Consider the following 56236-nt stretch of genomic DNA (forward strand, 5'->3'; position numbering starts at 1 on the left):
GCGGGACATCTCGGACATTTACATTTTTGGGCACTTGGGCAAGGCGCAGAGGAAGTGACTCTGCCCAATTGCGAAGCTTGTCCAAGTTTGGGGCACGAATGCAACCTCGGATCGCTTCCGGGGGTTAAAAGGGTATTAGGTTGGGGAATGGCGCAAAATAATAACAATGGCAGTTCAACAAAGCGCAAGATCGATGAAGACTTGATGGAAGATGCGGAAGCGGTGAATTTGGCTGCAGACTGGGCTGACATCAGCCAAGGTCTGCGCAAGGATTTGGGCCACCAACTGCACAGTCAATGGATCAAACCGATCCAGCTGGGCAGTGTATGCAAGGAATCGGGCACACTCGATCTTTTCCTCCCGACCGAATTCAGCGCCAACTGGGTCAACGATCGTTTTCATGAACGTTTGCAGCTGGCCTGGAAGATTGTGCGCAGCGAAGTTCGCAAGGTACGCATCTCTGTCCACCCGGGCCGTCGCCAACTGCCCGGGCTTATGCTCAACAATGGCCGTCGTCTCGCAAATGATGCAGACACCAGTGCCATCGCAGTTGCAGCCGGCACCATTGGCGAGGCTGGCTTTACCAGTTCCGTAGGCCTTGACCCATCACTGACCTTTGCCGCCTTTGTGACCGGCGAAACCAACATTCTGGGCAAGAATGCCGCAGAGCGCATGGCCGCAACCGAACAGCCACAATTTTCGCCGCTTTATCTCAAGGGTGCGACCGGCCAGGGCAAAACACACCTGCTGCACGCAATCGGCCACGCCTATCTTCAGGCGCATCCGCGTGCGCGCATTTTTTACTGCAGCGCAGAACGATTCATGGTCGAATTCGTGCAAGCACTCAAAGCCAACCAGATGATCGAATTCAAGGCGCGCCTGCGCAGTTTTGATCTTCTGTTGGTGGACGACATTCAGTTCATCATCGGTAAGGCCAGCGCTCAGGAAGAGCTGCTCTACACGATCGATGCACTACTTGCCGAGGGCAAGCGTTTGGTGTTCGCCGCTGACCGCGCGCCGCAGGCGCTAGACGGGGTTGAGCCGCGTCTCTTGAGCCGCCTGTCGATGGGTTTGGTAGCAGATATCCAGCCCGCCGATATCGAACTGCGTCGCAAGATCCTCGTCTCCAAACTGTCGCGTTTCGCGCCGCTGAACGTGCCGGATGATGTGGTCGATTTTCTCGCTCGCACGATTACGCGCAATGTGCGCGAGCTGGTGGGCGGCCTCAACAAGTTGATCGCTTATGCGCAGCTGACGGGACAGGAAGTCTCGCTCAATCTGGCGGAAGAACAGCTGACCGATATCCTGTCGGCCAATCGCCGCCGGATCACGATCGATGAAATCCAGCGCACGGTTTGTCAGTTCTATCGGATCGACCGCAGCGAGATGTCATCCAAGCGACGCGCGCGTGCCGTGGTTCGCCCGCGTCAGGTGGCGATGTATCTTTCGAAAGTTCTCACGCCGCGCAGCTATCCTGAAATCGGCCGCAAGTTTGGCGGTCGCGATCACTCGACGGTTATCCACGCGGTGCGCCTGATCGAAGATCTGCGCAAGCGCGATGCGGATATGGACGGCGACGTACGCAGCCTTTTGCGCCAGCTAGAGAGTTAATTCGCACACAATTTCAACATAAAATGCCCAGACTGATCGACAGCTCTATGCACAGGGCAGTCGACAGGCTGTGCACAGGCTGTAAACAGCTTGTCCCATGACTTCTGCACCGCTTTCTCCTCAGCGTTTGGACCGCTTCGCGCGGCATATCGTGTTGCCGGAAATCGGCGGCGCTGGGCAGGTCGCACTGACGCAGAAACATGTTGTGATTGTTGGCCTTGGCGGCATTGGCTCCCCTGCCCTGCAATATCTGGCTGCAGCTGGTATCGGGCACTTCACCCTGATCGACGATGACGTGGTCGATACCAGCAATCTGCAGCGCCAGACGATCTTCACCAGCCGCGATGTCGGCTATGGCAAAGCCACCAGCGCGCGCCGCTGGCTCGCCAACTTTGACGAGACCTTGCAGGTAGAGATCAGCGACACCCGGATTGGTTCGGACAACGCTGGAGCTCTGATTGGCAGCGCCGATCTGGTGTTGGACGGGACTGACAATTTCGCCACGCGGCTTGCTGTGTCCGACGCGTGCGTTTCAACGACGGTTCCGCTCCTCAGCGCAGCAGTGGGTCGCTTTCAGGGTCAAGTCGGTGCCTTTGCGGGCCACTTGCCTGGCCAGCCCTGCTATCGCTGTTTCGTAGGTGACGCATTCGACGCTGAAGACTGCGACACCTGCGCTGAAGACGGTATGCTGGGCGCAATGGCCGGTTGGGCCGGAACTTTCGGCGCGATGCAGGGTGTGCGCGCGCTGCTCCAAGGGGTCAGCGCCTTTGGCGATCCGCAATTCGGCAAACTGCACATTCTGGACGGGATGAAGCCCGGCATGCGCACTCTGACTATCGCTAAGGATTCAGCATGCAAGGGATGCGGCGCAATAACGGCTGACCCATCACAGTAAATGCCCGCATGGGTTCAACCCGGAAGGCTCGATCGGAAGCGTAGCGCGAAATAGCTCGCTTCAGCTCTCGCCCAATCCCGGGACCTTTCCCGGTATCCAGTCCTCGCCTGCGAATCGGACGGAAGGCGCAACGTGATGTCCACCGCCTGCTGCTTGGATCCAGAGCGCCCTCTCAGCGATATGCGGCTCGTCCAGAGCTTCGCGGAAATCCAGTACCGGTGCGAACGCTACATCCTTGTCTGCGAACCAGGCAACCCATTCGTCCCGGGTCTTAGTAGCGAATGTTTCGCGCAAAAAGGCGATCAGTTCATCTTGTTCGCCGGCCGGTGCTTCTGCCACCGGCAACAAATCTTCCCGATCAAGCGCAGTCAAAAGATTGCGCGCAAATTTGATCTCTCTACCTCCCAGCACGACATGCATGCCATCACTAGTCTTGTAGACCTGATAGAAACCCGCACCACCAAGCGAACGCTGCCGCCGGCTGACAGGGCTCGTACCGCCTGCAATAGCGCTCCCAGCTGTGTGAACGCACCACGGCAGCAAGCTATCGAACATAGCGCAATCAATATAGGCGCCCTCGCCGGTCCGATCACGTCCTAGCAGCGCCATCAGCACAGCCGACAATGCGGTGAGACCAGCCGCGAGATCAGCGCTGGCTGCGCCAGGAACCACCGGTGTGCCATCAGGACCGTCATTGACAGCCAGAAAACCTGCACGCGCCTGAACTGCCATGTCATGAGCGGGGTGATGCGCCAACGGACCCTGCTGCCCAAACGCCGAAATCGAACAATAGACGATGTCAGGCTTTAGCGCTTTGACGCTCTCATAATCAAAGCCCAGCCGATGCATTACCCCTGGTCGAAAACCTTCAACAAATACGTCAGCGCTTCTGATAAGCTCGCGCAGAGCGGATTGACCAGCCTGACCCTTCAAATCGAGAGCCACGCTTCTCTTTCCTCGGTTGAGGTTTGCGAACCAGACCGATTGCTCCGTATCGTCATAAGTATCGAATGGCTCCTGCAAACGCGCAGGATCCCCGCACGGCGGCTCGACCTTGATAACGTCCGCACCTTGATCCGCCATCATGACCGTCATCATCGGTCCTGGCAGGAACTGCGTCAGATCGATAACTGTAATGCCGGAAAGCTTACCCATAGCGGCATGTCCTTGTTTTCTTTGCCAGCCGTTAGAGCACAGCCAATTCTCGTCATACGGCTATTAGCCGGATTCTTTACAGAAAAGTATCGCAATACGCCTGCGAATCTACAAGTTCCAGACAGGGACTCGTCCTAATGCTGCCAAGTTCTGGGCCAAAAACAAGCACAAGGTTTGTCGACTTACTGTTAGCGAAACCTACCTGCCAATCGCAGGTTAGGGCATAGGCAAGAGTCTGAGGGATCAGCATGATGGTGACGATCACGGCCGCCATCAGATCGTTAGTCAAAACTGAACGATTATCGGTCCGCGCCCATTCTAGGATCGGGAGATAACGGGCTAGCATACTTTCAGTCTTCGCTTACTGCGCGTTAGACAGCGTTGACTGGGATCTTGATGTAACTGACACCGTTGTCCTCGGGCTCAGGGAGGCGCCCACCCCGCATATTCACCTGGACAGAGGGGATAATGAGGTTAGGCATCGCGAGGGTCGCGTCTCGGATCGTCCGCATTGCGACAAACTCGTCTTCGCTGACACCGTCTTTTACATGGACGTTTTCCCGGCGCTGCTGACCAACGGTCGTTTCCCATGCAAATTCGTCACGCCCCGGAGCCTTATAGTCATGACAAAGAAACAGCCGGGTTTCGTCAGGCAATGACAGCAACCGTCGAATAGACTGGAATAGTTGACGGGCATCCCCCCCCGGAAAATCCGCCCTCGCCGTGCCGAAGTCTGGCATAAAAATGGTGTCGCCAACAAAAGCGGCATCGCCAATTATAAAAGCCATGTCGGCGGGCGTGTGACCGGGAACATGAAGCGCAATTCCCTCTATCTTCCCTATGCAGAACGTATCGCCACCGCTGAACAGTTGGTCAAACTGTGAGCCGTCGCGCTCGAAGTCCGTACCAGCATTGAACAGCTTGCCGAACACTTCCTGGACGCGGACGATTTCTGCACCGATCGCTAGCTTACCCCCCAGCTTCTCCTGCAAATAGGGCGCGGCCGAGATATGATCGGCATGCACATGCGTCTCGATCAGCCACGTCACTTTAAGACTATTCGAATTCACGTATTCGATTATGCGATCTGCCGAGGCACAAGACGTCCGACCAGCTGCGGCTTCATAGTCGAGGACCGAATCGATGATGGCGGCCTCCAGCGTATCCGGGTCGTGGACTACATAACTTACAGTAAATGTTCCCTCATCGAAGAAGCCCGCGATCGAAGGGCGAAGCGTCTTCTCAGATCGCGCGTGGTTGATCTGAGCAGCTGCTGCCTGAAGGGTCACATCTGCGCTAGACACGTTTTACTCCTTTATTTTCGTAAAGCATCCGGAAGATCAGAACCGGTAGGTGGCTGAAGCGCGGAAAACGCGGGCCTCGGCACTGTCGCGGCCTATGCTGGTTTCGAAGCCAAGGCCCATCTGGAAGGGGCCGTTACCGACATTGGCCGACATGCCCATTTCTACCCAAGTGTGATCCGCAGTGTCGAGCACGAAATTGGCGTTGGGACCAATGCCCGACGCGAAGTTTGCCGCCAGCAGTTGCGGGCCGTCCTGAAATTCCCACACCAGTTGGGTTTTGGCGTTGATCTGCACCATTTTCGAATGCTTTGAATAGTCGAAGCCGAAGCGCGCCTGAGCGCTGGTGAAGCTGTCACGCTCGATTGCCAGAGCGGTGATGCCGCCGTCCTCTCGCACTTCGCCCAGATCGACGCTGGCATAGCGCCCTTCGATGCCCGGAGAGATCGTGCCGATCCCGGTTTCGAGATCATGGGACAAGCCTAACATTCCAGAGACCAGCAGATCGTCGGTGGACGAGGTCAGGGTCTGCGAGGTGCCGAGTAACTGCACCGTGCGAGTGGTGTCGAAGCCCATGCTGCCCATGCTGAACTGCCCGTCGACCACCGGACCATCGGTGAACTTGTGGCGCACATAGAGCGAGAAGGCGTAGGTTTCGCTGTCGACCTGCTGGCCAAGGGGGGTGTCGGCATCTAGCGAATTGAAGTACCCGGCGAGACCAAGCATGGTTTCTTCACGCGGGTAGAATTCGACTCCACCCGACACGAACAGGCCTTCGATTTGGGTTTCCTGCGCGAAGCCGGGGAGCGAATCGACATCGCCGCGCACGAAACCGCCGGACAGGAAGATCGCGACATCTTCGGGCAGCGTAGCATCGCTCATCTCCGTCTCTTCGGCACCGCTTTGAAACGCCATCGCGTCCATGCCGATCGGCTGACCGAAGGAAGAAAGCCCGGCCTGCACCACGTTGAGCGGCGTGCCGGTGACCGCAATCTTGCCGCCGGCCCTGCTGCGATCTGCCTCGCGCATGCGCGCATCATTGAAGTTCTGCAGCAGGTTGAGGGTCTGCCCCGCGATCGAGCGAACCGCCTGTTCGTTCACCGGTGCAAGCGAGGTAAAGGTGCTGCGGATGGTCTCCACGCTGGCAAAGTCGAGCCCGTAGAGGCCCGCCAGGACGCTGTTAGGCCGGTTCTGGTCGAACAACTGGGCATAGGCCTCCTGCACCGGATCATTCAGATCGATGACCGAAGCGTAGCTTGCGGCTTCAATTTCCATCAGTACGGCGTTTTCCTGATAGATGAACGACTGGCTGAGTATTGCCGACAGGCTGGTTTCGGTGAAAGCACCCGTCACTCCGCCATCGGCGGTGAGGATGGTGTACTGCAGGCCATTGCCGTTGACCTGCTGGGTTAGCCCGGTAGTACCTAGGCCGACGACCCCACCGGTATTGGCGATGCCGGTCACCGCGATGAGGTCCGACGCGCCGCTGCCGGTGATATCGGCAAGGAAAGTGCTGCCCGATGACATCACTACATTACCGTCGATCGTCAACGTCCCGGTGGTTCCCATCGTGCCAGGCGAGAAAATGCCGGTTATGCTGGTCAGGAACGGCGCGGTCACCGTTCCCGTGCCGCCGAGCATGCCCGCTAACAACGTGTAGTCGCCGACCGAGGTCAGCGCGCCATTGACCGTGGTAATCCCGCCGAACTGGTTGATGTCGATCAGCGAAGTAAGATCGCCATCGGCGCCAATCGTCAGGCCCGCATTGCCGCGGATCGTCAGTTTGTCGATCGTCACCGAGCTGGAAAGCGTGGTAGTCCCGTTCTGATCGAGGGTCACGTCGAAATAGCGTGGCAGGACATTAACGTCCGGATCCGCGCTTACGACCGGATCGATATTGTTCGGCACGAAGCCGGTCGCACCTGGCAGGCCGCTGGAAAGCGTCGGCGCGGGCAGGGTGGCGACGCCGTTCTGCGCCTGCTCCTGCGAGGTTTCGAGCAACGCCGATGAGGAACTGCCCGCAGCGCTTAGGATCGAAAGATCGAAGCTAGCCGGCATAGCAATATTCTCGCCCCCATCGAGCATTTTCAGGTCAAGCTCGGCCGGGTTGTTATGCAAATCCGCCTTAAGAGCGCCTTCTCCTCCGGTGCTGACAGTCGGAGGGGCAAAGGTGCTTTCGGCAATTCCGGTGGCGACGTCGGTGCAAAAGTCGCCCGGGCTTTCGAACTCGACGCAAACCGCGCCGAAATCGAATTCGGTGCCATTCAAGCCCAGTTCCGGCGTGGTTGGCAGCCCATTCACTATCTGGCCATCGGCGTTGATCACACGGTACATCGGGTCGAGGAGCGTTTCCCAGTGGTCCGGGTCTTCCCAGTTGCCGTCACCGGCTCTCGCCCCGACATAGCGGTAGGGGTTGGTTTCGACGATATACTGCCAGTAGAGCGATAACGGCTGGTAGAAGCTAGTGGTGCCGATCGAGCTGAACGGCACGTTGAAAACGCGCGATCCGCCCGATAGGACGCCGATGATCAGATCTTCATTGGTGATCGCGTTATTTGCCGCGTCAAGTATCAGCGGGCCACCCGAATCCCCGCCGGCAGTAGTGCCCTCATTGGGCAGCGCATCGTCGCGTAAAATGTTGATGTCTTGTACGAAATCGCGTTCCTGGGAATCGAAGTCGAGCTGATAAAGGTTCTGGGGGAAAAACGGTGCCGCCGGGCCAAACAGCACCGCGTCACGATCGTCGAGCGACATGAAACCACCGAGCATGTTTTCGGCTGCACGGCGGCGGAAATCGATCCCCTCGACCGCGCCCTCAATGGCATTGCCGGTGCCGCCATAGCCGGCGATGTTAACGTGATAGCCGGTGCCGGTGACCGCATCGATGGCTTCCGGAGCGGGCAGGGTGCTGAACAGGATCGCCCATATCGGAATGCCCGCTGTCGGAGTGTCGAGGCTGGCCAACGCGATATCGGCCTCAATGAAGCCCCGTGCCCCTAGGTTCTGCAGCGAGCGCTCATCGTAGAAGATGCGGTTGATGTTGAAGACCTTGAGCAACGGATTACTCTGGCTGGTGCCGAACCAGTTAAGGAGACCTGGGAAGGCATCGACGTTGAAACCGACCGCGGCACGGACGTTCTCGCCGTCGTAATCGGTATCAGGAATACCATTAACACAGTGCGCGGCAAACAGCACGGTGCGCGGGTTGATCAGCGTGCCGGTGCAGATGCCGACGCTTCCGGTCCCGACGCGGTTAGTGACGATCATGCCGACACCGTCAAACACACCTTCGTCATCGACGATCTCTTCGGAATCGGTCCTTTCGCCGGGGACGACGGCATGGGCCGGGGTAGCTGCTGCGGCAATTGCCAGCGCCATAATGGCCGACCCAGTAAGCAGGCTGCGACGGCGGTTTAGGGAAATCTTCATCGCAACCCTTTGCTCCGCTTTGATCGCAAGGATGCGATCGGATGACGTTCCATATAATATCTATAGCATACCGCTCCGAGCAGGCAGGGCAATTAATAAAAGCCTCAATCTATCCGATGCTTGCTTACCTTGGTGCTGTCAGTCTAACTTTAATCCGTCTCCACTAGGCAGAGCTTGTCCTTCGCGCTTATTGGTTCATGCAAGGCGATTCAGCTGCTCGACCAAAGCAGCTGAGCGTCGGGTCTTGTGGGCTCCTCTCTCGAAGAGATGACGTTCGGCGTCGAAGTGATTATCGAAATTAGCGTTAACATCGGCACAATCCGGAGATCGATTGCCATAATATGACCAGCTTCGTCGCCAAGGATCAGCTGAGAACCAGTTCCTCATACCCATTGGCGGAGGCAGCACTATCAATTGCGATAGATGGAGGTCGGGTATAAGCTGAAAGCCGTCCCTTCGTATCAGATCCGAGGGCCATTAGAATGGATGCCATGGCAAAGGACATTAGATGACAGCTCTCCAGACGGCATATCCAGCGATCCTACTAATGTCCGCCATCCTCGCCGGTTGCGGCGGAGGCTCTGGGACGTCGAGCAATTCTGGCAACCCAACGTCATCACCAACCCCCTCGCCCACTCCTTCGCCTTTCGTTGAACTAAGGTTCGATTATGAGGCCCACCGCTTTGCCACAAGCGATAGGGTCCCAGAGTACACTTACGCAGGCGTCACCTACCCCGCAGCTGTAGCAGACATCTTCCCGCAAGGAAGTCTGTCAGCAGACTTTCAAAAGGATGGCTACCCAGAGTTAGTCATTCCCCTCAACAAAGCATATGGAACTCCGGCTTACGCAGCGCTGCCTTATGTTCTCCTGTCAAACTCCAACGGACGCCTGAGCTATAGCGCGCCGCTCAACGCTCAATTGCCTTCTGTTTTCGGAGCACGCAGATCGGCAATCCTATCAGTCGCCGGACAACCTTCAGCTTTCTTCGTCGCCCACAATGTTTCAGGCGTTTACAACGAGCCGGAAGCTCACGGAACAGCCGTGCTGTTGGGGCAGAGAGATAACGTGATTGGCCGCATCTCAACTGCCATCCCGCGTATCACGACTAATCCAGACCGCCCTGATGACGCCACAGATGCCCACTCAATGGCGACAGGCGACATCAATGGGGATGGCCTAGACGATATCGCGATCGGAAACTGGAACCCTTTTGGTGGTTTTGCTCCGCTGTTCCTTATCCAGCAGGAGGGTGGGAATTTCAGGGTCTCGAGCGACACATTTCTGGAACGCCTACTTCAACTCCCGATGGTGAATTCTGGGTCGACCGGCAATGAGGGATTTAACCTCCTGCTCGATCTCCACTTGGCGGACGTTAACGCAGACGGCTTTTCTGACCTTATCGCTGGTTTTGGGCATGGATCAGCCTACAGCCTGCTGTTCATGAACAACAATGGCACATTCGATTTTGCCCAGCAGGTTCGCTTGCCACCCACCGTCTACGGGGTGGATGCGAACATGCATTTGGAAACGAGAAGCGTTGATCTGGACAACGATGGCGACCTTGATTTGGTGCTCCTCCACTCAAGGATCTCACCCTACTACGCGGGGACCTACCTACAGGTCTTGAGGAATGATGCGGGGCAATTCGCCGATGTGACGCCTAGCGCTATGGTCCAAGAGGATAGATATGTCCGCGCTAACCGCCTCGAATGGACATCTGACCTCTTCCTTCGCGATATCGATCGAGACGGTAAGGTCGATATCATTCACGGGCTGTACGATGGGCAACTTGCTGTATTCTTCAACCAAGGTTCGATGAAGTTTGGTAAGCTGACCGCGTCGCTACCAAACAACGAGAACGGTCGCCTCCTTGCGGTGGATGATTTTGATAAGGACGGTGGTTACGAGCTCGCCTATTATCAATACGGAGGTTCGGCATCGGAAAAGGCATATTTCGTCAATGTCTATAATGTCGCCTTTTCAAAGCCATGACATCGCTTAGAACGCTGCGATATGGCTCTCATGGTTGTCAATCAAAGCAACCAGCAGTCAGGCAAATTGACCTTTGATCCTTCCTTTTATTCTAGCAGCGCAAGTGGCGATCGTACCAGCAGGTGAGGAGTTCATTTGCACGCCCATACGGGTTTGGGATGGTGACGGCCCGATATGGTGCGAGGAAGGCCCTCGTATACGGCTTGCCGGCATCGCAGCGCGCGAGATGGATGGTACATGCCGTACGAACCAACCTTGCCCTGATGCAGGCGCAATAGAAGCCCGTGACGCCCTTGTGGCCCTCGTCGGCCAATCTATCGGTCGCAGCCCTGAGGGTCACGTTCTCGTGAAAGGTCCCGCCATGCGCTGCAGATCAGATGGTGATGGCGTTGGAAGTCGCACGGCAGCGTGGTGCATTTCTCCGCGGGGTGGAGACCTCTCCTGCTCCATGGTTGCAGGCGGATGGGCGTTGCGTTGGGAGCGGTTCTGGAAAGATCACCGCTGCGACTAGGGGGGTGCGTGGTGTAAAGACACCGGGCTCAATTCTGCGGTGCCATCCGCTTTGTGTAGCGGTTTGGGTATTATAAATTCTGGTGCTGTCAGTCTAACGCTAACTCGTCTCCACTCGGCAGAAGTGCCCCTGCCCACAGCGCCACTTAGGCTACAAGGTTTTGCCACTCAGCCAAGGCGGTTGAGCGGGCGGCTTTGTAAGTCTGACGATCTACGAGATGGCGTTCGGAGTTGAAGTGATTGTGGAAGTTGGCATGAACTGAAGCGAACTTCTGTAACGACTTCATTTGTCGAAATCGCAGCATTGCTCGTTCTCGTCGTCGAAACGGCAGGTGTGAGTTTTCGGCTCTGTTGTTAAGCCAACGTCCCATCTCGCGGTGATCTTCAATACCAAGGTCACGCATCGCTGCGGGGTACGATCTCAGGCCATCCGTAACGATCACCTCCGCCTTGCCGTGGTGCTTGAGCGCCTTCTTCAAGAAGCGCAATGCAGCAGCCTTGTCTCGCTTCTTGGTAACGTAGCTTTCGAGGACCTCACCTTCGTGATCGACGGCGCGCCACAGGTAATGGCGCTCTCCGTTGATCTTTACGAAGACCTCATCAAAGTGCCAGCGCCAGTGACGGAAACCACGCATCCGGCTCACTCGTTGCCTTCGGATGTCAGCTGCGAACAACGGCCCAAAGCGGTTCCACCAGAAGCGCACGGTTTCGTGACAGATGTCGATACCGCGTTCGAACAGCAGGTCTTCCACGTTCCGCAAGCTCAACGGGAAGCGGACGTACATCATCACGACCAGGCGGATGACCTCAGGTGATGAGTTGAAATAGCGGAAGGAGTTATCGACCTTGCTCATCCAAACCGGCTAACATCGTCCCGCCCGCTCAGCCAGTTTGCTTTGACAATGCCGGATCAACGCAGCGCTACAAGCACTCCACGAAATGCTCAACCGTCTGCTCGCGACTGGCGTCGTAAAGGACCGCTGCACCAATGGTGAAACGGAAGCCGCCAGGATGGGGTTGGCCTTCAATCGTGCCCTCAGCGATCGCATTGCGCGCTGCGGTTTCGGGAAGGGTAGTGAGAATGTCGGATTGCTTGGCAAGTTCGATGCACGCAGCCTGGCTCAGCAATCGGTAGTGCGGGGCGCCGTGATCAAGCAGTAGTTGACGGAGATCTTCGGGCAATGAGTGTTCGAAGAGCTGGTCGAAGCCGGCGATTGCCCACTGGTATCGCAGGACGTCCCCTAGGTCGGAGCGGCACTGGCCTACCGGGTGGCCCTTGCGGTAGATCATCCAATAGGGCTCATCGATGACTTCAGTCACACGCATGCGCTGCTTGTGCGGTAGGCCGGAAAGGCTTGCCTGATGGTAGATCAGCAGGTGGATGCGGCGCTGAATTAGCTCTTCGGCTGCGAGATGCGGCGGCATGGTCGACACATTGATACGGGTCTTAGGAAAGGTGCGCGCGAACTTGATGATCGCCGGGTGGATCATGCCCTCAATCACGCCTGGCCCGCTCACGATATTGAGTTCATGCCCTCCCGATGTCGTCGTTTCGCGAACATTGGCAGCAAAAGCCAGCAACTCCAACGCTTGGGGATACAGCTTCTTACCTGCTTCGGTCGCGACGACAGTGCGCGTCGTACGATGGAACAACTGCGTGGCCCAGTCCGCCTCAAGCGTCTTAATACTTTTTGTTATGGCCGAATGGGTCAGTCCCAGCTCTTCGGCTGCCGCTGAGAAACTGAGGTGGCGGTAGACAGCCTCGAAGTGGCGCATGAAGCGAAGATCGTACATATGTTCGAAATTGTATCAAATATTGTAAAACTATTCAATTTTTTTCAGGTAAAAGTTTGGATAGCTTTTAACGCCATAAAGTCCGGGAGGTAACTGCCATGACACTCGAAGCCATCGTCCAGTCGAACATCGGGCTGATCGTAGTGCCTCTCTACCTCGGCAGCATCGTTTTTGAATCGCTGTTCAACCACTTCCACCATGAGAACCGAAGCGGTGACTGGAAGGACAATTTGGTCTCGATCGGGATGGGCTTGGTCAGCGCGGTGACCAATGGCGCGACCGCCTTCCTTACCGTGGTGGTGCTGTTCTGGGCGGTGAATTACCAGCTGTTTTCGATACCGCTTTCGATCGCCTCGCTGATCGCCTGTTTCATCCTCGACGACCTGCGGTTTTACCTGCATCACCGAGTTGTACACCGCGTGCGCTGGGGCTGGGCGATGCACGTCACCCACCATTCGAGCAAGCAGTTCAATTTCTCAGTGGCGTTGCGGCAAGGCTGGACCAAGCATTTCACAGGCACGATGATGTTCAAGGTGCCGCTGGTACTGCTCGGTTTTGATCCGGTGGTCGTGCTGTTCTGCGGCGTGCTTAATGCGACCTACCAGTTCTTCCTGCACACAGAGTTAGTGGACAAGCTGCCACGCTGGATTGAATTCGTCTTCAATACGCCCTCCCATCACCGGGTGCACCATGGCCGCAATCCGCAATATCTTGATGCCAATTACGCCGGTACGCTAATCATCTGGGATCGTATGTTTGGCACTTTCACGCCCGAAAAGGAAAAGGTCGATTTTGGTCTCGTGAAGAACCTTGAAACACTCAATCCGTTCGTGATCATTTTCCATGAATACTGGGCGATCGTGAAAGATCAGATGCAGCGCGGTCTCAGCCTATGGCAGCGACTGTGTTATCTTTTTGCCCCTCCAGGCTGGAGCCATGACGGATCGCGCATGTCTTCGGAACAGATCAAGGCAAAGCATTCTTCAGAGCAAGCGGAATCGACGGGAACGAAACCGAGATACTCGCCTCAGACGCCTCCTACGTAGACTCTAACTACGCGCCTTTTAGGGAAAGGTTTTAGTAACAAGCCCTGTTCGGGAAACCTTATATTTTATTTACATATATAAATGGCGGTGGAGCCAGTCGAGCGCCAACTCTTCTTCGCACGCTGCCTAAAATTCGATTGCTCCTTGGCGCGCTAACATTTTATACGCCAGAGCATGCCCAGCAATATGAACTGGGAGTTGAACTTTGCCTGACTGGACGCATTGCTCTTCGATCATTTTCTTGTGACCAGCAAGAATGACCCGAGGCTCGCCGGGTTTTTCGACGCGTGATAGGTTTTCCGCGCATTCCAGATCCCGAAGTACCGATAGAAAGGCACCGTCGGATAAAGATGGTTGTCTAAATCGCTTTCAAAAAAATCTACTGGTCTATTGCGGTTCGTCTGTCGTGGCCGACTGCATCATAAAGCCACCATCGTCATAGATCTGAAACTTCACGTATTTCCCGTCTTCAATTGTGGCAACATGAATCGAATCACTCTCTGCCCCTCCGGCAAAAATCTTGGTAGTGATAAAAACAGTATTCCCACTCGATTTGTAGTCTACGTCCGTGACTCGAAAATCAGGCCATAACTGCAGGATTGGAGCGAAGACATTATCCATCACTTCCTGCGGGCCGTAATAAGTCCCCGCATAGGGAAGGCTTTTCGGAGCAATCCACTCCACATCGCTTGATTGCGTTTCAGCCCATGCCTCCATGTCTCCCTGCTGGAATGCGGCATATCCAGCTCGCGCAGCTTCTATAATCTCGGCATCATCAGTAGTCTGCTGACATGCAGTGATGCTTAATGTGACTAAGCCAAGCGCGACGACTTTCAGTTTCTTAAGCATTATTATCACCTGACTAACTGAATTTCTTGAAGGACTTACCATCGTAATCGCAATTTACCCGTCAGTAGATGTAGCAAGCTATGGATTGGATAGCTATGATTATTTTGAGTTTTTTAACCTCAACATTGTCTTTTTCAGGATCACGGAACCCTAGCAACGGCTGCTACCAGCCTCCTCCCTCCCAAGATAGAGAACTAGCCGTCTGGAGTGATCTCATTTAAGAGGGATCGGATCAACCATAGGCTAGAGAGGTCGCTATGTCTTCAACTCAAATTAACGTTTTCTACGAGCTTCAAGTGGCAGACGGAAAATCAGAAGAATTGCGGGACATTGCAAAGCAGATGGTGGACCGTAACCAGAAGGAAGAGCCGCAGACTCTCGTATACAACATTTACCTTAGCGAAGATGAAAAGCTGCTGACCTACTGGGAAACCCACGCCGATAGCAAAGCGATGCTTTTTCATGCCGATCGCTTTGCGACTGGAGAATTCATCTCTGAGGTGGTGAGCCGAACAAAGGGAGCTCGCCTATGTTTATACGGAGATGCTTCACCAGAACTGCGTCAATGGGCAACGGATAATGGATTCGAGGTTGAGTATTCGGATTACCTAGCTGGCTTCGTTCGATAGAAAGAGTTTCAAGACCGAGACGAGGGGAGAGTTGGAGAGGGCCCATAGCCACCAGAGGACAGGCCCTAAATGGGTGGGGGTCTTGATGTGCGAAGTAGATGGTAGTTGTTCGGCTCGCTACCCACGCTTCTTTTAGGGAACGGTTTTGGTAACACTCCCTCGCCGGTGCCTTTTACCGTTTATTTACAGATACAAATGGCGGAGACGGTGGGATTCGAACCCACGATACGGGGTTACCGTATACACACTTTCCAGGCGTGCGCCTTCGACCACTCGGCCACGTCTCCGCGTTCCCATTTGCGCTACCACTTGGTTACTTGAGTGCGAGGGTCGCCTTGCGGTGACCTCGGGCTCAAGTACCGCAAAGCGCGGCAGGCCCAACAAGAAGCGCGCGCTCTAGCTTTGAAACGATTGCTTCGCAAGGCGCGAGATGGCAGGTCTGAAAACATGAAGAAAATCATGAATTGCCCGGTGGCCGCATTTATCGCCACGTTCACCCTTTCCGCGATTGTTCTTGCAGAGGAGGAGCCGAAGGAGGCTCTGTCGCCCAATCAGATCGTCGAAGAAGCTTCGGTGGAGGAGTGGGTGGCCATCCCGACAGAAGATCTGCTGGTCATGCGACTAGCGCCCGATGCCGAGGGCAATCCGCGCGAAGTCATTATCCAGCTGATGCCCGCACCATTCAGCCAGGGCTGGGTGCACAATATCAAGCTGCTTGCCCGGGAGGGGTGGTACGATGGGATCAGCGTCAACCGTGTGCAGGACAATTACGTCGTGCAATGGGGCGATCCCAATTACGACAATCCAGAAAGCGACGGAGAGAAAAAAACACTGCCCGATGGGCTGAAGGTGATGGGGGAGGATGAGTATACCAACGATGAACCACTCAAAAACCTGTTAACTACAACTTTAACGATCGACCAAGAGTGGTGGCATAAAGACTCATACGGCAAATCTTCCGGACACTTCAGAGGTTGGCAGCTCGGGTATTCGGACACGCAATGGTGGCCCGTCCATTGCTACGGCATGGTCGGCGTGGGGCGTAACCTATCGCCGGACACCGGCAGCGGCGCAGAACTCTACACCGTGATCGGCCATGCTCCGCGGCACCTTGATCGCAATATCGCACTGGTCGGCCGGGTGATCGAAGGGATAGAGTATCTGTCCAGCCTGCCCCGCGGCAAGGGTGAGCTGGGCTTCTATGCTGAGGACGAGTTCGACAAGCGCACCCCGATCCTGTCGATCGATGTGGCGGCGGATCTTCTCGAATCTGAAACCGCACCCGCAGGACTGACGTACGACTACGAATACCTCTCCACCGAGAGCGAGACCTTCGCCAAATATGCCGAAGCACGTGCCAACCGCCGCGATCCGTTCTTCATTTTACCGGCAGGCGGCGCGGATATCTGCAACATCCCGGTTCCTGTTCGCTCAGCGCCCAATGGCTGAAACGATGAAAGTGAACGCGTCCCTGAAATGCTGGCGCGGCGAAAAGGCAGTCTATCATCTCGTCTCGATCACGGGCGATCAGGCGGAGCACATTGCTGGGCACGCTTTGATGCAACGGCTGGAGTACGGCACACGGCGCGGGTTCGGCTCTGTTAAAGTCATGGCGCGGATCGGTGATACGGTTTGGAAGAGCTCGGTTTTTCCGCAAGAGAAGTCCACCGAGTGGATTTTGCTGGTCAGCAAGAAAGTGATGCGCGCTGAAGACCTGGCCGAGGGCGATGCGATCGAGCTGAAATTGGAGCTGCTCTAGATCCGCTCCGCCTGCGCGACCGAATCGCTCGCGCGCAAAGCACTGAGAATACGCGTCAAATGCGCCAGATCCTGCACCTCGCTGTCGATCTCATACGTGGTGAACGGGTGGTCGGTCTCAACCTGCTCCAGCATTTTCACATTCACGTGGTTCTGCGCAAATATGCCCGCCATCTCCGCCAGCGTGCCCGGCCTGTCATACAGCGTTACGCGCAAGCGGCCCACGGCGCCTTGCGAGCGCGACCCCCAGGATAGGTCGAGCCAGTTGGAATCCTCGCCGTTCGCCAATTCAAAGCAGCCAATGGCGTGCACTTCCACCGCTTCGCCTTTCTTGCGCAAGCCCACGATCCTGTCCCCCGGCACAGGGTGGCAGCAATCGGCCAATTGGAACCCCACACCAGGCGTAAGGCCGCGAATGGAGATCGCGTGCTCGCGGCGGGTCCAGTCGTCATCTTCGTCGATATCCGCCGTGCATCCGGGAACCAGCGCTTCCATCACTTCGCGATCGGACAGCTTGGCCGCGCCGATGGCGAACATCATGTCCTCCTCATCCATCAGTTCGAGCCGCTCGACCGCCAGTTTTCGCGCCTTCTTGCCGATACGCGCGGGCACTTTCGTTGCGATCTCGTCGAACAGTTTCGCGCCAATCTCTGCGATCTCGGCGCGCTCTTTCAGTCGCAAGGCGCGGCGAATGGCGGCGCGTGCCTTGCCGGTGACGACAAAGCCCAGCCAGGACAATTGCGGCTCGGCTTCCTTGCCTTTGATGATCTCAACCACGTCGCCGTTTTGCAGCTGTGTGCGCAGCGGCATATGGCGGCCGTTGATCTTTGCGCCAACCGCTTGCGCACCCAGATCGGTATGCACGGCAAAGGCGAAATCGATTGGCGAGGCACCCTTGGGTAGCTGGAACAGCCCGCCCTTGGGTGTGAAGGCAAAGATGCGGTCCTGATAGATCGCCATGCGCGTATGCTCGAGCAGCTCGTCCGCATCGTGGCTCGCATCGACGATTTCGATCAGGTCGCGCAGCCAGCTCACCTGTCCGTCGGCCTTGTCGTGTTGCTTGTATGCCCAATGCGCGGCCAGCCCGAACTCGTTGCGGCTGTGCATCTCGCGCGTGCGGATCTGCACCTCTACGCGCATCGAGTTTTCATACATCAACGAGCTGTGCAGCGACATGTAGCTGTTTGATTTGGGCGTCGAGATGTAATCCTTGAACTTGCCGGGCAGAAATTGCCACGTGGTGTGCAGCGCACCCAAAGCGGCGTAGCAATCGGCTTCATTGTTGCAGATGACACGGAAGGCCATGATATCTGTGACCTGTTCGAACGACACATGCCGCTCGGCCATCTTTTTCCAGATCGAATAGGGATGCTTTTCCCGGCCCGATATTTCGACAGCAAGCCCGGCTTCGGCCAGCCTTTGCTTGATCTTGAGCGCAATCGCATCGACCTGTCCGCCATCCTTGCTGCGCAATTCTGCAAGCTTGTCTGTGATGGTCTTGTAAGCTTCAGGCTCGAGCTGCTCGAAGGCAAGCAGCTGCATCTCGCGCATATATTCATACATGCCCACACGCTCTGCCAACGGGGCGTAGATATCCATCGTCTCACGCGCGATCCGTTGGCGTTTTTCAGAGCTTTTGATGAAATGCAGCGTGCGCATGTTGTGCAATCGGTCTGCCAGCTTGACGAGCAGGACGCGGATGTCCTCTGACATGGCGAGCAGGAACTTGCGTAGGTTTTCTGCCGCAAGCTCATTCTCCGGCATCTGCTCGATCTTGGACAGCTTGGTCACACCATCGACTAGCCGCGCTACGTCAGTCCCGAAATTGGCTTCGATGTCATCAATTGTGGCGAGCGTGTCTTCAACTGTGTCATGCAGCAGCGCGGTGATGATGGTCTGCTGATCAAGTTTCAGGTCAGTCATCAAGCCAGCGACTTCGACCGGATGGCTGAAATAGGGATCACCGCTGGCGCGCTTTTGGCTGCCATGCTTCTGCACGGTGTAGACATACGCGCGGTTGAGCGCCGCTTCATCGGCGTCAGGGTCATAATCCAGGACCCGTTCAACAAGTTCGTACTGGCGTAGCATTGCGCCCATAGATGTGCGGTGCAGCGCGACTTATTGCAATGCAAAATATCGCTGGCGCTAAAACGAAAACTCAATCTGGACTTTTACAGTCATGAAGATAATGTGAGCGTTAACAACTTTTGGAAAGGGCCACATATGCCGCTAAAATCAGGATTGATCGCTGCAACCTTGGGTGGCGCACTGGCTATGGGAACTATTACCAGCTCGCTGTCCGCTCAGGACGAAGCCGCGGGTACCGCGCAATCTCAGCGAACTCTTCTAATGTCTGATGAATTCAACGGCGAAGTGCTCGACCGAGAATTGTGGACTGTGGTCGGCCCTGAAATCTGGTTCAACAACGAGCAGCAAGTTTACATCGATGACCCTGCAGTATTGAGTATTGTTACTGGCATTGCAGGGGCAGACGACGGCGCCTTGATGCTACGCCCGCTGTTTCAACCAGGCATCGATCCCAACACAGAACGCAAAGCCGACTTCGTTTCCGCACGGATCCACAGCAAGGGCAAGTTCGACTTCACCCATGGTCGCGCAGAAGCGCGCATCAAACTACCGGACGCCGAAGGTGTTTGGCCGGCATGGTGGCTGCTGGGTAATGGCCAATGGCCCACGACCGGTGAGATCGACATCATGGAATATGTCGGGGAGAAGGACTGGATTGGCGTAGCCATGCACGGGACTAATTACTCTGGTGAGACGCCGTTTGTGAACAAGTCCTATTTTCCTGAGGGAACCGATGCGACCGACTGGCACACTTATGCCGTCGAATGGACAGACGACGTGATTACTTTCGAAGTTGATGGAAAGCTGATCTATAGGGCCACGCGTTCTATGGTCGCTCACTATGGCAAATGGCGCTTCGACACGCCGCAGCACTTGATTCTGAACTTTGCCGTTGGCGGTATTTACCCGTTCAAAACCAACGGATTGACCGAGCCATATGTGGGCGTGCCAGCAGAAACGGTCGATAAGATCAAGACGGGCGAGATCGCTATGCTGGTCGACTGGGTCCGCGTCTATGCGCCCGAAGGAACCGCTGAAGCGGAGAAGTAGTCAACTCCACACCGCTTCAGGTGGCAAGCTCATCAGGATCGCATCGATATTGCCGCCGGTTTTCAGACCAAACAGTGTGCCCCGGTCATAGACCAGGTTAAACTCGGCATAGCGACCGCGCCATGCAAGCTGCGTCTGCTTGTCATCCGAAGTAAAACCGCTGCCCATCCGGCGGCGAACCAGCTGCGGAAAGATATCGAGAAACGTTTTGCCGACGTCCTGCGTAAATGCCAAATGGCGTGCAAAACCCGCATCGTCCTCGCACTCAAGATGATCGTAAAAGATGCCTCCTACCCCGCGATGCACGCCGCGATGCGGGATATAGAAATACTCGTCCGCCCATTTCTTGAACCGCTCGTAATAGGTCGGGTTATGCGCCATGCAGGCCGCGCGGAAACGCGCGTGAAAGTCTGACGTATCTTCCTCATAAGGGATCGGCGGGTTCAAATCCGCTCCACCACCGAACCAGGCCGACTGGGTCGTCAGGAAGCGCGTGTTCATATGTACCGCTGGCACATGCGGGTTCGCCATATGCGCAACCAGGCTTATCCCTGTTGCGGTAAAGCCGGGGTTTTCCGCCGATGCCCCGTTCATCGTTGCGGCGAATTCAGGTGCGAAACTGCCTTTGACGGTCGAGACATTAACCCCGACCTTCTCGAACACTTTGCCCTTCATCAAGCCCTGAACACCGCCGCCAGGATCCGGATTGCCTACCTCTTCGCGCTGCCATGGCGTGTATTCAAAGCTGGCATCTGAGCCTGCTTCGCGCTCAATGGCCTCAAATTCTGCGCAGATTTGATCTCGCAAGCTTTCGAACCATTGTTTCGCTTGCGCGGTTTGTGCAGTCCAATCGGTCATGAAATTCCCTCGGTTTGGTTCGCCGCCCCTATCCTGCACGGTACGGCTTGGTCTTTGATCAACATCAACCAACTGCGCACTTGCCAAACCATGGAAGGCACGGCAAGTCAAAGTAATGGTTCCCGTTTCGTTCGCACATCAGGAAATGCTGCTGGTCGATGGCCGCGCGCTCTACTGGCCGCGCGAACAAGCTTTGCTGGTGGCCGACCTGCATCTGGAAAAGGCGAGCTGGTATGCGGGCCATGGTCAGATGCTGCCGCCCTATGACAGCCGCGAAACGCTGGAGCGGTTGGCCGACGCGGTCAAGCAAACCGGTGCGCGGCGCGTGATCACGCTGGGTGACAATTTCCACGATGGCGAAGGCACTTCGCGACTTGATCCTTTTGCGGCAGGCATGCTGGAGGGGCTGACCCGCGCGCTCGACTGGGTCTGGATCACCGGTAATCATGACGAGCACATGCATCGTTCTTTCGGCGGCGAGCTTGCAGACGAGCTTGAAATCAGCGGGATAGTGCTGCGCCACATCGCCAAGGCAGGAGAGATCCGGCCTGAGCTGTCTGGGCACTTCCACCCCAAGGTGCGCGTCAAAGTGCGCGATCGCCATATCAGCCGGGTTTGCGGCGTGTTGAGCCGCAATGCGAATAGCGGCGACCGGATGATCTTGCCCGCGTTTGGCGCCCTGACCGGCGGAATGGATGCCGGCGCTCCCGAAATTCGCGCCGCGCTGAGCCCCGCGAGCAGCATCGACGCCGTGCTCGCAGCCAAGGGCAGACTGGTGCAACTGCCGCTGTGGCGCGAAGCTGCGTAACCCCTAGCCTTCGCCGCACATTACCCCTACATAGCCAGCCAACAACAGAATCAGGCTGTAACAGGAGAACACACATAGCCCGTCCACCTCGGCGTTCGATGGCCCCGCCCGTTAAAAGCGGCCCTCGCTTCGATACTTTCATCCAGTCCGAAAAAGTGCGCGTGATCGACCATGAGGGGGAGAACCTCGGCGTCATGTACACGCGCGAAGCCATGGAGCAAGCCAACGGGCTTGGGCTCAACCTGGTAGAGGTTTCTCCGAATGCGGACCCGCCGGTGGCAAAGTTCCTCGACGTTGGCAAATACCGCTACGAAGCGCAGAAGAAAGCTAACGCAGCCCGCAAAACGCAAAAGACGCAGGACATCAAAGAGATCAAGATGCGTCCCAACATCGACACGCATGATTATGACGTGAAGATGCGCAGTGTGAACAAGTTCATCGAACAGGGTGACAAGGTGAAAGTTACCTTGCGTTTCCGTGGCCGCGAAATGGCGCACCAGGAATTGGGCATGGACCTGCTCAAGCGCGTGCAGGACGACGTGGCGGAAATTGCCAAGATCGAAGCCTTTCCGCGCCTTGAAGGCCGGCAGATGCTTATGGTGCTCGCGCCGAAGTAGACCATAAACCGTACACATGATTGCGAAGGGCGTGCTGATCCAGTGCGCCCTTTTCATTTGCCGAGACCTACTTTTGCCCCCGCTGTATTACTTCGACAAAGCACGTGTCCTTCTCGACGAGCGTCATTGATCGTTCAGACAGTTAGGATATTGTCTAAACAGCAGATTTCTTATCCCCCGGCGGGCACCATGGGTCACTTCGTGCGTTGCATGCCAAGACATATTCGATCGGAGCCCCTGATGTTCAAATCCCTGATTACCAGCGCGAGTGTGGCAGCACTTGGGTTTTCGGCCGCCTCAGCGCTAGCAGATTCGACAGAATTCTCAGCCGTTTCGACATCGGTTTCGGTTGCTCCGGTGAACCCCCAGTTTGACATTTTCGCTCCGCAAGAACGCCAAAGCGCTGACCGGATCGACTACACCGCCTGGAGCGAGGCGATGAATTATCTCGTCTATACGATGGGCCCTTCGATCCGCGAAGCACCTTCACGCGCAGAGGCAACCCTGGGTTCGAGACTAATCTATGGCCATCAGTCCCGTTACCGACTGGAAGGCAACCGTGTCATGTTCTCATTCTTCAACGATGAACTACGCAACATGGTGGCAGACTACCGCCTGGAGTTGGAGCAGCTAGGCAACCAGATCGACATCACAACTCTACCGCGTAACGAGCAGCTGGCCTACTGGCTGAACCTGCACAATGTAGCGGTAATGGAAAAAATCGCGCAAGAATGGCCCATCCGCCAGCCGCGCGAAATCGAAATCGATGGTATTCCGTTCGACCAGGCCAAATTCATCACCGTGCGCGGTGTGACAATGAGCCCGCACGACATTCGCCACCAGATTGTTTTTCGCAATTGGGAAAATCCCAAGGTAATCTATGGTTTCTGGCGCGGTGAGATAGGTGGACCTTCGCTCCCCAGTGATGCCTTCACGGGGCTAAACGTCTCGCAAGTGCTCGAACGCAACGCCCGCGAATTTGTGAACTCTTTGCGCGGAACGCAGAACCGCGGCGAGCGACTGCAGATCAGCACGATCTATGACGAAGCGCGACCTTACTTCTTCGTCAATTGGCCCAACGACATCCGATCTCATCTCATTGGTTACGCCAATGAAGAGGTCAGTGCGCTCATTGCCAAGACTACTGAAACAGAAGCTGTCGTCTATGAAGCTGATATCGCCGATCTGGCCGGCGGCGTTCGCGAGCCTTCCTATGTTGAAGTAAGCTCTGACGGCGTCGCAAACAGCTTTCGCATTCCCCGTGGCACAGCACGCTTGCTGCGCGAACAGGCGCAACGCGCGGAAAATGCCCGCGAGCAGAGAGGCCCGCGTACGGGTACTGTGATCTTCAATCCGATCAGCCTTCCCGGGCAAGAAAACAATGGCGAGGTCGACTAAGACCCCCGCCTGAACCGAAATAGGCTTTCATTGGGCGTGGTCAGCGATGGCCGCGCCCATTTCATTTGTGGGCAAAGCTCAAACATGTCGCTGCAATACAGGACATGGCAATGCTGCCTCACTAGACATTGGTGGGCGTAGGCAGTTTTCTTCTTGCTCACATTTCTTGACGCAGGGCCTGTCAGTGCACTCGCATTGGCAGGCCCAATTCGCTAGAGCAGGCGCAAGGGGAGGCTGCGCCGCATGACAGCATCAGCGATTGGCCGGATCTTGGGTCCGTTTGCCTTTGCAATCACTGTTTTCATTACACCGCCTGCAGGCATGCCTGCAGAGGCGTGGCTCGTGGCCGGGCTGGTTGTCTGGATGGCCGCCTGGTGGATGACCGAAGCTGTACCGCTTACAGTCACGGCCCTGCTGCCATTTGTCATCTTGCCCTTCGGCTCTGTGTCGAGCGCGCGCGATGTCGCCAGCACATACTATTCGCCGATCCTATTTCTGCTGCTGGGCGGTGCTTTTCTTGCACTCGCGATTGAACGCACCGGCCTTCACAAACGTCTCAGCCTCGCAATCCTGCGCGCAGTCGGCAGTGGCGGCGGGCAAACCCAATTGCTGCTCGCTTTCATGATTTCCGCGGCGCTATTGTCCATGCTGATATCGAACACGTCCACCACGCTGATCATGATGCCGATGGCGCTGGCGGTTTTGTCAGGAGGCATGGTCACCCGCGCGCCCACGCAGCCCACCTCACCAGATGCCGCGGCAGTGGTCGACAAAGAGGGTCTATCCGGAGCGCTGCCGATGGGCATTGCCTTTGCTGCCAGCATTGGCGGGCTTGGTACATTGGTCGGCTCCCCCACCAACGCTATCGCCGTCGGCCTGCTGGACAGCATGATCGGGGCCCAGATCACCTTTATCGAATGGACGCTGTTCGGCCTGCCAATCGTACTGGTAGGCGTGCCGCTGGCCGCTTTTATCATCGCCAGATTTCAGCGCGTGGCCGAGCACCCTTTCGACGTGGCGGCAGCGCGCCAAGCGATAGACACACATGCAGCCTGGACCAGCGCGGAAAAACGCCTGATCCCTATCGTAGCGCTTGCCTTCTTGGCGTGGATGACGGTTCCCTGGGTTGGACCGCTGTTGCCAGATGGCTCTTGGACCAACGGCACCATTGCGATCATCGCCAGTTTTGCGCTCTTCCTGGTGCCCGATGGGACAGGGCGGCCGCTGTTGATCTGGAAAGAAGCCGACCGCGCGCCCTGGGCGGTCATCATGATGTTTGGTGGTGGATTGGCGCTTGCTGCGGGCATGCAGGTATCCGGCCTCGCTACCTGGCTCGCTGAAGCCTTGTTGCCCCTTGAAACCTTGTCGCTAATTGTCGTCGCACTCGCAGTGGTCGCCATGATCGTGGTGATCACCGAGTTCGCGAGCAATGTTGCGACCGCAACCGGGATCATCCCGGTTGTAGCTTCTCTTGTTGTCGCCTTGGGAGCAGACCCGTTGCTGCTCGCCATGCCAGCCGCGCTCGCCGCCAGCTGGGGCTTTATGCTGCCAGCCGGGACCGGGCCGAACGCAATTGCCTGGTCGACCGGGCGGATCAAGATTGAACGGATGGTCGGCGCAGGCCTGGTTCTGGATGTCCTCGGCGTATTCCTGATTGTCGGAGTGGTGTGGGGTGTTGCCGCGCTGATCTAGTCTCCAGCCGTGAACTGGCTGTACTACAGGCTGTGCGAACTTTTAGAATCGCTGCATGATCGTTCGATGCACAGGATCGATTCACGCGGTAGTCTGTGCGCGTTTAGTCCATCGGTTTTCTTGCCTTTGGACAGTGCTCCAAGTGTTCCATGCTGTAGGAATTGCACGGTTGAAATCGCGCCTCAAATGGTTGCAAGTGATACCATCTCGCGATAGTTGACACTGCATAGAGGCTGGCGGAGGTTAAGCGTTCCTGCGGAGGTTAGGAGCGGGGGCCACGCGCGGCGAACAATTGGCTCCTGCCTTCCTGGGAGCGTTGTTTAGGAAGGAACCCGCATATGTCTGACGCGATTGATCCGGTTGACCAACCCACCCCGCGCCGCAAGCCCAGAGACCCTGTGACCACAATTAACGGTCGTCCGATGAAACAGTCTACGCTGATGATGGGCTATGGCTATGACCCGGTGCTGTCCGAAGGTTCGCTGAAAGCACCGATCTTCCTCACCAGCACATTCGCGTTTGAGAACGCAGCCGCGGGTAAGCGGCATTTTGAAGGCATCACTGGAAAGCGTGAAGGCGGCGCAGAAGGTCTGGTCTATTCACGCTTCAACGCACCCAATCAGGAAATCCTCGAGGATCGTCTGGCGATCTGCGACGGCGCAGAAGATGCGCTGAGCTTCTCCAGCGGAATGACCGCCATCGCGATCCTGATGCTGGCCGCGTGCAAGGCCGGCGATGTGATCGTGCATTCCGGCCCGCTCTATGCAGCAAGCGAAGGCTTTGTCGCCAAAATCATGGCCAAGTACGGCGTGACCTATGTCGACTTCCCGGCTGGCGCGACCGCTGAAGAGCTGGACGCTGTGATGGCCAAAGCAAAGGCTCAGGCCGAAGCGCAAGGCGGCGAAGTGCCGCTGATCTATCTCGAAAGCCCGGCCAACCCCACCAACGCTCTGGTCGATGTCGAAGCAGTCAAAGCCGCGCGCGACATGCACTTCGATGCTGACCGCTGCCCGATTGCCATCGACAACACATTCCTTGGCCCCCTTTGGTCGCGTCCGCTGGAGCATGGTGCGGATCTGGTGGTGTACTCTCTGACCAAATATGTCGGCGGCCATTCAGACCTCGTCGCAGGCAGCGTTTCCGGCAAGAAGCGCTTCATCGATGCGATCCGTGCGCTGCGCAACACCATGGGCGGTATCGCGGATCCGAACACTGCATGGATGCTGCTCCGCTCGCTCGAAACGGTCGAACTGCGCATGGAACGCGCCGGCAAGAACGCCGAGAAGGTGTGCGAATTCCTGAAAAGCCATCCCAAGGTGGAAGGGTTGGGCTATCTCGGCATGATCGAAGACGCGCGCCAACAGGACATTTACGATCGCCATTGCCTCGGCGCGGGTTCCACTTTCAGCGTCTTCATCAAAGGAGGCGAAGCGGAATGCTTCCGCTTCCTTGACGCACTGAAAGTGGCCAAGCTTGCGGTTAGCCTTGGTGGCACGGAGACGCTCGCCAGCCACCCTGCATCAATGACGCACCTATCCGTGCCGGACGAACGCAAGGCCGCGCTTGGCATCACAGAGAACCTTGTTCGCATCAGTATCGGGATCGAAGACCTGGATGATCTGATCGCTGACTTCGAACAAGCACTGGCGAAGGTCTGATTGCTGTCCTACTCTCTCCCCAGGCATTAGGGAGAGAGCTATGGCTGAAACGAAACCGGTATTCCTTGTCATCGGCGCGGGCGCCGGTATCGGCGGACACGCTGCTAAGCGCTTTGCGGCGGGCGGCTATCACGCGGTCCTCGCGCGGCGCAGCGATGAAGATGGGCTTGCGCGGCTCGTCGGCGAAATAGAGAACGCTGGCGGCAGCGCGTCAGGTGTGTTGCTCAACGCATCGGAGGATGGTGCGATAGAGGACCTGGTCGCGCGAATCGAAAGCGATATTGGCCCGATTGACAGCGCTCTCTATAATCTAGGCGCGCAAATCGGGAACCGCACGCTGCATGATACGCCGCACAAGACTTTTGAACTGGGATGGCGGCTCGGCTGCTATGGTGTGTTCCGGCTTGCACACGCAATGTTTCCGGCCATGGTCGAGCGGGGGAAAGGCTCCTTGCTTGTCACATCAGCCACCGCAGCGGTTCGCGGTAACGCCGGGCAACACAGCCATGCGGCAGCAATGGGCGGGCGGCGCATGCTGTGCCAGACGCTGAACGCCGAATTCGGCCCGCAAGGCGTCCACGTTGCGCATGTCGTGGTCGATGGCCCGGTTCGTTCGCCTGACACGCTGGTCAAACTGCTCGGCGACAAATGGGATGCATTCGAAGCGGCCAAAGGCGAAGAAGGGATCATCGACCCCGCCGTACTGGCGGAAACGTACTGGCACCTGGCGCAGCAACCACGCAATTGCTGGTCGCATGAGCTGGATGTGCGACCGTTCAACGATGTGCCGTGGTGGAATGACAATCCCGATCCGACGATCAATTCGCGGGCCGGAAAGCCGGGATTTGCTGGGCCGGGGGAGTAGACTTAGCTAATGTCTGGTTTTGGGGTGGGAAGTGGACCTTGGATTAAGTCGTCACCCCGGCGAACGCCGGGGTCCAGCTATGGTCGAAGAAATACCCCAAAATCGACTGGATTCCGGCCTTCGCCGGAATGGCGACCTTTGGGTCGTTAGCGGACATTTGAACATTCAGCCCCGCCATTCGCGCCGTTCTTCGCCGACTTTCAGAACTTCGTACGCGATCTGAAGTTTCTGGAACTCGGTGGCGGCCTCCTTGTCACCCGGCTTCACATCGGGATGCACGAGTTTCGCCTTCTCGCGGTAAGCCTTCTTGATCGCGGCGAAATCGGCATCCGCTTCCAGTTCCAGCAGTTCCAATGCGCGCATTTCATCCGCGCTGCGCGAGCCATCGCCAGCCCCGCCCCAGCCATAGTGGGAGGCTTCGGCATAGCCTTCGCTCTGCTGCCGCTCGGCCTTGGCACGTTCGGCCTTCTGCTCTTTGTCGAGGCCTTCGAAATAATCCCAGCCCTTGTTGTATTCCGCAGCATGCGCCTGACAGAAATACCACCGGTCGGGGCTATTCGGAGACTTCGGCGCCGGGCAATCGCCACGCTCCTCACACCCATGGCGATCGCACAGGCGTACCGTTGTCGCCTCACGCGAGTCATTATATCCGCGCCAGCGCGGAAAACCCCAGTCGTTGGATCGGCGCGGCTTAGGCATCCGCGTACGCGCAGTTTGCAGTTTGTCGGACTGGCATGGACTCTAGTCTAGGGATGGTTGCTGCCAATGGAAAGGTGTGGGAACCAATTTCAAATTGAAATGTTGCATTGCAATAGATCGTTCACAATTTGCAGCTATCCGGCTGCGCGAAGATATGAGAACCATGAGCAAACAACTCGCCATTTCCAGCACGTTTTCAACGTTCGCGCTTGCCGCGATGGCTTTGCTTTGGTCACCGGACCAGGTTGGGCCCCATTGGGCTGAAACGCAAGTGCCCGTGCAGGCCGAGACGTTAACGCTCGACCTGCCGGTGCCGTCGCTATTCCGCGACTAATCTAATTGATCACTACGCTGACCGCGCGGCGGTTTTGCGCCCATGCTTCTGGCGTTGAAGCCAGGGCAACGGGGCGTTCCTTGCCGTAGCTGACCGTTGAGATACGGTCTGCGTTTACACCAATGCTAACGAGGTAATTCTTCGCTGAATTGGCGCGGCGTTCACCTAAAGCCAGGTTATATTCGCGCGTGCCGCGCTCGTCAGCATGACCTTCTACGGTGATGCGGATCTGGGGATAGCGGCTAAGATACTGAGCTTGTGCTTGCAAAGCTGCAGCATCCACGCTGTCAATATTGAAGCGATCAGTATCGAAGAAAATGACATTCTGGCCATTCACCGCGTCTTCGAAATGCGCTTGGCTGCCCACCGTAGGCCCGGTTGGAGCTGGTGCCGTAGCCGGACCTGTTGCCGGCGCAGTTGTGCTTAGCGGCGGCGGCGGAAGCTCCTCCGGCGCCTTTTTCGCGCAAGCAGCCAAAGTGGTAGCTGATGCCAGCAGAATCACAGTTGCAAAACGTTTGTTCATTGTTGTTTCCTCTCAGGAAATTGGGGAGTCTTGCCTACCTATAATAACACAAAAGAAGAGTATCAGGGGAGAATTGGTCCCCAGGCTGGATCTGACGCATCCACCGGTGTCGGAAGCCTCCTTTCATTGCGACCTGTCAGGTCGACTTGCCACAGGCCTGACCGGCCAGAATTCCGCTCCGTTCTGAAGAACTGAATGATGCGACCATTGGGTGCCCAGGTCGGCCCTTCGTCCTGCCAACCACTGGTCAAAACGCGCAGATTGCGGCCATTTGGGCTCATGATCGCGATATTGAAGTCGCCCGCGATCCGCGTAAACGCGATCTGGTCACCGCGCGGGCTCCATTCGGGGTTAGCGCAACGTCCGCCAGAGAATGTGATGCGGCGCTGGTTGGTGCCATCCGCATTCATCACATAGCATTGCTGGCTGCCCGATCGATCGCTCTCGAACACGATCTGGCGGCCATCGGGCGAATAGGAACCGCCAATATCAATCCCCGGCGTATCGGTCAGCCGCGTACTGCGGCCACCGCTGGCCGGCACGCTGTAAATGTCGGTATTGCCAGCAACCGCCATCGAATAAAGGATAGTGCGCCCGTCCGGGCTCCAGCGCGGCGCGAAGGTCGGGTTGCTGCTTTGCGTGACCAGCGTCTGCCGCCCTGTGCCGATGTCATAGACATAAAGCCGCGGATTGCCGTCGACATAGGACAGATAGAGCAGCTGCGAGTAGTCGGGCGAATAACGAGGTGTGAGCGCGGTCGCGCTGCCCAATGTCAGAAAGCGATGGTTCGCTCCGTCGCTGTCCATGATTGCAAGACGTTTGACGCGGCGATCCTTTGGTCCGGTTTCGGCGATATATGCAATACGGCTGTCGAAGAAGGGGCTCTCTCCTGTCAGGCGCGCATAGATAATGTCGGAGCATTTGTGTGCGGCACGCCGCCAGTCGGAGGGTGGGACAACCCAACCTTCGCGAACCAGTTCATCCTGCAGAGCAACATCATAGAGGTAGCACCCGACCACCAATCGCCCGTCAGCACGGGCGCGGACATAGCCATGTACCAGCATTTCCGCGCCGCGCCCGCGCCAATTGCCCCACGCGGGGTCTGTGATCTGCGCGAAGGCGGGCTGAGGCAAGCGCGCCGGGCCGATGGGTTGGAACAGGCCGTTGTTCTGCAGGTTCGCAGTGATCACATTTGCGATCTCTACGCCAAGTGCAGCGGTGCCGCGCGAATTGGCAGGCGTCGCCACATCGCGATCTGCCGCAAACCCCGGGATGGCAATCGACAGATCCGCCCAATCGCTTTCGTCGGTGACAGTAAAGACCAGGCCGCCCTCGGCATCCTCGCCCGAGGCTTCTGTACCGGTGGTTTCCACCTGACCACCCTCTGGCGCTGGTTGGCCAAGGTCCTGATCCTGCGCCGCCAGCGGCGCTGCCAGGAATGCGAGAACGAAAATCCATTTCTTCATCGGGATAGGTTCCTATCGAAACGCGCGCCCCGGATCGACTTCCAGGCGTTGTAATACTCGGCGGGCAGGTCAAACGGCGCGGCGAGCTGCACCGCGCGGATTGCCCGTTCTGCATGTAGTCCGGCTTGCGGGCGATTGGAGGCATTGATGCCGGACTGGCGCAGTACACGCGGACGCCCCGCCAAAGTGCCGTCTTCATTGAGGTTGAAAGCCAATTCCGTCACCAGCAGCTCTGTGTCGACGCCGGACGGCGCATTCCAATGCGGCTTGATCTGGCGTGACAATGCCTGAATCAGGCTCGCTTGCGCGATTCGGCCGATTTGGTCAGCAGGAATGCGATTATCATCCGACGAGCTGTCAGAGCCTGCACCTTCAAGAAAATTCTCGCCAACTTGGGTGCCGGTTGCCTGGCGCGGGGGTGTTTCTGCGGCTTGCCTCGGTTGCTGTGTGACGGCTGCTCGTGAATTGTTGGTCGGTGGCGGCTCACGGGTTGGCTTCGTGGATGCCTCGCCATCCGATTGCTCAACTGGCGCTTGCACTTCATCTGACACAGTCGGCGCCATCGTGGCGCGGCTATCGGGCGCGATTTCTGGTGCGGTTGAGCTCAAGGAAACATCGGTGGCCAGACTGACAGTCATCCGCTCCGGAATTTCGAAGGGATCGCTGGGGCCGGGCTGGAACAACAGCACGGCAGCAACCGCAAGGTGCAAGCCGACAGCGACGCCAAGGCCCCATTTCTCGTCTTGTCGAAGTGCTCTGGTTTCCATGACAATCGGGTAAACTATGGCGCTGATTGTGAACTGTTAGTGACCAGCGAGATCGAGCTGAACCCGGCCCGGTTCAACTCACCCATCACCGCCATCACCCGGGCGTATTGCAATGTCCTGTCACCGCGGAGCACGATCACTGGCTCATTCCCTGCCTGACCGCGATCAATCGCTGCCAGCGCATCGGGCAACCCGCCGGTCTCCACCCGCTCGTTCCCGATAAAGATCGTGCCCGTCGGATCGATGCTGATCGTCACCTGATCGGGTTGCTGGTCGATCGGGTTCGCCCGGCTATCGGGCAGATCCACGGGAACACCCGAGGCAAGTAGCGGCGCTGTGACCATAAAGATGATCAGCAACACCAGCATCACATCCACGAAAGGTGTGACGTTGATCTCTGCCATAAGCGCGCGGCGAGAACGCCGCCCTGACCTGCCGGAAGAGGAAACCGACATACCCACTATGCTTTGTCCAGCTCGTGACTAAGGCTGGCATGGAACTTGTCAGCAAAGCGGTGCAGCTTGGCCTCGTAGCGGTTCACGCGGTCGCTCAAGCGGTTGTATGCGATCACAGCGGGGATCGCAGCGAACAGGCCGATAGCGGTCGCAAACAGCGCCTCGGCAATGCCCGGCGCCACCACGGCCAACGAAGAACTTTCCTGCATGCCGATCTGGAAGAAGCTGTTCATGATGCCCCAAACGGTACCGAACAAGCCGACAAAGGGCGCAACGGAACCAGTGGTGGCCAGAAAACCCAAGCGGGTGGAGAGATCATCCGCCTCTTGCGCAACCTGGCTTTCCATCATTCCGGCTAGCCTGCTGCGGGTACCTTCCCGGTCCACCGGCGGATGTTGTGTCGAACGCTTCCATTCATTGATCCCGGCAGCGGCGACACGCGCTGGCGGCAAATCCTTGCGCGCCCGGCCAGATGTCAGGCTGTCGAATTCCTCGGCCTGCCAAAAATCGGCTTCGAAGTCGCTGCTGCGACGCTCCAGCTTACCCATGCGCAGGCTGAAGGAAACGATAATCGTCCAAACCCAGATGCTGGCCAAGATCAGTCCAATCATCACGGCTTGCACCACAATGTCGGCTTGCAAGAACAGTTCGAGCGGGTTGAGCCGGGCAGGCGCTGCAGCCAACAGGTTGAGCGAAAGTGTCATGCGAGATTATCTTCCATGAAATTGACAAAGGCGGTACGCCATTCAGCCGGTTGGCGGCGCGGCCTTCCGTCAAGAGAGATGAAGCCAACGCGCAAGCTGGCTTCGCAAAGCAATTCATCGCCGCGCATCGCGCGCTGATGCATGCGGCAACTCGCTGCGCCCAATTCTGTGCACGTCGTTTCGATCACCACGTCGTCACCAAGTTTGGCCGGGCGCAGATATTTGAGGTTGATTTCAGAGACCGCATAAGCGCCGCCATCTTCCCCTCTGGCCCCTGCTTCGATTACTTCGCGCTGATCAATCTTTAGCATGCGCAAAAGGTCGCTGCGGGCACGTTCGAACCAACGCAAATAGTTCGCGTGATAGGTGATCCCCGACAGGTCTGTGTCTTCGTAATAGACACGCACCGCATAAAGATGCTGCGCACCGTCAAAAACGCCGCCAGGGAAAACAGGTTTAACCATCAAGGAAGCCACCTAAAGCAAAGGGGATTCGCTGCAAAGTGCCCATTTGCTCTGCACGCCTGAACGACGGCAAACCGAGTCTGACATACGATCAATAGTGATCAGCGCGCCAGCATGGGCCCTAACGGGTGCCCACCAAAGATGTGAACATGCAGATGCGGGACTTCCTGATGGCCATGCCCGCCAATATTAGCGAGCAGGCGATACCCCGGCTCCACCAGCCCTTTCGCGCGGGCAACTTCGCCCACCGCACGCACGAAGCCTGCGATCTCTTCCGCAGGCGCATTGGCGGAGAAATCATCCCAACTGACATACCGCCCCTTGGGAATGACCAGTGTGTGAATGTCCGCCTGCGGGTTGATGTCTTCAAATGCATAGGCCCATTCGTCTTCATAGACTTTTTTGGACGGAATCTCACCGCGCAGGATCTTCGCGAAGATGTTTGTGTCATCATAAGGCTGCGTTGCATCGATGGGCATTGCTACTCGCTCCTGCTCGCTTTCTCTTCGATTCCGGAGGTGCCTTCGCGCCGGTCAAGCTCGGCCATCACTTCCCCCAGCGTAATACGTCGGGCTTGCAACAGCACCAGCAAGTGGAAGATCAGGTCCGCTGCCTCTCCCACCACTTCTTCGCGACTGCCCGAAAGGGCGGCGATCACAGTTTCAACGGCTTCTTCACCCAGCTTTTGCGCGATCTTCTCAATCCCGGCAGCGTTGAGTTTCGCGACATAGCTGGCGTCTGGTGAAGCGGCTTTGCGCTCTGCAATCACTTGCTCAAGACGTGTCAAAGTTTCCATGCCATTGTTCTCGCTTAAACGCCGCGCGCGGGCAAGCCTGCTGCGCGTAAGGCAGCATGTGCTTCTGATATCGAATAGGTTCCGAAGTGGAAAATGCTGGCGGCCAGCACTGCGCTGGCGTGCCCCAATGTTACACCCTCAACCAGGTGATCCAGCGTGCCCACACCGCCGCTGGCGACCACAGGAACATTGACGCAATCGGCAATCTCGCGGATCAGCGCCAGATCGTAGCCCGCTTGAGTGCCGTCACCATCCATCGATGTTACCAGCAGCTCTCCCGCGCCCAATTCGGCGAGTTTCTGAGCATGCTCAACCGCATCAATGCCGGTCGGCTTGCGCCCACCATGCGTGTAAATCTGCCATCCGGCACCTGTGCGCCGTGCATCCACGCTGGCGACCATGCACTGGCTGCCGAATTTCTCTGCAATATCGGCGACCAGTTCAGGCCGCGAAACCGCCGCGCTATTCACAGCCACCTTGTCTGCACCCGCAAGCAGCAGCGCGCGCGCATCCTCAACCGTGCGCACCCCGCCGCCCACGGTCAGCGGCATGAAGCACACTTCGGCTGTGCGCCGGACAATGTCGAGCAGCGTCCCGCGCCCTTCGTGGCTGGCTGAAATATCCAGGAAACATAGCTCGTCTGCGCCCGCTTCGTCATAGGCTTTGGCCTGCTCGACCGGATCGCCAGCATCCTTCAGATCGACAAAGTTGACGCCTTTGACCACCCGCCCATCGGCAACGTCCAAACATGGGATGACGCGGATACGGACGGTCATTCACGCCCCGCCATTGCAATCGCTGCAGCCAAATCAAGCCGGCCTTCATACAATGCCCTGCCCGTGATTACGCCTTCGATCCCTTCATGCGCGTTGAGCGAGAGCACGTGAATGTCATCCAGCCCCTTTACCCCGCCGCTCGCAATCACGGGAATGTCCACGCGCCGCGCCAGATCGAGCGTCGCGTCGATATTGCAGCCTTTCAGCATTCCATCGCGGCCAATGTCCGTGAACAACAGACTCGCAACGCCTGCGTCCTCAAACCTGCGGGCGAGATCGACAACGGGCACGTCCGAAACCTCGGCCCAGCCCTCGGTTGCGACCATGCCATCCTTGGCATCCACCGCAACAACGATGCCGCCTTCCCATTCCTTCGCCATTTCCTTGACGAATTCGGGATCTTTCAGCGCGGCTGAGCCCATAACTACGCGCGCAACGCCAAGATAGAACCAGGCTTCGACCGCTTCGGGGCTGCGGATACCGCCGCCCAGCTGCACATAGCCGGGGAATGCCTCGACGATGGCTTTAACCGCTTCAACATTGCGCCCCTCGCCCGCAAAGCTGCCGTCAAGATCGACCACATGCAGGTGCTGCGCGCCAGCTTCAGCAAAGATCATGGCCTGCGCCGCCGGATTATCTCCGTACACGGTTGCGCGATCCATATCGCCTTCGGCCAGCCTCACGACCTCGCCAGCCTTCAGATCGATGGCGGGAAATACGATCATGGAGTTGTCTCCGATAGCCTGGCCACCCGCGCCCTCCACCCTTCCACCCGGATGGTATCCCGGTAGGCTCCGGGCGGAAGGGTGGAGGGTGCGGACGGCATGGGTTGCGAGAACATCACGGTCTCCACTCCAAAAATCTCTCGAGCATCGCCAGCCCATATGCTTGGCTCTTTTCAGGGTGAAACTGCACACCCAGAATATTGTCACGCGCAACCGCCGCGACCAGACCTTCGCCGTGGTCCGTCATCGCGGCAACATCCGATCCATTGGCTGCGGCAAATTGGTAGGAATGAAGGAAATAGGCCTCGCCATCTTCCAGCACAGGATGGTTCTTCGCATGCGGCATCAAAGCTACATCGTTCCAGCCCATATGTGGCACTTTGATGGACGGGTCGGTTGGTTCGATCAGCCGCACATCCCCTTCGATCCAACCAAGACCACGCGTTGTGCCATGCTCCAGCCCACGTGTCGCAAGCAATTGCATGCCCACGCAAATGCCAAGGAACGGCATGCCTTTTTCAAGCACACGTTCTTCCAGCGCTTCGACCATACCGGGGATGGAACGAAGCCCCTTTGCGCAGGCCTTGAAGCTGCCAACACCGGGCAGCACAATCCGCCGCGCTCCACGCACCAAATCAGGGTCGGCGGTGACCGCAATATGCTCCGCCCCTGCCGCCTTCAGCGCGTTGTGAACCGAATGCAGATTGCCAGCGCCATAGTCGATCAGCGCGAGCGCTTCAGCCACCGAGCTGCCCCTTGGTTGAAGGAATGGCCCCTCCTTTACGCGGGTCTTGCTCGACCGCGATTCGCATCGCACGGGCAAAACCCTTGTACAGCGCCTCGCAAATATGGTGGTTATTGGTGCCGTAGAGCAGTTCCATGTGGAGCGTGATGCCCGCCGTCTGCGACACAGAATGGAACCAGTGCTCAATCAGTTCGGTATCCCACTCACCCAGCTTTTCCTGCGTGAAACCGGCCTTCCATACAAAGTAGGGGCGGCCCGAGATATCCAGCGCGACGCGCGCCAAAGTCTCATCCATCGGGGAATAGGCGCTGCCGTAGCGGCCAATACCAGCCTTGTCGCCCAGCGCCGCCGAGATCGCCTGACCCAATGCAATCGCGCTGTCTTCGGTAGTGTGGTGTTGATCGACATGCAGATCGCCGTCGACCTTCATGGTCACATCGATCAGCGAATGCTTCGAGAACTGCTCAACCATGTGGTCGAGAAATCCGATTCCTGTCGACACATCATAGCTACCGGTCCCATCGAGATTGACCTCGATCAGAATGCCGGTTTCAGCCGTCTTTCGCTCAATTCGCCCGGTGCGCATAACTCAACCTGTGATCTGTGCAGGCGGCTATAAGGGCTTGGCGCAAATGCACAAGTATTGCTGCGGCGCGGTATAACCGCGCGATTGATGTCGATTGCGGCTTGACCACAGCCGCGCACAGCGGCACGATTTATCTGCAATGAGTGATGACACGCCCGATAGCCTAATCCCGTATGACGAGATCGTTCAAGAAGCGCTGCGCGCCGTGGTTGGCCGCGTGCTCGGCGAGATTGTGGCTGGCGGTAGCGAACTTCCCGGGGAGCATCATTTCTACATTACCTTCAAAACCGGCGCGCCGGGCGTTTCCATTCCAAAGCATCTGTGCGAGCGCTTCCCGGACGAGATGACGATCGTTCTGCAGAACAAGTTCTGGGAACTGAAAGTGACTGATCATGGCTTTTCCGTCGGCCTGAGCTTCAATCAAATTCCGGCGAAGCTGGAAATTCCCTTCAGCGCGATCACCGCATTCGTTGATCCAGCGGTCGATTTTGGCCTGCAATTTCAGGCGACTGGCGACGACATGCCGCCCGAAGAGCATGAGAGTGCGCAGAATGATGGATCGGGAAGCGATGGCTCTAGCGAAGCACACGGCGCGCCTGATGATGGCTCGAACGTCGTGACCGTGGACTTCGGCCGCAAAAAATAGGCGGGTTTCGCCCCACCAACTCTTGATTTTGCAGGCTGCCTTGCGCCAACAGCGCACATGGACGCAGAAAAGCAACAAAACGACAAACTCCATCGCCGCGGGTTGATGTTCATCCTGTCCTCGCCATCGGGGGCAGGCAAAACGACCATGTCGCATAAGCTGCTGATGGCTGATGAAGAGATCAAGCTGTCGGTTTCAGCGACCACCCGCCCCAAGCGCCCGGGTGAGGTGGACGGCATAGATTACCACTTCGTGAGCGATGCCGAGTTCGACCGGATGGTCGAGAAAGACGAGTTCTACGAATGGGCCAATGTCTTTGATTATCGCTATGGCACGCCCAAAGCCTATATTCGCAAAGGCTTGAAAGAGGGCGAAGATTTTCTGTTCGACATCGATTGGCAGGGTACGCAGCAGCTCTACCAGCAAGACCAGCAGGACGTGGTCAGCGTATTTATCCTCCCGCCTAGTCTAACCGAATTGCGCCGCCGGTTGGAAAGCCGTGCGCAAGACAGTGCTCAAGTCATTGATGGCCGGATGGAGCGGGCGCGCAGCGAAATCAGCCACTGGGCCGAGTATGACTATGTGGTGATCAATGACGATGTCGATGAATGCTTCGTCAAAGTGCGCGAGATCCTGCATGCAGAGCGCATGCGCCGCACGCGCCAGACCGGGCTGATCCCGTTCGTACGCGAATTGACCGCATAGGGCTCTCGAAGGAAAAAGGCCGGAAGATCGCTCCTCCGGCCCCAAAAGAATCTCTCACTGAAGATGCTTCAGCCCGCTGGATCGTTGAAGGTGCTGGGCAACCAAGCATTCACGACGCCGCCGTCTACGATCACGGTTTCGCCGACGACATAGTCGCCCGCACGGCTGCACAGGTAAATCGCAGCGGCGGCCATATCTTCAGCCGTGCCGATCCGCTTGGCCGGAATGCCTGCAGCCGATGCATCGGGCGCGTTCTTGGCCGCTTTGTTCATCTCGCTAGGGAATGCACCCGGCGCGATGGAGCTGACCACGATGTTGTCCTTGATTAGGCGCGCCGCCACTCGGCGGGTCAGCTGAACCACGCCTGCTTTCGATGCTTGGTAGGCATAGGTTTCCCACGGGTTAATGCGGAAACCGTCAATCGATGAGACGTTGATCACCTTGGCAGGGCGGCCTTCACTTGCAGCAGCTACCAGCAGGTTATGCAGCTTTTGCGTCAGGAAGAACGGCGTCTTGACGTTCAGATCCATGGTGCGATGCCAGCCCGCTTCGCTGAATTCGAGATAATCCTGTCCCCATGCCGCACCGGCGTTGTTGATCAGGATATCAAGCTTGTCTTCCTTGGCAGCAATCGCATCGGCCAATTGCTGCATACCATCCATTTGCGACAGATCGGCTTGCTCGGGAATGACCTTGTCAGCGCCGAATTCCTCGACGGTTTCCTGCATCTGCTCGATCTTGCGCGCTGAGATATACACCCGTGCGCAGCCCGCGGCGAGCAGACCTTCAACGAACATCTTGCCGATCCCGCGTGATCCGCCTGTTACCAGCGCAACACGTCCGTCAAGGCCGAAAAGTGATTGAATATCCATGAACTGGTCCCCTTAATATCCGCTCAGCTCGGCCACACGATTGGTATGGTAATAGGCGTCACCCAGGAATTCCTGCAGAGCGCGATCACGCTTCATATAGAGCCCGATGTCATATTCGTCGGTCATGCCGATACCGCCATGCATCTGCACGCCTTCGCGCACAGCAAGGCCGGCAGTCTTTGCGACCTTGGCCTTTGCGACCGACACCATCAGGTCCGCCTTTTCGCTGCCGCCGTCCAGCAGCTGCTGCGCCTTGATAACCGCCGCTCGTGCAATCTCGACTTCGGAGTAAAGATGCGCAGCTCGGTGCTGCAGCGCCTGGAATTCGCCGATCAGCTTGCCGAACTGTTTGCGCTGCTTGAGGTAATCGACGGTCATATCCATCGCTCCGCGTGCAACACCGACACCTTCAGCCGCAGAGCCAACGCGGCCGGCATTCAGGATCTTGTTTAGCACCTCGCGCCCGCCATCAACTTCACCGATCACCGCGCCGCCATCCAGTTCGACATTGTCGAATGTGGTGTGCGTCGCCATCGAGCTGTCGACCAGGCGAACCGCGTCGTGGCTCATGCCAGCCGCATCCTTGGGCACAGCAAACAGCGTGATTCCATCTTCATCGGCATCGCTGCCTGACGTGCGCGCAGCGACAATGATCATGTCAGAGCTTGCGCCCTGAACAACAAAGTCCTTCTTGCCCGAGAGCTTGAAGCCATTGCCTGACTTTTCCGCCTTGCAAGCAATCCGTTCTGGCCGGTGCTTCGCGCCTTCGTCGATCGCAACCGCGAATACGCTGTCGCCTGCAACCAAGCCTGGCAGATAGCGGCCGCGCAGCTCTTCGCTGGCTTCGCCGAGCGCGGTTACTGCCAGCACAGAGCTGGTCAGGAAAGGTGACGGCGTCAAGTTGCGGCCAATCTCTTCCAGCACGATGCCCGCTTCGACATGGCCCATGCCAAGCCCGCCGTCTTCTTCGGAAACGAGGATGCCGGTAAAGCCCAACTCTGCCATTTCCTTCCACAGCGCGTGGCCGAATCCGTCCTTGCAATTGCGGTCGCGCCAATGGCGCAGCTGTTTCGCAATGGCACCTTCTTCGGCCATAAACTGGCTCGCGGTTTCCGCGAGCATGGCCTGATCTTCATTATGATAAAGGGGCATCGATCAAGCTCCCGGCAGATCAAGAATACGTTTGGAAATGACGTTCAGCATCACTTCGGATGTGCCGCCTTCGATCGAGTTCGCCTTGGTGCGCAGCCAGTTACGCGATGGCTTGCCGCCGCCTGTCTCTTCGCTGTCCCATTCCAGGCTGCGCGATCCGCCCGCGCTCATCATCAGCTCATGGCGGCGCTTGTTCAGTTCGGTGCCGGCATATTTCATCATATTGGGCTGCGCCGGATGCGCTTTGCCCACCTTGATCTCGTCGAGGAACTTCTCACCCATGCAGCCATAGGCGAGCGCATCGACGTCAAAGTCAGCAAGGTCTGCACGCAGTATCGGATCAAGCTCACCGCCATCCTTGTTGGCATGGCGTGACATCGCAGCACCAAGAGCGCCTGTATTGCCGCCGTCCGCGCCAGAGATCATCTCGCGCTCATGGCCGAGCAGATATTTCGCCACATCCCAGCCGCGATTGATCTCACCCACATAGCCCGGGCAGTCCTCGCCATAGCTCTTGGGCACTTTGACATCGTCAAAGAAGGTTTCGCAGAACGGGCTGCTGCCGCTGATCAGCTTGATCGGCTTGGTGGACACGCCTTCGCCCGCCATGTCGAACAGCATGAAGGTGATGCCCTGATATTTGTTTTCCTTGTCGGTTCGGACAAGGCAGAAAATCCAGTCGGCGTGATCTGCGTATGAGGTCCAGATCTTCTGGCCATTGACCACCCAATGGTCACCTTTGTCTTCGCCAAAGGTTTGCATCGAGACGAGGTCAGAGCCGCTGCCCGGCTCTGAATATCCCTGACACCAACGGATTTCACCGCGGGCGATTTCATTGAGGAACCGCTGCTTCTGACCTTCGGTACCAAAGTGCAGCAATGCCGGGCCAAGCATCCAGATGCCGAACGAGCTAAGCGGCGAGCGCGCGCCGATGGCCGCCATTTCCTGACGCAACACTTTGGCTTCTGCCGGGCTCAGGCCAGCCCCGCCATATTCCTTGGGCCATGCAGGCACGGTATAGCCCTTGGCCACACAAGCCTCAAACCAGGCCTTCTGCGCGTCATTCTTGAAAGTAGCGCTGCGGCCACCCCAATAGACATCGTCTTCATCGCGCACTGGCTGGCGCATTTCGGGGGGGCAATTTGATTGAAGCCAAGCGCGGGTTTCTTCGCGGAAGCTCTCCAGATCGGACATGTCCGACTCTCCTCTATTGGTCTCTCACTTGACGCTTACGTTAGGGTGATTTGTACCCTTCCCGCAAGCACAGTCGTGACAGGCCCGTATGCCGTAGCGTCAGGACAGATTGCGTTGACGTAAGCGGAGGTTCGCTTACGCTAACGGCAATGCATGGGGAGAGCTGCATGTCCAGATTCGCGCTGATTCGCCGCATCAAACGGGTGCGCGCATGACGGATATTGTTCAGCGCCTGCCGCTTCGAACCAAGCTGACCTACGGTTTCGGATCTGTTGCCTACGGCATCAAGGACAATGGCTTCGCCACATTCCTGCTGTTCTATTACAATCAGGTCGTTGGCATGCGGGCCGATCTTGTCAGCCTCGCTATTGCTCTGGCGCTGATTGCTGACGCTTTCATTGACCCCATGGTAGGCCATTGGAGCGACAAGACACGCACGAGGATCGGCCGCCGTCACCCCTGGCTCTATGCATCGGTTATCCCGATCGCGATCACTTGGATCCTATTGTGGCATCCACCCGCGATGAGCGAATGGGAGACCTTCGGATATCTCTTCCTGACAGCCATGTTCGTGCGAATCGCGTTCTCCGCTTACGAAGTGCCCTCGCTGGCACTGCTGCCGGAGCTAAGCCGGGACTACCACGATCGCACCGCCATCATGCGTTACCGATTCCTGTTCGGATGGGGCGGCGGCCTCGCCATCATGTTCCTGGCCTACGCCGTATTCCTGGCACCGAAGGAGGAATTTGCCAACGGCCAGCTCAATCCGGCGGGCTATTCGCAATATGCGATCCTGGGCGCTTGCGTGATGGTCATTGCAGCACTGACCGCCGCAATCGCAACCCAAAAGCAGATCGTGAAGCAGTATCAAGGCAACACCAAATTGGCCGATACTGCGCATGGAATGTCCGAGTTTCTTGGCGCATTCCGATACAAACCATTCCTGCTGTTGATGTTTGCGGGCGTGTTTGCCTTCACCAACCAATGGCTGATCTTCGCGCTTTCGATCTATCTCTTCACGCATGTGTGGGAATTCACACAAGGCCAGTTCACAGTCTATTCGGCGATGCTTTTCATTGCCGCATTTGTGGCCTTTGTCGCGGTGACGCCGGTCTCAATAAGGCTTGGCAAAGCGAGAGCGGCCGCGCTGTTGACGGTCATCTCGCTTACTCTGGGCACGCTGCCTTATTGGCTACGGTTTGCCGACCTGTTCCCCGTTGCAGGTACTCCGATCATGTTCCCGGTCTTGCTGACATTCCTTGTCGCCTCAACCGCCGCGGGAATTTCCGCGATGATACTGACACTGTCGATGATTGCCGACGTGTCCGATCACTATGAGTTCGAAACCGGCAAGAAGACCGAAGGGCTGTTTTCGTCTGGCATGTTCTTCATGCAAAAGATCGTGAATGGGATCGGCATCCTGCTGTCTGGCCTCATAATCGCTCTGGTGGGATTGCCGTCCGGAGCGGGTGCAGGGACGGTGGATGGCGCGATAGTAGACAATCTCGCGCTTTCGTATCTGGCGATTGCCACCGTAATCAGCCTGATCGGGGCATGGGCTTACACCTTGTTCCCGCTGGGCGAGAATGAACACGCGGTTCGTGAAGCACATCGTGGCGGAGGCGCTGCGAGTTAAACTATCAAATCAATGCTTGGCGCATACCATCGGCTCTGCCACGGTCGCGCCAAATCGACGGACAAAATTGACAGGAGAACCCCATGGATTTCGAACCGACAGAACGCCAGCAATACTGGGTCGGCCGCGTGCGCGACTTCATCGAAGCCAATGTACGCCCGGCTGTAGCGACTTATAAGGCGCAAGACGCCGAAGGTGACCGCTGGAAAGTGATCCAGGTGGTTGAAGATCTAAAGGCCAAGGCCAAGGGCGAAGGCATCTGGAACCTGTTCATGCCGCCGCGCAATGACAGCCACCACCATGTTGACGAGACCTTCGAATTTGAAGGTCCCGGCCTGACCAACCTTGAGTACGCGCTATGCGCGGAAGAGATGGGCCGCATCGGTTTCGCTTCGGAAGTTTTCAACTGCTCCGCGCCGGATACCGGCAATATGGAAGTCTTTTTCCGCTATGGCACGCGCGAGCAAAAGGATCGCTGGCTGACCCCGCTGATGAATGGCGAGATCCGTTCTGCCTTTTTGATGACGGAGCCTTACACAGCCAGCTCTGACGCGACCAATATCGAAACCCGGATCGAGCGTGATGGCGATGAATATGTCATCAATGGCCGCAAATGGTGGTCATCCGGGCTGGGTGATCCGCGCTGTAAAGTCGCGATCGTGATGGGCAAGACCAATTTCGAGGCCAAGCGTCACGCGCAGCAATCGCAGGTTATTGTCCCGATGGATACGCCGGGCGTTAACATCCTGCGCCATTTGCCGGTGTTCGGCTATGACGATGCACCGCATGGCCATATGGAAGTCGAACTGACGGACGTGCGCGTACCAGTCGAGAATGTTCTTCTGGGTGAAGGACGCGGTTTCGAGATTGCGCAAGGTCGCTTGGGCCCGGGCCGCATCCACCACTGCATGCGCACCATCGGTGTTGCCGAGGAAGCGCTGCACAAGATGTGCAAGCGTCTGCAGGAACGCGAAGCTTTCGGCAAACCGATCTACAAGCATTCGGTTTGGGAGGAGCGCGTGGCACGTGCCCGGATCGATATCGACATGACCCGTCTGCTTTGCCTCAAGGCTGCTGACATGATGGACAAGGTCGGCAACAAGACGGCGAAACAGGAGATCGCGATGATCAAGGTACAGGCACCGAATATGGCGCTGCGGATCATTGACGATGCAATCCAGGCGCATGGCGGCGGCGGCGTGTCAGATGACTATGGCTTGGCCAATGCCTATGCGCATCAACGCACGCTGCGACTGGCCGATGGGCCGGATGAAGTCCATGCGCGTTCGATCGCTCGCATGGAATTCGCCAAGCATATGCCGCAGGCTGGCCCAACCGCAAACGCGCTGCGCGATGGCAATGCGCCGACGATGGGCGATGACAGCTTCAGCTCTGGTGATATGGGCGTGGCGCGCTAATCGGGGGCATAGGAGAGAAACATGGCTAAGGCAGCAATACTGGAAACGCCCGGTCAAGGCCTCGTGATCGGGGGCATCAAGCTCGCCGATCCTGCGCCACACGAAGTGCTGATCGACACCAAAGCCTGCGGGCTTTGTCATTCGGATCTGCACTTCATCGACGGGGCATATCCGCACCCGCTGCCGGCCATTCCCGGCCATGAGGCGGCCGGTGTTGTTCGCGCTGTGGGCAGCGAAGTACGCAGCGTGAAGCCGGGCGATCATGTGGTCTCATGTCTCAGCGCGTTTTGCGGCCAATGCGAGTTCTGTGTGACCGGACGCATGGCGTTGTGCCTTGGTGCCAATACCCGACGCGGGCCTGATAGCGCGCCGCGTATTAGCCGGGCAGACGGTTCACCCGTGAACCAGATGCTCAATCTCTCTGCGTTCAGCGAGCAAATGCTGATCCATGAAAATGCCTGTGTTTCCATCGACAAGGATATGCCGCTGGATCGTGCCGCTGTGATCGGTTGCGCTGTCACGACCGGCGCAGGCACAATCTTCAACGCGGCCAATGTGACCCCGGGCGAGACTGTGCTGGTGGTCGGTTGCGGCGGGGTTGGCCTTGCCGCCATCAACGCCGCCAAGATAGCTGGCGCAGGTAAAGTGATCGCAGCTGATCCTTTGCCCAAAAAGCGGGAGCTGGCGAAGGTGCTGGGCGCAACACACACGGTCGACGCATTGGCTGACGATGTTGTGAAGCAGATCATGGATATCTCTGGTGGCGGCGTGCACTACGGTATCGAAGCCGTCGGGCGGCAGGCTTCAGCTGATCTGGCGGTCGCTTCGCTGCGGCGCGGCGGCACAGCGATCATCCTCGGCATGATGCCGTTGGACTGCAAAGTCGGTTTGGGCGCGATGGATTTGCTCAGCGGCAAGAAGCTGCAAGGCGCGATCATGGGCGAAAACCACTTCCCCGTGGACCTGCCGCGTCTGGTGGATTTCTATATGCGCGGGCTGCTCGATCTCGACACCATCATTGCCGAACGCATTCCGCTGGAGGATATCAACAAGGGCTTCGACAAGATGCGCGAGGGGCATTCAGCACGCAGCGTGGTGGTGTTTGACTGATGGCTGACAATAAGGGCGGAATGCCGGATATAGATTTCGACAAGGAAATGGTCGGCACGATTGAAGTGCCCGAAGCTGATCAGCTTGATCTTGAGAAACTGACTCAATGGTTCGAAGCCAATGTGGAAGGCTATGCCGGCCCGATCAGCTACACCAAGTTCAAAGGCGGGCAGTCGAACCCGACTTATCGGATCGATACGCCGGGTGCGTCCTATGTGCTGCGTCGCCAACCCTTCGGAAAGCTACTTCCCAGCGCGCATGCGGTTGACCGCGAATACAAGGCGATGACAGGGCTTTATCCAACAGGATTTCCTGTGCCGCGCACTTACGGCTTGTGCGAAGACACAGACGTTATCGGCTCCAATTTCTTCGTCATGAGCATGGCGGATGGGCGTTCGCTGTGGAATGGTGCCCTACCCGGCTGTTCGAAAGATGATCGCCGCGAAATCTATCACTCACTGATCGATACGATGGCGGATTTGCACACCAAGGTTCCGGACGAAATCGGCCTGGGTGACTATGGCAAGCCGACCGACTATTGCGCACGCCAGATCAGCCGTTGGACCAAGCAGTACAAGCTGTCCGAAACCGAGCATCAGCCCAAGATGGAGCGGCTGATCGAATGGCTGCCTGAAACCATCCCGCCGCAGCACAATTCCAGCGTGGTTCATGGCGACTACCGGCTCGACAATGTGATTTTCCACAAGACCGAGAACCGCATCATCGCGGTTCTGGATTGGGAGCTGTCGACGCTGGGCGATCCAATCGCGGATTTCAGCTATCTGATGCTCAACTGGTACAATCCGGCTGATGGCCGTGCCGGGCTGGAAGGGCTCGATCTGGAAGAGCTTGGCATACCTTCGGTACAGGAAGCGGTTGACCGCTATGTCGAACGCACCGGCTATCCGGTACCGCCGATGGACTGGTATTTCGGATACAATCTGTTTCGCCTTGCCGGCATCATGCAGGGCATCAAGAAGCGCGTGATCGATGGGACGGCCTCGTCAGCTCATGCCAAGTCCATGAGCGAACGGGTTGCTCCGCTGATCGAGCGTGCGTATGACTTCGCGCGCGCCGCCGGAATGCCTGAATAGGGCGGCTTAGAAGTCGGCAGAGAAGCTGATCATCGCGCCAATATCGCTTTGGCTGTTGGCATAGTGACCCGGCTCGTGGCGATAGAACACGCTGGCTCCGCCCACGCCCAACAGCAGAGGCAATTGCCAGGACATCTCGCCAACTAGTTCGCGCCCATTGGGAGCCAGCGACAAAGGCTGGATCGAATATCCTGCCGTCTCGGTCGAATAGTTAAAACTTGATGGCAGATTTAGCCGTAATCCGCCAACTTCCACACGCAATGGCTGGCTGATGCGCAGCCCCAAAGAATCGCCATGCATCAGAGCCGACGCAAGCGACACATCCAGAGCCCAGGCATTGCTGATAAACTGTGATCCATCCGTAATCACATCGCCGCGTGCAGCACGAGTCACACCGACGCGGGCTTCACCACCAATTTCCCAACCGCTACCAAGGTCCCACCGCAAACTGCCATCGGCAAACAACGTATCCGCTCCATTGCGGCCAATCGCAGGGTGGAGCTGCGCGCCAAGAATACTGTGCTCCTCATGCATCCAGCTCATCCCGAGTGTGCCGGCAAGAGCGCCGAAGCGGCGATCTGCAGAGATGCCCAACGTCCGCACCCGAAAACGGTCCGCATCGCCATAAAAAAGCTCATCGAAGCGTTGTGTATAGCTAAGCCGTGCATCGCTTTCTTCGGCATGGAATGTCACGCCCCAGCTGCCCAGATCCTGGCGCAATGCAAGCGAGCCACCGACAACAGCAAAAAATCCGGAGTCGCCGCTCGTGCCCGGCGCAATCCGAAACGCTGGCTTCGAATGCCCCTGCAGTTGTGCAACCAAACCCTCAGCGTTCTGTGCAAAAGCGAGGCCCAGTTGCAGGTCGGGCGAAATCCTTGTCGCGACGCGCGCAGCCAGAACGCGCGCGCGTTCGGCATCATCCGAGCTCAATCGCAGCGAGCCGCTCCAGCCAAGACTTCCTGCACGCGCGCCGTCGCTGACATGGAATGCCAGACTTGCGTTGGTCAGGCTGAGGGAGAGTTGCCGCCCGTTCTGCTCAACCGCACCGCGCAAACGCGGCATCACACTTGACCCGTCAAAGCCAGAGCTGAGCTCGTATCTATAAGCTCTGTTGTATTTGTCCGTGACAATTGTTTGCAGGCCTTGTGATCCCAAGGCGTCACCCATCGCAGGTGACGTCACTGCAATCCGGTCCGACAGCGGCAGTCGCGCTCTATCTCCCGCCAGAGTCGTCGTACCCGCCGGCTCAAATGCGGCTGCAATATCAAGGATGCCGCGTCCAAAGATTACGTCAGTCCCGGTGACGCCTGCATCTGCGGCGCTCTCGAGCAAGATTTCGACAATCTCTTGCCCAGTCAGATTGGGAAAAGCTTGGGCCAACAGCGCGACAGCGCCGGCCACCTGAGGGGCCGAGAAGCTGGTGCCGGAAAAGACCGTGACGAATTCCTGCCCGTTGATCGTCTCGACGAACAGTTCACCCTCATCATAGACGCAGCAGACCTGCTCTCCCCTTGCGGTCAGGTAGAACTGGCTTTCATTGCCTGCCTGATTGCTGAACCCAGAGAAATTGCCATCTGCATCGACAGATCCGACAATGATCACATTGTCTCCGCCTGCCTGCCTGATGCTGATGGCGAACGGATCAGGTTGATCGGCCGGGATATTTGGATCGCTTCCGTCGCCCGAGTTGCCCGCGGCTACCACGACAACTACTCCAGCTGCTGATGCCCGCGCAACTGCATCCAGCAGCACTTGCGATGCACCGCCTCCACCAAGGCTTAGATTGACAACCTTGGCACCTGAATTGACCGCCAGATCAACGCCTGCTGCAATTGCTGTGTCTGCAAACAAGCAACTGAGCGATGCATCTTGCGGGGTGTCAGTGCCGCAAGAACCAGGTTCATCGGCGCGAATAGCTAGCACTTGGGCATCAAAGGCAATCCCCAACACGCCAATGTCATCACGGGCTGCAGCCGCGACCATTGCCACATTGGTGCCGTGATCATCCTCTCCATCAATCCCGCGATTGCCCGCAACATCGGCAGAATCTGGATGAATTCGCCCGGCAAATTCAGGGCTGTCACTGTCGATGCCTGTGTCGACAATCGCGATGATCGAACCATCGCCTGTGAAACCGTCCTCCCATGCGGCAATTGCACCGTGTTGTTCCGGCCCAGTCGAAAAACGAAACTCATCAGTATCGAAATTGGTTGGCGGCGGGGTGGGCGTGGGTGTTGGAGTGGGTGTCGGGCGTGGTGTGCTAACCGGGCTTGCTCCATTTCCGCCACCACAGGCTGTCAATAAAGCCAGCAACGAGGCTGCAACACCTATCCGACAGCGAGCAGATGGATTGATGGAAGCTCTTGCCATTACTTTCCCTACTTAATCTGCGTCCCACTAAGCCCAAACTAAGAAACTTTGTATTATCCGGCCTGCTAGTTCGGTCCGCAATCCCCCCCTTGCAGCAACAAGACGGCGCGGCTAGCAGCGCTGCAGGACTATTCACTGGAGCCTCTTTATGAGCCATGAACTTTCTACCGCAATCGAAGATGCTTGGGAACGGCGCAGCGACATAACGCCCGCCGATCAGGATGTACGCGGGATCGTCGACCAAGCGATCTCGTTGCTCGATAGCGGCGAAGCGCGCGTGGCAGAGCCAGATGGGGCCGGCAAATGGACCGTCAATCAATGGCTGAAGAAGGCGGTGTTGCTGTCATTTCGCGTGCACAACAACCGCGTTATCGAGCATGGTTCAGCCGGTGCCTCAGCGTATGACAAGGTGCCCAGCAAATTTGCCGGCTGGGGTGACAACCGCTTCAGCGAAGCCGGCTTTCGCGTTGTGCCAGGCGCAATTGTCCGCCGCGGCAGCCACATCGGCAAGGGCGTGGTTCTAATGCCCAGCTTCGTGAATATCGGCGCTTTCGTGGATGAAGGTGCAATGATCGATACATGGGCCACCGTCGGCTCATGCGCACAAATAGGCAAGAACGTGCATATTTCTGGCGGAGCCGGAATTGGCGGCGTGCTTGAGCCTTTGCAGGCAGAGCCGGTCATCATCGGTGACGGGGCATTCATCGGCGCAAGGGCCGAAGTGGCAGAGGGCGTTCGCGTCGGCGAAGGCGCTGTCTTGTCGATGGGCGTCTATCTCGGTGCATCAACCAAGATTGTTGACCGCGCCACCGGCGAAATTCACATGGGCGAAGTTCCGCCATATGCCGTTGTTGTGCCGGGTTCGATGCCCGGCAAGCCGCTACCCGATGGGAGCCCGGGGCCTTCGCTCTATTGCGCGGTGATCGTTAAGACAGTCGATGCGAAAACCCGCTCCAAGACGGGCATCAATGATCTTTTGCGCGATTGACCTTCCCAGACGAGCCGCGCACTCAGGAACAATGCGACGCCTCATCGATTGATGATATGTATGGCATCAGTGCGGAAAGGCAAGCACATGGAAGATCAAAACGACCAAGCCATTCACATCTAGGACGATGATGCGACAGGAGCCGTAAGGACCGGCGCGATGCGATGGGTTCTGGCCATCGGATTGCTGCTTGCGATTGTGGTGATGAGCCTCGTCTGGATTGTCCCGGCGCTGACACCCTAAGCGCTACTCGGCACGCTCGATCAGCGTTTCGATCGGCGGTTCGCCCACCTGGCTGACCGCAAACGCCTCGGCAGCTCGCAGCGCCCGCATGGCGTTGCGCATAGAGATCTTTTCAAGATCTTCCTGACTGTATCCGCGCTTCGCGAGTTCTGTGAACAGCGCGGGATAGCCCGTCACATCTTCCAGTCCCGGTGGCGCAAACGGGATGCCATCATAGTCGCCGCCAATTCCGATCGAATCGATGCCAGATACAGCACGGACGTGATCGATGTGGTCCGCCACTTCGCGGATCGAGGATTGAGGCAGGGGATTTGTATCATCCCACAACCGCAATGCCTGCGTGACCTTTTCAGGTTGGCCTTGCCATAACGCTTTCAGCCGGGCCTCTTCGGCTTCGCGATTGGCGTTCCATTGACGCGCAGGCTCGCTGAGAAAACCGGGTACGAAAGTGATCATCACTACGCCTCCATTAGCCGGGAGGCGCTGCAGCACACTGTCCGGCACATTTCGCGCATGACCATTCATCGAGCGCGCGCTGGAATGGCTGAAAATCACCGGGGCTTGCGCGATATCCAGCACGTTGTGCATCACTTTCTCGCTGACGTGGCTCAGATCAACCTGCATGCCGATCCGGTTCATTTCGCGGATCACGTCGCGGCCGAAATCGGTCAGACCATCGTGCTCTGGTGTATCAGTCGCGCTATCCGCCCATGGCACATTGCGCGAGTGTGTAAGCGTCATGTAGCGGGCGCCAAGATCGTACATCTGGCGCAGGACAGCCAGGCTCGAACCGATCGAGTGGCCACCCTCCATCCCCATAAGAGAAGCGATCTTGCCATCTGCCAGTGCAGCCTCGATTTCGTCTGCGGTCAGGGCTAGCTGCAGATCGTCCGGATTGGCGGCGATCAAGCGTTTGGTCACATCAATCTGTTCAATCGTCATTTGCACCGCTTCAGGCTCATCGAGCGATGCTGGAACATAGACTGACCAGTATTGTGTGCCGACCTTGCCCTGCCGAAGTCGCGCGATGTCAGTGTGCATGGCGTTGCGGGCCGGCTGTTCCTGCGCGGTGCCGGTTGTATCCGAAAAGTCGAAATCGTTGATTTGATTGCCGAAACGCGAGCGCAGCTGGATCGGCACATCATTGTGGCCATCCATGACCGGTGCAGCTTCGAGCGCCGCCGCCGCAATCTCTTCAGCTGATTGCGCCATTGCCACGCCCGGCAGGCTCAACAAAGCCACAGCAGCGATCATGCATACAGATCTCATCGAATTATCTCCGGTATTGGCTGGATTATCTGCTCGCAGTCTTAAGACAGAGATGCCCATGATGACTAGCAATTATGTTCCAGATGTCAGCTAGGCACAAAAAAGGCGACGCAGCCCAAATCCGAGCCACGCCGCCTGATCCGTTTTCAATAATTTAGCTGAGGTGCTTGGACACAGCAGCAGTCATTTTGAACATAGAGATCTGCGCATTGCCGATCACAGCACCAAGCTTGGCGTCTGGATTGATCTGGCGCTTGTCTTTGCTGTCCTGCAGACCGTTTGCCTTGATGTATTCCCAAACCTTCGATGTCACTTGAGCACGGGTCATCGGACCTTTGCCTATAACATTCTCAAGATCGCCCGAAAGTGTGACGGGTTTTTGAAGCGCGTTTCCAGCCATAATTAATTCCTTTCCAATGGGTGGCCGTTACAAATCAATTTCGTCATCTCCCCAGTCCTCCTCGTCCTCCTGCGACCGGGTATATTGGGCAACCAGCGCAGTGCTGGCGACGACTTGCCCATCCATTGCAGCGAGCAGGTCCTCCCGCGTAGCCCCTGGCATCAGGGTCAGCGGTAGTTCGAGCGCAAACAACTGGAATACGAAATGATGGGTTTCACCAACCGGAAGGTCAGGCAAAAGCCATTCTGAGTTGCCAAGCGAATTCTTGCCGGTACGCGGCGGAACTTCGCCCTCAAGGATCATGCCTTTTTGGCCCGGGATGCCCCATACCAGCCAGTGGCAGCGAGGCGCAGCGCTGGCGTCGTTCGCATCTTCTACGATGACGACCATTTCCATCGCGCCCGGCGGGGGTGCTGTCCATTCGAGCGGCGGGGCGACTGCGTCTTCCTCGTCGGCTGTAAAGCATGGGTCCAGTTCACCGCCCGATTGAAACGCCGGGCTAATCAGCTTGAATCCGCCACGCCCGAAATTGCGCTCACTGCCATGCTTCGCAATCGCCAGTCCCGCATGACGGGCTGCGGGAGGCAAAACGGTGTTTAACCAGGCAGGAACTTCAGACACGAACTCGGGACCCCTCTCTCATTTGCCAGGCACAAAACTAGGGCTTTCCCGAGGGCATGACGAGGCGGCAGGCACGAAAATGAGCCCATTTTGCCCCGTAATCTGTGGGTAATTCGTGTTTGACAAAGGATTTTGCGTCTCTTGAAGAGAATTTCATTGCGTTAAACTTTGCCAAACTTAGAGTTTGCCCGTGGTGAACAAGGGCGTCATTCTGTTTGTTCACCTCCTACACAGAGTTGGTTTCATATAGCTTCGCTGTTTGCAAAACGAGAATTCAAAAGGAATGAACATGGGACTTGGCCGCGTAGCCCTGGTATCAACATTGGCTCTGGCATTGGCTGCATGCGGCGGCGGCGATAGCCAATCTGGGACCGGACCAATCGCCGGCGGCGGCGTATCCCCGACCCCGACACAATGTTCTGTTCGCGATCGGCAGGATTGGTCGCTTGCCGTACTCAATGAATGGTACCTTTTCCCCGACCTGATCGACACGTCAGTCAAGCCAGGCAGCTTCGCCACCGTTCAGGACTATCTCGATGCACTAGTGGCCCCTGCTCGTGCCGAGGACAAGGACCGGAGTTTCACGTACATTACTTCGATTGAAGAAGAAAATGCACTGATCAATTCCGGTTCCAGCGCGGGTTTCGGCATCCGCTTGGGCTATGACACAGTCAACAACCGCGTGTTTGTGATCGAAGCCTTCGAGGGAGCACCGGGCCTGGCAGCAGGGCTCGATCGCGGGACCGAGTTGCTAGAAATCGGCACCAGCAGCACAAATACACAAAGCGTGTCTTCATTGATGGCATCTGGCGGCCCCGGCGCTGTTATTGATGCGCTTGGCCCGTCGGATCCCGGCGTCACTCGCTATATTGGTTATCGCACTGCGACCGGCGCGAGCGGCGCTGAAAACATCGTAAAGGCTGACTATGCGCTAGATCCCGTCTCTGACCGCTATGGTGTTCGTATCATAGATGATCTCGGTAAAAAGGTCGGCTATCTCAACTTGCGAACTTTCATTGTTGGCAGCGCGGATGCAGATCTGCGTGACGCATTCCAGACGTTCAAAGATCAAGGCGTGACAGAGCTGATCATCGATTTCCGCTACAACGGCGGCGGTCTTATCCGCATTGCTGATTTAATGGGGGACCTGATGGGAGCGGGCAATGTCGGCCAAGTCTGGTCAAAAACCGTGCTGCGCGACTCCAAATCGAGCGAGAACTCTACAACCAACATCCGAACCGCTTCGCAAGCGATTGCACCAACCAAGGTTGCCTTTATCGGCCGCGGCGGAACAGCATCTGCCAGCGAGCTCGTGATCAATTCCATGCTCCCCTATCTGGGCAACAATGTCGCACTGATCGGGACCAATACATTTGGCAAACCGGTTGGCCAGTTCGGCTTCGACCGCACTGAGTGTGACGATCGCTTGCGAGCTGTCGCCTTCAAGACCACCAACGCTAATGATGAAGGTGAATACTTCAGCGGTCTTGCCGGCGTCGTGCCCAACACCTGCCGGGCGAATGACGACATATTCAGGCAGCTGGGTGATCCGGCAGAGGCATCAATCGCGACTGCGCTTGATTTTCTGGCTGGGGGCAGCTGCACCGCGATTTCGGGTGGTGACCTTCGTTCAGCGCAAAGCACTGGTGGGCGCGAACTGTTGCAACCTGTGCGGCCAAATGCAGCTCAGTATCAAATCCCTGGATTGTTTTAGAAAATGACCAAAACCTATACTACTTTCGCTGAATTCTGGCCGTTCTATCTGCGTGAGCACAGCAAACCAGCTACACGAGCCTTGCACTATGTCGGCACGTCGCTGGTCGTCGCTTTGGCTGGCTATGCGCTGTTGATGGGTGAGTGGCTGTGGCTAATCGCGCTGCCGTTGGCGGGTTACTTCTTCGCTTGGCTGGCGCATTTCACAATCGAGAAGAATAGACCCGCAACCTTCACCTATCCGCTTTGGTCTCTTTTCGCCGACTTCCGCATGTGGTGGCTGTGGCTGAGCGGCGGCCTCAAGGCAGAGCTGGAGCGTGCGGGCGTCGCAGATTAAAGCGCGTCTGGAACTGTCTCAAACCCTTGGATATCACCGAGCTCGACCCAGTCTTGCGCGCTTTTCGTGTAGCAATGGAAAGCTGGCTTCAGACCGCTGGTATCATCCAGCGTTCCCGCTTTAATGAACATCACGCCTGGCGGGTGTTCGACCAGCGTGAAGACAGGCGAACCGCAATCGCCGCAAAACTGTCGCCGCACAGTTGCGCCGCTGTCACCCTTGTCATTGTAGGTTTTGACTTCGCCGACGACGTTTACCGACCCTTCCGGCACGCCAACGATGATCGAAAGCGCGCTGCCCGCCTGACGTTGGCAGTTCTTGCAATGACAGGTCACGCACATCAGCGGATCGGTCGTCAATTCATAGCGCACTTTACCGCACAGGCATCCGCCGGTCAGTCCCATCGTCTTCTCCTAATCTGTACCGCCACTTTCACCGTAGCTGACGCTCGTTTCACCCCTTGTCAGAAGGAAGATTAGGAACCCTGTGGCAAACAGCACGTCGATCGCCAAGACTGCGGTAGGAGCGTCGCCACCCGATTGGTTCATTTCTGCTGTAACCAACAAGGCAACAACGGCGACTTTGCCGAACACACCGGCCCAAATCACATCAGCGTAGCGATCAGGGTCCCGAGCGACGACGGCATATACAAGCCCGAATGCGAAAACCAATATGCCAACCAGGCGCGTATCAATCGGCGCGGATGGCCCGAGAATCACAGCAATGCCGACGAGAAAGTTGAAGATTGCTGCAATCCAGAAGAACCACGTCCAACCCCGTCTAGCGCCCGTTTCGTTCGACATATTCAATTCGCTCCTTCGCCAGTGAACATCTGGGTATCGGTATAGGCACAGCCATTGCGCAGCTCGTCGCCAATAGTCAATGTGGCGGTAAAGGGATAGCTGCGATCACTCATCGTGTCCAAGCATTCGCCTGGAGTGACCGCCAGGTTGAACGGCTCACCGTTCAGCTCTCCCGAGAAACCCAACCCTCCGTTTCCTGCAAATCGGGTCACTGTAATCACCTGCCCGGCGATGTTTTCAGGAGTTGAATAGGTAAGCGTATCCGCTTCGATTTCTGCATTCCAGAATGGCTCATTGCCGAGCGCAGTGATAACTTCACTTTCCGAAACTTCATCGAAGGTGGGCACTTCTCCCGGAGCCTCTTCCGAACCTCCAAAGCATGCATAGAGCCCGAGCGAACCGACCACAGCAACCAACAAGCGCTTGCCAAGTTCATTGCGTATCATCGGTTATCTCCCCCTTCCGACGCGCAATGATAGTCAGAGGGAACAGCCATGTCACGCCTGCCTTTCGCTTTCCCACATGGCTTGGGCACCTTAACGGAACCACACTCGCACCGGCCCGTTGCTTTTGATATGGAATGGAACCCTCAGAGAGACGCCGCATTGTCGCAATTGGCAA

56 protein-coding genes and 1 tRNA gene (1 of these 57 cut by a window edge) are annotated in these 56236 nt (G+C 57.2%); 25 read left to right on the plus strand and 32 right to left on the minus strand.

Features of this window, described 5'->3' with window-relative positions; translation table 11 throughout:
* Positions 1 to 147: 147 nt before the first annotated feature.
* On the plus strand, positions 148 to 1611 hold the full coding sequence (gene dnaA, locus QQX03_RS00005) for a chromosomal replication initiator protein DnaA (protein WP_285975848.1): 1464 nt from the start codon (positions 148 to 150) through the stop codon (positions 1609 to 1611).
* Between the two features lie 97 nt (positions 1612 to 1708).
* Positions 1709 to 2506 (plus strand): HesA/MoeB/ThiF family protein, encoded by a 798-nt coding sequence (locus QQX03_RS00010; protein ID WP_285975849.1) that lies wholly within the window; start codon positions 1709 to 1711, stop codon positions 2504 to 2506.
* Positions 2507 to 2566: 60 nt separating this feature from the next.
* On the opposite strand, the gene QQX03_RS00015 is transcribed toward QQX03_RS00010, so the two are convergent.
* The 3 genes from QQX03_RS00015 to QQX03_RS00025 form a co-directional block, all read right to left on the minus strand.
* The gene (locus QQX03_RS00015; RefSeq protein WP_285975850.1) at positions 2567 to 3661 is read right to left on the minus strand and encodes a CaiB/BaiF CoA transferase family protein; all 1095 of its coding nucleotides are present in this window, start codon (positions 3659 to 3661) and stop codon (positions 2567 to 2569) included.
* 371 nt (positions 3662 to 4032) lie between these two features.
* Positions 4033 to 4965: an MBL fold metallo-hydrolase gene (locus tag QQX03_RS00020; protein WP_432762828.1), complete on the minus strand. Its 933-nt coding sequence runs from the start codon at positions 4963 to 4965 to the stop codon at positions 4033 to 4035.
* 36 nt (positions 4966 to 5001) lie between these two features.
* Positions 5002 to 8391, minus strand: a complete 3390-nt coding sequence (locus tag QQX03_RS00025) for an autotransporter domain-containing protein (RefSeq protein ID WP_285975851.1) — start codon at positions 8389 to 8391, stop codon at positions 5002 to 5004.
* A 508-nt stretch (positions 8392 to 8899) separates the two neighbouring features.
* Between QQX03_RS00025 and QQX03_RS00030 the strand changes: the two genes are divergently transcribed.
* Positions 8900 to 10384 carry an FG-GAP-like repeat-containing protein gene (locus tag QQX03_RS00030; protein ID WP_285975852.1) on the plus strand — a complete coding sequence of 495 codons (1485 nt, stop codon included), beginning with the start codon at positions 8900 to 8902 and terminating at the stop codon, positions 10382 to 10384.
* 656 nt (positions 10385 to 11040) lie between these two features.
* On the opposite strand, the gene QQX03_RS00040 is transcribed toward QQX03_RS00030, so the two are convergent.
* Together QQX03_RS00040 and QQX03_RS00045 are read right to left on the minus strand one after the other, a co-directional pair.
* Complete coding sequence (locus QQX03_RS00040; protein WP_285975854.1) at positions 11041 to 11748, minus strand: IS6 family transposase; 708 nt, start codon at positions 11746 to 11748, stop codon at positions 11041 to 11043.
* 67 nt (positions 11749 to 11815) lie between these two features.
* Entirely contained in the window at positions 11816 to 12688 is an 873-nt protein-coding gene (locus tag QQX03_RS00045) for a LysR family transcriptional regulator (protein ID WP_285975855.1), read from the minus strand.
* A gap of 98 nt (positions 12689 to 12786) precedes the next feature.
* Here QQX03_RS00045 and QQX03_RS00050 point away from each other — a divergent pair, with 98 nt between their 5' ends.
* Positions 12787 to 13734 carry a sterol desaturase family protein gene (locus QQX03_RS00050; protein ID WP_285975856.1) on the plus strand — a complete coding sequence of 316 codons (948 nt, stop codon included), beginning with the start codon at positions 12787 to 12789 and terminating at the stop codon, positions 13732 to 13734.
* 387 nt (positions 13735 to 14121) lie between these two features.
* Here the strand turns inward: QQX03_RS00050 and QQX03_RS00055 are convergent, their stop codons facing one another.
* Positions 14122 to 14583 carry a nuclear transport factor 2 family protein gene (locus QQX03_RS00055; protein ID WP_285975857.1) on the minus strand — a complete coding sequence of 154 codons (462 nt, stop codon included), beginning with the start codon at positions 14581 to 14583 and terminating at the stop codon, positions 14122 to 14124.
* 257 nt (positions 14584 to 14840) lie between these two features.
* On the opposite strand from QQX03_RS00055, the gene QQX03_RS00060 reads away from it, so the two are divergent.
* The gene (locus tag QQX03_RS00060; RefSeq protein ID WP_285975858.1) at positions 14841 to 15212 is read left to right on the plus strand and encodes a hypothetical protein; all 372 of its coding nucleotides are present in this window, start codon (positions 14841 to 14843) and stop codon (positions 15210 to 15212) included.
* Positions 15213 to 15408: 196 nt separating this feature from the next.
* On the opposite strand, the gene QQX03_RS00065 is transcribed toward QQX03_RS00060, so the two are convergent.
* Positions 15409 to 15499 (minus strand) — tRNA-Ser (locus QQX03_RS00065).
* A 160-nt stretch (positions 15500 to 15659) separates the two neighbouring features.
* Here QQX03_RS00065 and QQX03_RS00070 point away from each other — a divergent pair.
* Both QQX03_RS00070 and QQX03_RS00075 read left to right on the plus strand, forming a co-directional pair.
* Complete coding sequence (locus QQX03_RS00070; RefSeq protein ID WP_285975859.1) at positions 15660 to 16661, plus strand: peptidylprolyl isomerase; 1002 nt, start codon at positions 15660 to 15662, stop codon at positions 16659 to 16661.
* The gene (locus QQX03_RS00075) at positions 16654 to 16971 is read left to right on the plus strand and encodes a DUF1905 domain-containing protein (protein ID WP_285975860.1); all 318 of its coding nucleotides are present in this window, start codon (positions 16654 to 16656) and stop codon (positions 16969 to 16971) included. The genes QQX03_RS00070 and QQX03_RS00075 overlap by 8 nt, the downstream gene beginning before the upstream one ends.
* On the opposite strand, the gene QQX03_RS00080 is transcribed toward QQX03_RS00075, so the two are convergent.
* Positions 16968 to 19058, minus strand: coding sequence for a RelA/SpoT family protein (locus QQX03_RS00080; protein ID WP_285977023.1), 2091 nt, complete (start codon positions 19056 to 19058; stop codon positions 16968 to 16970). The two genes, QQX03_RS00075 and QQX03_RS00080, sit on opposite strands and share 4 nt — an antisense overlap.
* Positions 19059 to 19193: 135 nt before the next feature.
* Between QQX03_RS00080 and QQX03_RS00085 the strand changes: the two genes are divergently transcribed.
* Positions 19194 to 20108 carry a glycoside hydrolase family 16 protein gene (locus tag QQX03_RS00085; protein WP_285975861.1) on the plus strand — a complete coding sequence of 305 codons (915 nt, stop codon included), beginning with the start codon at positions 19194 to 19196 and terminating at the stop codon, positions 20106 to 20108.
* Here QQX03_RS00085 and hemF read toward each other — a convergent pair whose 3' ends face one another.
* Positions 20109 to 20966 (minus strand): oxygen-dependent coproporphyrinogen oxidase, encoded by an 858-nt coding sequence (hemF, locus tag QQX03_RS00090; protein WP_285975862.1) that lies wholly within the window; start codon positions 20964 to 20966, stop codon positions 20109 to 20111.
* Between the two features lie 115 nt (positions 20967 to 21081).
* Between hemF and pdeM the strand changes: the two genes are divergently transcribed.
* The 6 genes from pdeM to QQX03_RS00120 all read left to right on the plus strand — a co-directional run bounded on the left by pdeM (position 21082) and on the right by QQX03_RS00120 (position 28004).
* Positions 21082 to 21774 (plus strand): ligase-associated DNA damage response endonuclease PdeM, encoded by a 693-nt coding sequence (gene pdeM / locus QQX03_RS00095; RefSeq protein ID WP_285975863.1) that lies wholly within the window; start codon positions 21082 to 21084, stop codon positions 21772 to 21774.
* A 98-nt stretch (positions 21775 to 21872) separates the two neighbouring features.
* The gene (gene infC / locus QQX03_RS00100) at positions 21873 to 22391 is read left to right on the plus strand and encodes a translation initiation factor IF-3 (RefSeq protein WP_285975864.1); all 519 of its coding nucleotides are present in this window, start codon (positions 21873 to 21875) and stop codon (positions 22389 to 22391) included.
* Positions 22392 to 22631: 240 nt separating this feature from the next.
* The gene (locus QQX03_RS00105) at positions 22632 to 23789 is read left to right on the plus strand and encodes a DUF547 domain-containing protein (RefSeq protein ID WP_285975865.1); all 1158 of its coding nucleotides are present in this window, start codon (positions 22632 to 22634) and stop codon (positions 23787 to 23789) included.
* A 243-nt stretch (positions 23790 to 24032) separates the two neighbouring features.
* Positions 24033 to 25481, plus strand: coding sequence for an SLC13 family permease (locus tag QQX03_RS00110; protein ID WP_285975866.1), 1449 nt, complete (start codon positions 24033 to 24035; stop codon positions 25479 to 25481).
* A 338-nt stretch (positions 25482 to 25819) separates the two neighbouring features.
* On the plus strand, positions 25820 to 27139 hold the full coding sequence (locus QQX03_RS00115) for a cystathionine gamma-synthase family protein (RefSeq protein ID WP_285975867.1): 1320 nt from the start codon (positions 25820 to 25822) through the stop codon (positions 27137 to 27139).
* 40 nt (positions 27140 to 27179) lie between these two features.
* Positions 27180 to 28004 (plus strand): SDR family NAD(P)-dependent oxidoreductase, encoded by an 825-nt coding sequence (locus tag QQX03_RS00120; RefSeq protein ID WP_285975868.1) that lies wholly within the window; start codon positions 27180 to 27182, stop codon positions 28002 to 28004.
* Positions 28005 to 28169: 165 nt separating this feature from the next.
* On the opposite strand, the gene QQX03_RS00125 is transcribed toward QQX03_RS00120, so the two are convergent.
* Positions 28170 to 28703 (minus strand): J domain-containing protein, encoded by a 534-nt coding sequence (locus QQX03_RS00125; RefSeq protein ID WP_285975869.1) that lies wholly within the window; start codon positions 28701 to 28703, stop codon positions 28170 to 28172.
* A gap of 163 nt (positions 28704 to 28866) precedes the next feature.
* Between QQX03_RS00125 and QQX03_RS00130 the strand changes: the two genes are divergently transcribed.
* The gene (locus QQX03_RS00130; protein ID WP_285975870.1) at positions 28867 to 29037 is read left to right on the plus strand and encodes a hypothetical protein; all 171 of its coding nucleotides are present in this window, start codon (positions 28867 to 28869) and stop codon (positions 29035 to 29037) included.
* 1 nt (position 29038) lies between these two features.
* Here QQX03_RS00130 and pal read toward each other — a convergent pair whose 3' ends face one another.
* The 12 genes from pal to hisB all read right to left on the minus strand — a co-directional run bounded on the left by pal (position 29039) and on the right by hisB (position 37044).
* On the minus strand, positions 29039 to 29560 hold the full coding sequence (pal, locus tag QQX03_RS00135) for a peptidoglycan-associated lipoprotein Pal (protein ID WP_285975871.1): 522 nt from the start codon (positions 29558 to 29560) through the stop codon (positions 29039 to 29041).
* 62 nt (positions 29561 to 29622) lie between these two features.
* Positions 29623 to 31026 carry a Tol-Pal system beta propeller repeat protein TolB gene (tolB, locus tag QQX03_RS00140; RefSeq protein ID WP_285975872.1) on the minus strand — a complete coding sequence of 468 codons (1404 nt, stop codon included), beginning with the start codon at positions 31024 to 31026 and terminating at the stop codon, positions 29623 to 29625.
* Positions 31023 to 31793 (minus strand): energy transducer TonB, encoded by a 771-nt coding sequence (locus QQX03_RS00145; RefSeq protein WP_285975873.1) that lies wholly within the window; start codon positions 31791 to 31793, stop codon positions 31023 to 31025. The genes tolB and QQX03_RS00145 overlap by 4 nt, the downstream gene beginning before the upstream one ends.
* Positions 31794 to 31807: 14 nt before the next feature.
* Positions 31808 to 32254, minus strand: coding sequence for an ExbD/TolR family protein (locus QQX03_RS00150; protein WP_432762829.1), 447 nt, complete (start codon positions 32252 to 32254; stop codon positions 31808 to 31810).
* Entirely contained in the window at positions 32254 to 32952 is a 699-nt protein-coding gene (gene tolQ / locus QQX03_RS00155; RefSeq protein ID WP_285975875.1) for a protein TolQ, read from the minus strand. Before tolQ ends, QQX03_RS00150 begins: the two co-directional genes overlap by 1 nt.
* A complete protein-coding gene (locus tag QQX03_RS00160) occupies positions 32949 to 33416 on the minus strand; it encodes a YbgC/FadM family acyl-CoA thioesterase (protein ID WP_285975876.1) in 468 nt (155 codons plus the stop codon). Before QQX03_RS00160 ends, tolQ begins: the two co-directional genes overlap by 4 nt.
* Before the next feature lie 101 nt (positions 33417 to 33517).
* Positions 33518 to 33895: a histidine triad nucleotide-binding protein gene (locus QQX03_RS00165; RefSeq protein WP_285975877.1), complete on the minus strand. Its 378-nt coding sequence runs from the start codon at positions 33893 to 33895 to the stop codon at positions 33518 to 33520.
* A 2-nt stretch (positions 33896 to 33897) separates the two neighbouring features.
* On the minus strand, positions 33898 to 34212 hold the full coding sequence (locus QQX03_RS00170) for a phosphoribosyl-ATP diphosphatase (protein ID WP_285975878.1): 315 nt from the start codon (positions 34210 to 34212) through the stop codon (positions 33898 to 33900).
* A gap of 14 nt (positions 34213 to 34226) precedes the next feature.
* Positions 34227 to 34988, minus strand: coding sequence for an imidazole glycerol phosphate synthase subunit HisF (hisF, locus tag QQX03_RS00175; RefSeq protein ID WP_285975879.1), 762 nt, complete (start codon positions 34986 to 34988; stop codon positions 34227 to 34229).
* Positions 34985 to 35713, minus strand: coding sequence for a 1-(5-phosphoribosyl)-5-[(5-phosphoribosylamino)methylideneamino]imidazole-4-carboxamide isomerase (gene hisA, locus QQX03_RS00180; RefSeq protein WP_285975880.1), 729 nt, complete (start codon positions 35711 to 35713; stop codon positions 34985 to 34987). Before hisA ends, hisF begins: the two co-directional genes overlap by 4 nt.
* A gap of 115 nt (positions 35714 to 35828) precedes the next feature.
* A complete protein-coding gene (hisH, locus tag QQX03_RS00185) occupies positions 35829 to 36458 on the minus strand; it encodes an imidazole glycerol phosphate synthase subunit HisH (protein WP_285975881.1) in 630 nt (209 codons plus the stop codon).
* The gene (gene hisB / locus QQX03_RS00190) at positions 36451 to 37044 is read right to left on the minus strand and encodes an imidazoleglycerol-phosphate dehydratase HisB (RefSeq protein WP_285975882.1); all 594 of its coding nucleotides are present in this window, start codon (positions 37042 to 37044) and stop codon (positions 36451 to 36453) included. Before hisB ends, hisH begins: the two co-directional genes overlap by 8 nt.
* Before the next feature lie 139 nt (positions 37045 to 37183).
* Between hisB and QQX03_RS00195 the strand changes: the two genes are divergently transcribed.
* Positions 37184 to 37690, plus strand: coding sequence for an SspB family protein (locus QQX03_RS00195; RefSeq protein ID WP_285975883.1), 507 nt, complete (start codon positions 37184 to 37186; stop codon positions 37688 to 37690).
* A gap of 57 nt (positions 37691 to 37747) precedes the next feature.
* Positions 37748 to 38395: a guanylate kinase gene (gmk, locus tag QQX03_RS00200; RefSeq protein ID WP_285975884.1), complete on the plus strand. Its 648-nt coding sequence runs from the start codon at positions 37748 to 37750 to the stop codon at positions 38393 to 38395.
* A gap of 68 nt (positions 38396 to 38463) precedes the next feature.
* Here gmk and QQX03_RS00205 read toward each other — a convergent pair whose 3' ends face one another.
* Genes QQX03_RS00205 through QQX03_RS00215 form a run of 3 tightly spaced genes read right to left on the minus strand, consistent with a single transcriptional unit; the run spans position 38464 to position 41613 of the window.
* Positions 38464 to 39267 (minus strand): SDR family oxidoreductase, encoded by an 804-nt coding sequence (locus QQX03_RS00205; RefSeq protein WP_285975885.1) that lies wholly within the window; start codon positions 39265 to 39267, stop codon positions 38464 to 38466.
* Between the two features lie 12 nt (positions 39268 to 39279).
* Positions 39280 to 40419: an acyl-CoA dehydrogenase family protein gene (locus tag QQX03_RS00210; RefSeq protein ID WP_285975886.1), complete on the minus strand. Its 1140-nt coding sequence runs from the start codon at positions 40417 to 40419 to the stop codon at positions 39280 to 39282.
* A gap of 3 nt (positions 40420 to 40422) precedes the next feature.
* Complete coding sequence (locus QQX03_RS00215; protein ID WP_285975887.1) at positions 40423 to 41613, minus strand: acyl-CoA dehydrogenase family protein; 1191 nt, start codon at positions 41611 to 41613, stop codon at positions 40423 to 40425.
* A 211-nt stretch (positions 41614 to 41824) separates the two neighbouring features.
* On the opposite strand from QQX03_RS00215, the gene QQX03_RS00220 reads away from it, so the two are divergent.
* From QQX03_RS00220 to QQX03_RS00235, 4 genes are all read left to right on the plus strand, one after another.
* Positions 41825 to 43249 carry an MFS transporter gene (locus tag QQX03_RS00220; RefSeq protein ID WP_285975888.1) on the plus strand — a complete coding sequence of 475 codons (1425 nt, stop codon included), beginning with the start codon at positions 41825 to 41827 and terminating at the stop codon, positions 43247 to 43249.
* Positions 43250 to 43332: 83 nt separating this feature from the next.
* Complete coding sequence (locus QQX03_RS00225) at positions 43333 to 44667, plus strand: acyl-CoA dehydrogenase family protein (protein ID WP_285975889.1); 1335 nt, start codon at positions 43333 to 43335, stop codon at positions 44665 to 44667.
* 21 nt (positions 44668 to 44688) lie between these two features.
* Entirely contained in the window at positions 44689 to 45777 is a 1089-nt protein-coding gene (locus QQX03_RS00230; protein WP_285975890.1) for a Zn-dependent alcohol dehydrogenase, read from the plus strand.
* Positions 45777 to 46871 carry a phosphotransferase family protein gene (locus QQX03_RS00235; RefSeq protein WP_285975891.1) on the plus strand — a complete coding sequence of 365 codons (1095 nt, stop codon included), beginning with the start codon at positions 45777 to 45779 and terminating at the stop codon, positions 46869 to 46871. The genes QQX03_RS00230 and QQX03_RS00235 overlap by 1 nt, the downstream gene beginning before the upstream one ends.
* A gap of 6 nt (positions 46872 to 46877) precedes the next feature.
* Here QQX03_RS00235 and QQX03_RS00240 read toward each other — a convergent pair whose 3' ends face one another.
* The gene (locus QQX03_RS00240; protein WP_285975892.1) at positions 46878 to 49184 is read right to left on the minus strand and encodes a S8 family peptidase; all 2307 of its coding nucleotides are present in this window, start codon (positions 49182 to 49184) and stop codon (positions 46878 to 46880) included.
* Between the two features lie 205 nt (positions 49185 to 49389).
* Here QQX03_RS00240 and dapD point away from each other — a divergent pair, with 205 nt between their 5' ends.
* On the plus strand, positions 49390 to 50229 hold the full coding sequence (gene dapD / locus QQX03_RS00245) for a 2,3,4,5-tetrahydropyridine-2,6-dicarboxylate N-succinyltransferase (protein ID WP_285975893.1): 840 nt from the start codon (positions 49390 to 49392) through the stop codon (positions 50227 to 50229).
* Between the two features lie 246 nt (positions 50230 to 50475).
* Here dapD and QQX03_RS00250 read toward each other — a convergent pair whose 3' ends face one another.
* The 3 genes from QQX03_RS00250 to QQX03_RS00260 form a co-directional block, all read right to left on the minus strand.
* Positions 50476 to 51741, minus strand: a complete 1266-nt coding sequence (locus QQX03_RS00250) for a dipeptidase (protein ID WP_285975894.1) — start codon at positions 51739 to 51741, stop codon at positions 50476 to 50478.
* A 154-nt stretch (positions 51742 to 51895) separates the two neighbouring features.
* Positions 51896 to 52141 (minus strand): SWIB/MDM2 domain-containing protein, encoded by a 246-nt coding sequence (locus QQX03_RS00255; RefSeq protein ID WP_285975895.1) that lies wholly within the window; start codon positions 52139 to 52141, stop codon positions 51896 to 51898.
* A gap of 27 nt (positions 52142 to 52168) precedes the next feature.
* Positions 52169 to 52762: a YbhB/YbcL family Raf kinase inhibitor-like protein gene (locus tag QQX03_RS00260; protein ID WP_285975896.1), complete on the minus strand. Its 594-nt coding sequence runs from the start codon at positions 52760 to 52762 to the stop codon at positions 52169 to 52171.
* A gap of 289 nt (positions 52763 to 53051) precedes the next feature.
* Here QQX03_RS00260 and QQX03_RS00265 point away from each other — a divergent pair, with 289 nt between their 5' ends.
* Positions 53052 to 54476: a S41 family peptidase gene (locus QQX03_RS00265; RefSeq protein WP_285975897.1), complete on the plus strand. Its 1425-nt coding sequence runs from the start codon at positions 53052 to 53054 to the stop codon at positions 54474 to 54476.
* Positions 54477 to 54479: 3 nt separating this feature from the next.
* A complete protein-coding gene (locus QQX03_RS00270) occupies positions 54480 to 54812 on the plus strand; it encodes an Mpo1-like protein (RefSeq protein WP_285975898.1) in 333 nt (110 codons plus the stop codon).
* Here the strand turns inward: QQX03_RS00270 and QQX03_RS00275 are convergent.
* Genes QQX03_RS00275 through QQX03_RS00285 form a run of 3 tightly spaced genes read right to left on the minus strand, consistent with a single transcriptional unit; the run spans position 54809 to position 56061 of the window.
* On the minus strand, positions 54809 to 55216 hold the full coding sequence (locus QQX03_RS00275) for a GFA family protein (protein WP_285975899.1): 408 nt from the start codon (positions 55214 to 55216) through the stop codon (positions 54809 to 54811). The genes QQX03_RS00270 and QQX03_RS00275 overlap by 4 nt on opposite strands.
* A gap of 9 nt (positions 55217 to 55225) precedes the next feature.
* Entirely contained in the window at positions 55226 to 55615 is a 390-nt protein-coding gene (locus QQX03_RS00280) for a hypothetical protein (protein ID WP_285975900.1), read from the minus strand.
* Positions 55616 to 55617: 2 nt separating this feature from the next.
* Positions 55618 to 56061, minus strand: coding sequence for a COG3650 family protein (locus QQX03_RS00285; protein WP_285975901.1), 444 nt, complete (start codon positions 56059 to 56061; stop codon positions 55618 to 55620).
* Between the two features lie 159 nt (positions 56062 to 56220).
* Here QQX03_RS00285 and QQX03_RS00290 point away from each other — a divergent pair, with 159 nt between their 5' ends.
* Positions 56221 to 56236, plus strand: the start of a protein-coding gene (locus tag QQX03_RS00290; protein ID WP_285975902.1) for an FAD-binding domain-containing protein. It continues 1193 nt past the right edge of the window; 16 of the gene's 1209 nt are visible here — the first part of the coding sequence; the start codon lies at positions 56221 to 56223; its stop codon lies beyond the right edge, outside the window.

The organism is Altererythrobacter rubellus (assembly GCF_030284385.1).
Lineage (GTDB): Bacteria > Pseudomonadota > Alphaproteobacteria > Sphingomonadales > Sphingomonadaceae > Erythrobacter > Erythrobacter rubellus.

Excerpts from the sequence above, each read along its gene's own strand:
- QQX03_RS00250 (WP_285975894.1), bottom strand. The coding sequence starts at position 51,741 with ATGAGATCTGTATGCATGATCGCTGCTGTGGCTTTGTTGAGCCTGCCG.
- tolB (WP_285975872.1), bottom strand. The coding sequence starts at position 31,026 with ATGAAGAAATGGATTTTCGTTCTCGCATTCCTGGCAGCGCCGCTGGCG.
- QQX03_RS00130 (WP_285975870.1), top strand. The coding sequence starts at position 28,867 with ATGAGCAAACAACTCGCCATTTCCAGCACGTTTTCAACGTTCGCGCTT.
- QQX03_RS00215 (WP_285975887.1), bottom strand. The coding sequence starts at position 41,613 with ATGTCCGATCTGGAGAGCTTCCGCGAAGAAACCCGCGCTTGGCTTCAA.
- QQX03_RS00115 (WP_285975867.1), top strand. The coding sequence starts at position 25,820 with ATGTCTGACGCGATTGATCCGGTTGACCAACCCACCCCGCGCCGCAAG.
- QQX03_RS00255 (WP_285975895.1), bottom strand. The coding sequence starts at position 52,141 with ATGGCTGGAAACGCGCTTCAAAAACCCGTCACACTTTCGGGCGATCTT.
- QQX03_RS00170 (WP_285975878.1), bottom strand. The coding sequence starts at position 34,212 with ATGGAAACTTTGACACGTCTTGAGCAAGTGATTGCAGAGCGCAAAGCC.
- QQX03_RS00195 (WP_285975883.1), top strand. The coding sequence starts at position 37,184 with ATGAGTGATGACACGCCCGATAGCCTAATCCCGTATGACGAGATCGTT.
- hisA (WP_285975880.1), bottom strand. The coding sequence starts at position 35,713 with ATGATCGTATTTCCCGCCATCGATCTGAAGGCTGGCGAGGTCGTGAGG.
- pdeM (WP_285975863.1), top strand. The coding sequence starts at position 21,082 with ATGGTTCCCGTTTCGTTCGCACATCAGGAAATGCTGCTGGTCGATGGC.
- infC (WP_285975864.1), top strand. The coding sequence starts at position 21,873 with ATGGCCCCGCCCGTTAAAAGCGGCCCTCGCTTCGATACTTTCATCCAG.
- gmk (WP_285975884.1), top strand. The coding sequence starts at position 37,748 with ATGGACGCAGAAAAGCAACAAAACGACAAACTCCATCGCCGCGGGTTG.
- QQX03_RS00145 (WP_285975873.1), bottom strand. The coding sequence starts at position 31,793 with ATGGAAACCAGAGCACTTCGACAAGACGAGAAATGGGGCCTTGGCGTC.
- hemF (WP_285975862.1), bottom strand. The coding sequence starts at position 20,966 with ATGACCGATTGGACTGCACAAACCGCGCAAGCGAAACAATGGTTCGAA.
- QQX03_RS00085 (WP_285975861.1), top strand. The coding sequence starts at position 19,194 with ATGCCGCTAAAATCAGGATTGATCGCTGCAACCTTGGGTGGCGCACTG.
- QQX03_RS00015 (WP_285975850.1), bottom strand. The coding sequence starts at position 3,661 with ATGGGTAAGCTTTCCGGCATTACAGTTATCGATCTGACGCAGTTCCTG.
- QQX03_RS00075 (WP_285975860.1), top strand. The coding sequence starts at position 16,654 with ATGGCTGAAACGATGAAAGTGAACGCGTCCCTGAAATGCTGGCGCGGC.
- QQX03_RS00230 (WP_285975890.1), top strand. The coding sequence starts at position 44,689 with ATGGCTAAGGCAGCAATACTGGAAACGCCCGGTCAAGGCCTCGTGATC.
- dapD (WP_285975893.1), top strand. The coding sequence starts at position 49,390 with ATGAGCCATGAACTTTCTACCGCAATCGAAGATGCTTGGGAACGGCGC.
- QQX03_RS00275 (WP_285975899.1), bottom strand. The coding sequence starts at position 55,216 with ATGGGACTGACCGGCGGATGCCTGTGCGGTAAAGTGCGCTATGAATTG.
- dnaA (WP_285975848.1), top strand. The coding sequence starts at position 148 with ATGGCGCAAAATAATAACAATGGCAGTTCAACAAAGCGCAAGATCGAT.
- QQX03_RS00235 (WP_285975891.1), top strand. The coding sequence starts at position 45,777 with ATGGCTGACAATAAGGGCGGAATGCCGGATATAGATTTCGACAAGGAA.
- QQX03_RS00265 (WP_285975897.1), top strand. The coding sequence starts at position 53,052 with ATGGGACTTGGCCGCGTAGCCCTGGTATCAACATTGGCTCTGGCATTG.
- QQX03_RS00110 (WP_285975866.1), top strand. The coding sequence starts at position 24,033 with ATGACAGCATCAGCGATTGGCCGGATCTTGGGTCCGTTTGCCTTTGCA.
- QQX03_RS00120 (WP_285975868.1), top strand. The coding sequence starts at position 27,180 with ATGGCTGAAACGAAACCGGTATTCCTTGTCATCGGCGCGGGCGCCGGT.
- QQX03_RS00050 (WP_285975856.1), top strand. The coding sequence starts at position 12,787 with ATGACACTCGAAGCCATCGTCCAGTCGAACATCGGGCTGATCGTAGTG.
- QQX03_RS00165 (WP_285975877.1), bottom strand. The coding sequence starts at position 33,895 with ATGCCCATCGATGCAACGCAGCCTTATGATGACACAAACATCTTCGCG.
- QQX03_RS00270 (WP_285975898.1), top strand. The coding sequence starts at position 54,480 with ATGACCAAAACCTATACTACTTTCGCTGAATTCTGGCCGTTCTATCTG.
- QQX03_RS00105 (WP_285975865.1), top strand. The coding sequence starts at position 22,632 with ATGTTCAAATCCCTGATTACCAGCGCGAGTGTGGCAGCACTTGGGTTT.
- QQX03_RS00055 (WP_285975857.1), bottom strand. The coding sequence starts at position 14,583 with ATGCTTAAGAAACTGAAAGTCGTCGCGCTTGGCTTAGTCACATTAAGC.
- QQX03_RS00030 (WP_285975852.1), top strand. The coding sequence starts at position 8,900 with ATGACAGCTCTCCAGACGGCATATCCAGCGATCCTACTAATGTCCGCC.
- QQX03_RS00225 (WP_285975889.1), top strand. The coding sequence starts at position 43,333 with ATGGATTTCGAACCGACAGAACGCCAGCAATACTGGGTCGGCCGCGTG.
- QQX03_RS00125 (WP_285975869.1), bottom strand. The coding sequence starts at position 28,703 with ATGCCTAAGCCGCGCCGATCCAACGACTGGGGTTTTCCGCGCTGGCGC.
- hisB (WP_285975882.1), bottom strand. The coding sequence starts at position 37,044 with ATGCGCACCGGGCGAATTGAGCGAAAGACGGCTGAAACCGGCATTCTG.
- QQX03_RS00010 (WP_285975849.1), top strand. The coding sequence starts at position 1,709 with ATGACTTCTGCACCGCTTTCTCCTCAGCGTTTGGACCGCTTCGCGCGG.
- QQX03_RS00025 (WP_285975851.1), bottom strand. The coding sequence starts at position 8,391 with ATGAAGATTTCCCTAAACCGCCGTCGCAGCCTGCTTACTGGGTCGGCC.
- pal (WP_285975871.1), bottom strand. The coding sequence starts at position 29,560 with ATGAACAAACGTTTTGCAACTGTGATTCTGCTGGCATCAGCTACCACT.
- hisF (WP_285975879.1), bottom strand. The coding sequence starts at position 34,988 with ATGACCGTCCGTATCCGCGTCATCCCATGTTTGGACGTTGCCGATGGG.
- QQX03_RS00280 (WP_285975900.1), bottom strand. The coding sequence starts at position 55,615 with ATGTCGAACGAAACGGGCGCTAGACGGGGTTGGACGTGGTTCTTCTGG.
- QQX03_RS00205 (WP_285975885.1), bottom strand. The coding sequence starts at position 39,267 with ATGGATATTCAATCACTTTTCGGCCTTGACGGACGTGTTGCGCTGGTA.
- QQX03_RS00285 (WP_285975901.1), bottom strand. The coding sequence starts at position 56,061 with ATGATACGCAATGAACTTGGCAAGCGCTTGTTGGTTGCTGTGGTCGGT.
- QQX03_RS00045 (WP_285975855.1), bottom strand. The coding sequence starts at position 12,688 with ATGTACGATCTTCGCTTCATGCGCCACTTCGAGGCTGTCTACCGCCAC.
- QQX03_RS00160 (WP_285975876.1), bottom strand. The coding sequence starts at position 33,416 with ATGGTTAAACCTGTTTTCCCTGGCGGCGTTTTTGACGGTGCGCAGCAT.
- QQX03_RS00210 (WP_285975886.1), bottom strand. The coding sequence starts at position 40,419 with ATGCCCCTTTATCATAATGAAGATCAGGCCATGCTCGCGGAAACCGCG.
- QQX03_RS00070 (WP_285975859.1), top strand. The coding sequence starts at position 15,660 with ATGAAGAAAATCATGAATTGCCCGGTGGCCGCATTTATCGCCACGTTC.
- QQX03_RS00060 (WP_285975858.1), top strand. The coding sequence starts at position 14,841 with ATGTCTTCAACTCAAATTAACGTTTTCTACGAGCTTCAAGTGGCAGAC.
- QQX03_RS00220 (WP_285975888.1), top strand. The coding sequence starts at position 41,825 with ATGACGGATATTGTTCAGCGCCTGCCGCTTCGAACCAAGCTGACCTAC.
- QQX03_RS00080 (WP_285977023.1), bottom strand. The coding sequence starts at position 19,058 with ATGCTACGCCAGTACGAACTTGTTGAACGGGTCCTGGATTATGACCCT.
- QQX03_RS00040 (WP_285975854.1), bottom strand. The coding sequence starts at position 11,748 with ATGAGCAAGGTCGATAACTCCTTCCGCTATTTCAACTCATCACCTGAG.
- tolQ (WP_285975875.1), bottom strand. The coding sequence starts at position 32,952 with ATGACACTTTCGCTCAACCTGTTGGCTGCAGCGCCTGCCCGGCTCAAC.